The organism is Companilactobacillus nuruki (assembly GCF_002872255.1).
Taxonomy (GTDB): Bacteria; Bacillota; Bacilli; order Lactobacillales; family Lactobacillaceae; genus Companilactobacillus; species Companilactobacillus nuruki.
Window position 1 is genome coordinate 1 of record NZ_NIPR01000020.1, and the last position, 48,381, is coordinate 48,381.

General features: G+C 34.0%; 40 protein-coding genes, 6 tRNA genes, 2 rRNA genes, 1 pseudogene, 2 riboswitches and 1 other annotated feature. Of the genes and pseudogenes, 15 read left to right on the top strand and 34 right to left on the bottom strand.

Features of this window, described 5'->3' with window-relative positions; all coding sequences use genetic code 11:
- Positions 1-64: 64 nt before the first annotated feature.
- The 4 genes and pseudogenes from CBP76_RS06350 to CBP76_RS06365 all read right to left on the bottom strand — a co-directional run.
- Positions 65-646 (bottom strand): annotated as a pseudogene (locus CBP76_RS06350) (glycosyltransferase family 2 protein); the annotation flags it as partial.
- A gap of 11 nt (positions 647-657) precedes the next feature.
- Positions 658-2,214: a hypothetical protein gene (locus tag CBP76_RS06355; protein ID WP_102196103.1), complete on the bottom strand. Its 1,557-nt coding sequence runs from the start codon at positions 2,212-2,214 to the stop codon at positions 658-660.
- On the bottom strand, positions 2,201-3,694 hold the full coding sequence (gene wsfD / locus CBP76_RS06360; RefSeq protein WP_245865648.1) for a glycan biosynthesis hexose transferase WsfD: 1,494 nt from the start codon (positions 3,692-3,694) through the stop codon (positions 2,201-2,203). The genes CBP76_RS06355 and wsfD overlap by 14 nt, the downstream gene beginning before the upstream one ends.
- A gap of 11 nt (positions 3,695-3,705) precedes the next feature.
- On the bottom strand, positions 3,706-4,827 hold the full coding sequence (locus tag CBP76_RS06365) for a hypothetical protein (RefSeq protein ID WP_102196104.1): 1,122 nt from the start codon (positions 4,825-4,827) through the stop codon (positions 3,706-3,708).
- A gap of 185 nt (positions 4,828-5,012) precedes the next feature.
- Here CBP76_RS06365 and CBP76_RS06370 point away from each other — a divergent pair, with 185 nt between their 5' ends.
- Positions 5,013-5,294, top strand: a complete 282-nt coding sequence (locus CBP76_RS06370; protein ID WP_102196105.1) for a hypothetical protein — start codon at positions 5,013-5,015, stop codon at positions 5,292-5,294.
- Positions 5,295-5,423: 129 nt separating this feature from the next.
- On the opposite strand, the gene CBP76_RS06375 is transcribed toward CBP76_RS06370, so the two are convergent.
- Entirely contained in the window at positions 5,424-5,861 is a 438-nt protein-coding gene (locus CBP76_RS06375; protein WP_102196106.1) for a MerR family transcriptional regulator, read from the bottom strand.
- A 129-nt stretch (positions 5,862-5,990) separates the two neighbouring features.
- Complete coding sequence (gene glnA / locus CBP76_RS06380; RefSeq protein WP_102196107.1) at positions 5,991-7,319, bottom strand: type I glutamate--ammonia ligase; 1,329 nt, start codon at positions 7,317-7,319, stop codon at positions 5,991-5,993.
- 306 nt (positions 7,320-7,625) lie between these two features.
- Here glnA and CBP76_RS06385 point away from each other — a divergent pair, with 306 nt between their 5' ends.
- The gene (locus CBP76_RS06385; RefSeq protein ID WP_102196108.1) at positions 7,626-8,603 is read left to right on the top strand and encodes a GMP reductase; all 978 of its coding nucleotides are present in this window, start codon (positions 7,626-7,628) and stop codon (positions 8,601-8,603) included.
- 190 nt (positions 8,604-8,793) lie between these two features.
- Here the strand turns inward: CBP76_RS06385 and CBP76_RS06390 are convergent, their stop codons facing one another.
- Together CBP76_RS06390 and CBP76_RS06395 are read right to left on the bottom strand one after the other, a co-directional pair.
- Positions 8,794-9,762: a glycosyltransferase family 2 protein gene (locus CBP76_RS06390; protein WP_102196109.1), complete on the bottom strand. Its 969-nt coding sequence runs from the start codon at positions 9,760-9,762 to the stop codon at positions 8,794-8,796.
- A 20-nt stretch (positions 9,763-9,782) separates the two neighbouring features.
- On the bottom strand, positions 9,783-12,194 hold the full coding sequence (locus CBP76_RS06395) for an ArnT family glycosyltransferase (RefSeq protein ID WP_102196141.1): 2,412 nt from the start codon (positions 12,192-12,194) through the stop codon (positions 9,783-9,785).
- A gap of 221 nt (positions 12,195-12,415) precedes the next feature.
- Between CBP76_RS06395 and CBP76_RS06400 the strand changes: the two genes are divergently transcribed.
- The 3 genes from CBP76_RS06400 (at position 12,416) to CBP76_RS06410 (ending at position 14,922) form a co-directional block, all read left to right on the top strand.
- Entirely contained in the window at positions 12,416-13,108 is a 693-nt protein-coding gene (locus tag CBP76_RS06400; RefSeq protein ID WP_102196110.1) for a response regulator transcription factor, read from the top strand.
- Between the two features lie 604 nt (positions 13,109-13,712).
- A complete protein-coding gene (locus tag CBP76_RS13620) occupies positions 13,713-14,411 on the top strand; it encodes a sensor histidine kinase (protein ID WP_425430299.1) in 699 nt (232 codons plus the stop codon).
- 67 nt (positions 14,412-14,478) lie between these two features.
- Positions 14,479-14,922, top strand: coding sequence for an ASCH domain-containing protein (locus CBP76_RS06410; RefSeq protein WP_102196112.1), 444 nt, complete (start codon positions 14,479-14,481; stop codon positions 14,920-14,922).
- An 84-nt stretch (positions 14,923-15,006) separates the two neighbouring features.
- On the opposite strand, the gene mscL is transcribed toward CBP76_RS06410, so the two are convergent.
- Entirely contained in the window at positions 15,007-15,396 is a 390-nt protein-coding gene (mscL, locus tag CBP76_RS06415) for a large-conductance mechanosensitive channel protein MscL (protein WP_102196113.1), read from the bottom strand.
- A 150-nt stretch (positions 15,397-15,546) separates the two neighbouring features.
- On the opposite strand from mscL, the gene CBP76_RS06420 reads away from it, so the two are divergent.
- Entirely contained in the window at positions 15,547-15,939 is a 393-nt protein-coding gene (locus CBP76_RS06420) for a hypothetical protein (protein ID WP_102196114.1), read from the top strand.
- A gap of 88 nt (positions 15,940-16,027) precedes the next feature.
- Here the strand turns inward: CBP76_RS06420 and CBP76_RS06425 are convergent, their stop codons facing one another.
- Entirely contained in the window at positions 16,028-16,555 is a 528-nt protein-coding gene (locus CBP76_RS06425; protein ID WP_102196115.1) for a hypothetical protein, read from the bottom strand.
- 593 nt (positions 16,556-17,148) lie between these two features.
- Positions 17,149-17,232 (bottom strand) — tRNA-Leu (locus CBP76_RS06430).
- Between the two features lie 67 nt (positions 17,233-17,299).
- Here CBP76_RS06430 and CBP76_RS06435 point away from each other — a divergent pair.
- Positions 17,300-18,145, top strand: a complete 846-nt coding sequence (locus CBP76_RS06435; protein WP_102196116.1) for an NAD(P)H-hydrate dehydratase — start codon at positions 17,300-17,302, stop codon at positions 18,143-18,145.
- A gap of 2 nt (positions 18,146-18,147) precedes the next feature.
- The gene (locus CBP76_RS06440; protein WP_102196117.1) at positions 18,148-18,999 is read left to right on the top strand and encodes an alpha/beta hydrolase; all 852 of its coding nucleotides are present in this window, start codon (positions 18,148-18,150) and stop codon (positions 18,997-18,999) included.
- A 91-nt stretch (positions 19,000-19,090) separates the two neighbouring features.
- Here the strand turns inward: CBP76_RS06440 and CBP76_RS06445 are convergent, their stop codons facing one another.
- The 3 genes from CBP76_RS06445 to CBP76_RS06455 all read right to left on the bottom strand — a co-directional run bounded on the left by CBP76_RS06445 (position 19,091) and on the right by CBP76_RS06455 (position 25,000).
- Positions 19,091-20,728, bottom strand: coding sequence for a putative polysaccharide biosynthesis protein (locus CBP76_RS06445; RefSeq protein ID WP_425430300.1), 1,638 nt, complete (start codon positions 20,726-20,728; stop codon positions 19,091-19,093).
- A gap of 354 nt (positions 20,729-21,082) precedes the next feature.
- Complete coding sequence (gene leuS / locus CBP76_RS06450; protein WP_102196118.1) at positions 21,083-23,497, bottom strand: leucine--tRNA ligase; 2,415 nt, start codon at positions 23,495-23,497, stop codon at positions 21,083-21,085.
- Positions 23,498-23,540: 43 nt separating this feature from the next.
- Positions 23,541-23,748, bottom strand: a binding site (T-box leader).
- Entirely contained in the window at positions 23,747-25,000 is a 1,254-nt protein-coding gene (locus tag CBP76_RS06455; RefSeq protein WP_102196119.1) for a glucosaminidase domain-containing protein, read from the bottom strand. It overlaps the preceding feature by 2 nt.
- Positions 25,001-25,080: 80 nt before the next feature.
- Here CBP76_RS06455 and CBP76_RS06460 point away from each other — a divergent pair, with 80 nt between their 5' ends.
- Positions 25,081-25,731 carry a phosphatase PAP2 family protein gene (locus tag CBP76_RS06460; RefSeq protein ID WP_102196120.1) on the top strand — a complete coding sequence of 217 codons (651 nt, stop codon included), beginning with the start codon at positions 25,081-25,083 and terminating at the stop codon, positions 25,729-25,731.
- Here the strand turns inward: CBP76_RS06460 and CBP76_RS06465 are convergent.
- On the bottom strand, positions 25,678-27,153 hold the full coding sequence (locus CBP76_RS06465) for an MDR family MFS transporter (RefSeq protein WP_102196121.1): 1,476 nt from the start codon (positions 27,151-27,153) through the stop codon (positions 25,678-25,680). The genes CBP76_RS06460 and CBP76_RS06465 overlap by 54 nt on opposite strands.
- Before the next feature lie 73 nt (positions 27,154-27,226).
- Positions 27,227-28,420, bottom strand: a complete 1,194-nt coding sequence (metK, locus tag CBP76_RS06470) for a methionine adenosyltransferase (RefSeq protein WP_102196122.1) — start codon at positions 28,418-28,420, stop codon at positions 27,227-27,229.
- A riboswitch (SMK box riboswitch) is annotated at positions 28,418-28,495 on the bottom strand. Its footprint overlaps the gene before it by 3 nt.
- A 93-nt stretch (positions 28,496-28,588) precedes the next feature.
- Here metK and CBP76_RS06475 point away from each other — a divergent pair.
- The 3 genes from CBP76_RS06475 (at position 28,589) to CBP76_RS13630 (ending at position 29,986) form a co-directional block, all read left to right on the top strand.
- A complete protein-coding gene (locus CBP76_RS06475) occupies positions 28,589-29,263 on the top strand; it encodes a hypothetical protein (RefSeq protein ID WP_102196123.1) in 675 nt (224 codons plus the stop codon).
- A gap of 88 nt (positions 29,264-29,351) precedes the next feature.
- Positions 29,352-29,642, top strand: a complete 291-nt coding sequence (locus tag CBP76_RS13625; RefSeq protein WP_166667210.1) for a DUF1648 domain-containing protein — start codon at positions 29,352-29,354, stop codon at positions 29,640-29,642.
- Entirely contained in the window at positions 29,624-29,986 is a 363-nt protein-coding gene (locus CBP76_RS13630; RefSeq protein WP_102196125.1) for an SdpI family protein, read from the top strand. The genes CBP76_RS13625 and CBP76_RS13630 overlap by 19 nt, the downstream gene beginning before the upstream one ends.
- A 78-nt stretch (positions 29,987-30,064) precedes the next feature.
- On the opposite strand, the gene CBP76_RS06490 is transcribed toward CBP76_RS13630, so the two are convergent.
- Together CBP76_RS06490 and CBP76_RS06495 are read right to left on the bottom strand one after the other, a co-directional pair.
- Positions 30,065-30,137: transfer RNA gene (locus CBP76_RS06490), tRNA-Val, on the bottom strand.
- Positions 30,138-30,141: 4 nt separating this feature from the next.
- A tRNA-Glu gene (locus CBP76_RS06495) sits at positions 30,142-30,213 on the bottom strand.
- A gap of 129 nt (positions 30,214-30,342) precedes the next feature.
- Between CBP76_RS06495 and CBP76_RS06500 the strand changes: the two genes are divergently transcribed.
- Positions 30,343-30,960 (top strand): DNA-3-methyladenine glycosylase, encoded by a 618-nt coding sequence (locus CBP76_RS06500; RefSeq protein WP_245865651.1) that lies wholly within the window; start codon positions 30,343-30,345, stop codon positions 30,958-30,960.
- Here the strand turns inward: CBP76_RS06500 and CBP76_RS06505 are convergent.
- The 11 genes from CBP76_RS06505 to lysA all read right to left on the bottom strand — a co-directional run bounded on the left by CBP76_RS06505 (position 30,955) and on the right by lysA (position 44,624).
- A complete protein-coding gene (locus CBP76_RS06505) occupies positions 30,955-32,757 on the bottom strand; it encodes a heavy metal translocating P-type ATPase (protein ID WP_102196127.1) in 1,803 nt (600 codons plus the stop codon). The genes CBP76_RS06500 and CBP76_RS06505 overlap by 6 nt on opposite strands.
- Before the next feature lie 288 nt (positions 32,758-33,045).
- The gene (nrdG, locus tag CBP76_RS06510; RefSeq protein ID WP_102196128.1) at positions 33,046-33,627 is read right to left on the bottom strand and encodes an anaerobic ribonucleoside-triphosphate reductase activating protein; all 582 of its coding nucleotides are present in this window, start codon (positions 33,625-33,627) and stop codon (positions 33,046-33,048) included.
- On the bottom strand, positions 33,557-35,767 hold the full coding sequence (gene nrdD / locus CBP76_RS06515) for an anaerobic ribonucleoside-triphosphate reductase (protein WP_102196129.1): 2,211 nt from the start codon (positions 35,765-35,767) through the stop codon (positions 33,557-33,559). Before nrdD ends, nrdG begins: the two co-directional genes overlap by 71 nt.
- Positions 35,768-36,040: 273 nt before the next feature.
- Positions 36,041-37,351 carry a hypothetical protein gene (locus tag CBP76_RS06520; protein WP_102196130.1) on the bottom strand — a complete coding sequence of 437 codons (1,311 nt, stop codon included), beginning with the start codon at positions 37,349-37,351 and terminating at the stop codon, positions 36,041-36,043.
- A 95-nt stretch (positions 37,352-37,446) separates the two neighbouring features.
- A complete protein-coding gene (locus tag CBP76_RS06525; RefSeq protein WP_102196131.1) occupies positions 37,447-38,505 on the bottom strand; it encodes an aspartate-semialdehyde dehydrogenase in 1,059 nt (352 codons plus the stop codon).
- A gap of 26 nt (positions 38,506-38,531) precedes the next feature.
- Positions 38,532-39,716: an aminotransferase class I/II-fold pyridoxal phosphate-dependent enzyme gene (locus CBP76_RS06530; RefSeq protein ID WP_102196132.1), complete on the bottom strand. Its 1,185-nt coding sequence runs from the start codon at positions 39,714-39,716 to the stop codon at positions 38,532-38,534.
- A gap of 90 nt (positions 39,717-39,806) precedes the next feature.
- On the bottom strand, positions 39,807-40,580 hold the full coding sequence (gene dapB, locus CBP76_RS06535; protein ID WP_102196133.1) for a 4-hydroxy-tetrahydrodipicolinate reductase: 774 nt from the start codon (positions 40,578-40,580) through the stop codon (positions 39,807-39,809).
- Between the two features lie 11 nt (positions 40,581-40,591).
- Positions 40,592-41,461: a 4-hydroxy-tetrahydrodipicolinate synthase gene (dapA, locus tag CBP76_RS06540; RefSeq protein WP_102196134.1), complete on the bottom strand. Its 870-nt coding sequence runs from the start codon at positions 41,459-41,461 to the stop codon at positions 40,592-40,594.
- Positions 41,461-42,618 carry an N-acetyldiaminopimelate deacetylase gene (locus tag CBP76_RS06545; RefSeq protein WP_102196135.1) on the bottom strand — a complete coding sequence of 386 codons (1,158 nt, stop codon included), beginning with the start codon at positions 42,616-42,618 and terminating at the stop codon, positions 41,461-41,463. Before CBP76_RS06545 ends, dapA begins: the two co-directional genes overlap by 1 nt.
- A 2-nt stretch (positions 42,619-42,620) precedes the next feature.
- Positions 42,621-43,325 (bottom strand): 2,3,4,5-tetrahydropyridine-2,6-dicarboxylate N-acetyltransferase, encoded by a 705-nt coding sequence (gene dapD, locus CBP76_RS06550; RefSeq protein WP_102196136.1) that lies wholly within the window; start codon positions 43,323-43,325, stop codon positions 42,621-42,623.
- A 15-nt stretch (positions 43,326-43,340) separates the two neighbouring features.
- Positions 43,341-44,624 carry a diaminopimelate decarboxylase gene (gene lysA / locus CBP76_RS06555; protein WP_102196137.1) on the bottom strand — a complete coding sequence of 428 codons (1,284 nt, stop codon included), beginning with the start codon at positions 44,622-44,624 and terminating at the stop codon, positions 43,341-43,343.
- Positions 44,625-44,697: 73 nt separating this feature from the next.
- Positions 44,698-44,880: riboswitch (Lysine riboswitch) on the bottom strand.
- Between the two features lie 148 nt (positions 44,881-45,028).
- Between lysA and CBP76_RS06560 the strand changes: the two genes are divergently transcribed.
- A complete protein-coding gene (locus CBP76_RS06560; protein ID WP_102196138.1) occupies positions 45,029-46,387 on the top strand; it encodes an aspartate kinase in 1,359 nt (452 codons plus the stop codon).
- A 15-nt stretch (positions 46,388-46,402) separates the two neighbouring features.
- Positions 46,403-47,368 (top strand): diaminopimelate epimerase, encoded by a 966-nt coding sequence (gene dapF / locus CBP76_RS06565; protein WP_102196139.1) that lies wholly within the window; start codon positions 46,403-46,405, stop codon positions 47,366-47,368.
- 54 nt (positions 47,369-47,422) lie between these two features.
- On the opposite strand, the gene CBP76_RS06570 is transcribed toward dapF, so the two are convergent.
- The 5 genes from CBP76_RS06570 to CBP76_RS13310 all read right to left on the bottom strand — a co-directional run.
- A tRNA-Arg gene (locus CBP76_RS06570) sits at positions 47,423-47,496 on the bottom strand.
- Positions 47,497-47,748: 252 nt separating this feature from the next.
- A tRNA-Ser gene (locus tag CBP76_RS06575) sits at positions 47,749-47,839 on the bottom strand.
- Between the two features lie 14 nt (positions 47,840-47,853).
- Positions 47,854-47,926, bottom strand: a tRNA-Asn gene (locus CBP76_RS06580).
- 9 nt (positions 47,927-47,935) lie between these two features.
- A 5S ribosomal RNA gene (gene rrf, locus CBP76_RS06585) occupies positions 47,936-48,052 on the bottom strand.
- 80 nt (positions 48,053-48,132) lie between these two features.
- Positions 48,133-48,381, bottom strand: a 23S ribosomal RNA gene (locus CBP76_RS13310); the annotation flags it as partial.

Genomic DNA, 48,381 nt, shown 5'->3' on the forward strand with positions numbered 1-48,381 from the left:
TTGATGAGATAATCATAATTCGAATTCCGCCTAAATCATAGACGGTCGGTTATTAGGTGCTTACGGACAATGTCTCAATATTAATAAAACGTGTTAATAAAGACGCATTCTTATTTCTAGTTCTAAATTTGCCGATAACTGCTGCAAGTTTATTATCAGAGAGCAATTCGGACACTAAAATTCTCAAAGCAGGTGCTTCTGGAGTATTATCGGCATCGTAAATTGAAATTATACTACCCTTAGCTGATTTCAAACCGATGTTTAAAGCATTCGATTTTCCCTTACCACCATTGGTCTTATCAGTATTAATAACTTTCAAACGAGTACTAGTAAACTCATCTTGTAAATTTTTTAATAAATCCGCTGAATTGTCACTAGAATTATCATTAATGACGATCACTTCATATCTATCCTGTGGATAATCAAAACTTAATAGCGAAAGTACTGTCTTTACGATAACAATTCCTTCATTATGAGCTGGCACCAAAATTGAAACAAATGGAGGATCATCTGGCAATTCTGGTGTTGGCTTAGATGCTTGTTTTAAATACCAAGTATAACCAGCAATTGTCAAAATAAGGTTAATAACTAACGTTCCCCAAATTGAAATAATAGCAATCAATAGAAAAAAATCTAAAACTGAAATACTTACACCCCCTACCGTTTAAACATATTCTTATAGATTTGACGACCAAGCAAAGCAAAAATAATTAAGATAACTAAAACAATTGCAAAGAAAATCATTAAAATGCTACCTTGCAAGTGAAAGTAATTACTGAATAAAGCTTTTGGCTTTGTGGCATAAATAGGAATATTATTCGTATTCTTAGTCTCTTGAATATTTTCTTTTTTACCATTCATATAATACTCGCCATGTTTATAAGACATGATCGATGTTCCTGTAGTAACATTTGTACTTAAATTAATTGGATCAAACCAATTCAATTGTAAATTATTTATTTCTTGTTCTAAACTATGTAATTTTGTTACAGAGTCTGGTAGAGAAACTGTTAATGCCGTTGGAACCTCAAAACTCGTTCCATAAGTCAATTTAACTTTATTTAAGGAAGCGATCGGCATAGCATAAAAACTCTTTTTAAACGCTATGGAATCATTATCCTTTTTAACATAAATAACTCTTTTATTAGGTAACAGAATCAGATTATCAGCTTTTTTTAAAGCATTATTCCGCAAAACCTTATCTTGATTCCAGTAACCAGAAGAACTTATCCCAATAGGATAAACATTTTCTCTTGCCAAGCTAACCATATAACTTGTAATGATTTGATTCAATTCAGTCCCACTACCTACTGGAGGTGAAGGAAAACCAACTATAGGCATCCGTGAAAAAATTACTCCACCACGATTTTGAATACTATTCAATACCGTTGTATATTTTGTAAATGCCCTCATCTGTGTATTTTTGCTTACCGAACTAGCACTAACCGCAAATGGAATTTCTTTTCGATAACAATATAAACTCAAGGCATCTAAGACCTTTAAGTTACTATAAGGAGTTACATTGGTGATTGTTAACATCGGTTGATTTTTACTACTTCGATTAAACAATTGAGCTATCATCTGAATAGCAGCTAAAGAACTCAAACCATTTGAATTAAAATAAGGCAGGTACCCATTTTTCCCATTAATAACACCATATGGGTACGTTTTTTGATCTTTTTCTTGTGTTGACAATGTACCAACTGTTTGAACCTGATCGGACAAATTATCTAATACCATAACCGTCTCACTAAAGGGTAATATCTGCTCATCATGATTTATTTTTAAAATAAATTGTTCTTGATAGACCTTCTTAATATTTCCACCTAATTGGGTAGCCTCATTAGCTGTTAAATTGTTTCCGATGTGTAATCTTACACCATTAAATTCATCCCGATCATGAATAAAATTCTTATTAACCAATCCAACTTGGCGCCAATTTATCATTGTGATCACGCCAGTATAATGATTTAGCATTCCAGTTTTATATTTATCTTGTGAAATAGTCTTAACGGGTAAATTCATACTAGTCAAAGACCTTTGTAAGGCATCAATCTTTTTCTGACTTTTCTCAACATTATTCTCAGAATCATAAACCAATAGAATTTTATCCTTATCAACTGCAGCCTGAGTATTTATTGGATTTATTATAAAATTTAAACCCGCACTAAATAATAGAGACAATAAAATTATTAGAAATCTATTCTTCATCATTTTCACCATCCTCTACTACGGTATTCCATAAGCGATGATGTAAAATATCCGATATAAATAAAATAATGGTTAAATCTAAGGTAATTGGAACAATGAATTGATGTTTGGCTAAATCTGCCTCACCCGCTGCCAATACTGAAATAATAGGAATAAAAATAATAATTGTAACTAGTCCAAAGACCAACAAAAATCTAATTACACCCTGATAACGATGTTTACGAAAATCCAAATAACAACTGATTGCATAAACAATTGTATAACCAAAAGCATATAAACAAATAAATCCATATTTATTTGGAAAGAAAGTTCCTACATAAGTACTATATAATTCAAAGTATTTTACATGCTCTTTTGGCTTGTGACCAGTATTTCTAGTGTAATTTCCAACCGCTTTAACTTGGGTTACCATGATGTCTTGAGTTGACACATTTAATAAACTTATAAATTGTTTGGGATTTTGTATATAGTATTTAATCAGCCATCCCATACCTGTTTTATTAATAAGATGCTTCTCGACATACTTACTACTGGGTCGGACTGTGTCATAAGTTTTAGGATAGTATTCTTGCATTCTCATCAAGGAATACTGCGAATCAACACCAGCTTTAGATAACTTTTTACCCGGGTCATCTGTTTCCATTAAGACACCATGCGTAAAGGATTGATACTGATTAACATTATTAAATTCTTTATTTATTTTACTATATGTAAAAGCTCCAGCAAAAATTAACGCAACAATTCCTGCAAAGATTGCAAAACGTCGTGCCCTAAAATTAGGTAGAAACATCAGACCAACCGCAACTACTGAAAAAGTCAAAGCCAAAGGTGCATTCTGCTGTTTAATAGTTAATAAAAATAATGTACTGCCAAAAAACAATAAAATCATCGGCCATCTTTTTTTATAACAATCACGTGATATAGCCAAAATTGAGGAAAAAGAATATAGCATAACAATATACATTCCCGGTTCTGCAAAGAAAGAATTGAAATACAACGTAAAAGAAGAATCTGCAAAGATAAACACTATCAACAGAGCTACCACGTAACTCCGAATTCTTCGATAAGGAAATACCAAAGACTTAGTCAAAAGATAAATAGCCCCTAAAAAGAATACGTAGTAAATGATTGCTAGAAAACGAATATCAAAAATCGTTTTACTATAAAAAAGTTTATTTAAAAAAACCGCAAACTTAACAATAACTGCTTGTGACGTAAAAACGGGCACAGAGTTTTCATTATAATACTGATAGATTCCAAATTTAGGAATAACATAATTTAAAAATTGGCTATAATTAGTCGGTAGTCGATAAATTCCATTGCTGTTCATAGCCCGATAGAAATCCCCATTATCGGCTAAACCATGTATTGGTGGAATAAACAATAAGATTCCACTAATCATGGCCGCTAAAATCATTGCCATCATGGCTGGGGAAATATACTTTTGAAATTTATTGAACCATATATTAATGTATTTATTCAAAACTTATTTCCTTAATATTTTGATGAGACTAGACCAAGTAAATTGTTAAACGAATATGCTTGTTTTTGTCTCTTGATGCCCAAAGCACCATAAATTGGTGAGCTTTTATCTTCTACCTGTGATCTCCACATCACATTCATAGTGTAATGATACATTTTTTCATCTTTATTTTTTGCAAATATCATTGCTGCCAAGGCATAACTACCAGAAGATTGATTTTTATCTATTGCCGCCCCGTCAATTGAATAACTATTATATAATTTGTGTTCTTTAACTTGTCGTGCCAACCAATTTAAGGTAACTTTTTTACACTTACCCACCTCTGATAAATGCAAAATTGTTTCTAACGCTTCAGAAGTATTCAAATCTTTGTCGCTATATGCTCCACTTTGCCAAGAATAACTTGAAGCATAAAGTGGGAACGCATCTCCTAGATAGCCTCTTTGAACCATTTTAACTTGATTTTGATAGTATTTTTTATCTTGCTTAGAATCAGATTCAAAATACTTCAACGTTAGAAAATCATAATAGGCTAGAGAACTATCTGAACTAGCCCTTTTTGCCTTCACGTCATAAAAATCGGTCAATCTTCCTTTTTTTATAACATTACTTTTCAACATTGTGAATCGTTTTGCGGCTTCATAACGATACTTACTATTGCCAGTTGCTTCATAATACATCTGTAAAGAACGTATGATCCGCAAGTCATCAAGCGTTGCATTAACATTTGACTTTTTATTATTTTGAGGATTATACAAATAACTAAATTGACTCCCCTGATCAAAAGTCTTCTTTGTAACCTTATAGAATTCCCTAAATTCTTTATATTTATGCTCATAAACTAAATATTCCAGCCAAAATCCAGAGGACTCAGATAACATATCATGTCCAACGGCTGTGCCTTGATTTTTACTTGTTATATTCAAATAATTTGTATAGATTCCCTTGTTCGTAACCATTTTCTTCTCAAAGAATTGATAAAGTTTTTTCTCTTGAACATTATAGTTGCCGTAAGTATCCGACATAATAAAATTACTATCTTTATTTGCCGGTAACTCTACCTTATTTTCTTTATGGCAGCCTGAAACTATTAAAATAGGAAAAATCAATAACACCAAAAACAATTTCTTCATATTTCTTAAATCCCCTCAATATGATTGTTCAGCTATAAATTATATTATACTCTCTATTTTAATTCTTCATTTTATTAGAAATAATAAAAAATATTCTTTAAGTACCCATAAATTAATATTATTAGTTCAAATAATCTTTTTTGATTTATAATTTTGCTATACTTATAATTAAGGAGGCGGTATTCATGACACTAAATATCAATTTAGTAAATGGTCGTAGTATTCATATAACTGAAGAAACATATATCATTGCTTGGAAATATCAATCATCTGTTATGGCAAGTAATGATGATAATTATTACCTTGATTGTATTTTCAAAGGTGGCTTTGAAGATGGTAAAGTCACTGAAGATGATGAAGAAAACAAGCTTGAAGGATTAATCAGTGCTGCTGATTGGATTACGATCGGCAAAGATAACCACAATTCATTGAAAACATCCGCCATTTTAAGTATTACTAGAGACTAAAAAAGGGCCGCAACTAAGTTGCGACCCTTTTATGCTCTCTGGGGGGAAAGCAGTAATCTGAATTTTGATTACGCCAAATATTAACATTTAAGAACCGTAATTTCCAGAAAAAAGTTTGGATAAAAAAATTTAGTTATTCATGAACTGATTTGCTTTTGAAGCTGCTTCCAATGTATCGCAGAAATCTTCCAAACCGTCTTCTGTTCCAGCTTCACATGCTGCTTCAAAATACTTAACTTTATGATCCAATTTTTCTAAATATTGCTGAGATTGGGCTATTTGTCTAATAACCTCTGCTCGTTGACGCTTAAACATTGCTAAACGTTGCTCTAATGTACAATTTCCCTTCATGGACATATTAACAAATTCGCGAATCTCCCTTAAAGACATTCCAGTTTCCTTTAAACAAGAAATTAATTCAATAAAATCCATATCATTTTCTGTAAACTCACGACGTCCATTATTCCCACGATGAACAAAGGGCATTAAACTCTCTTTATCATAATAACGTAAAGTATAGCTAGAAAGTCCCGTTTTATCTGCTACTTCCCCAATTGAATATATCATAGCAGCATCCCCTTTTTGATAGATTATTATAAGTATACTCGCTGAATCCGCTATTTGTAAAAAAATCCCCAACAATTCAAATTTGAATTGTTGGGGATTAATACCTCAAAAATTTAAATATAATTAATTTTAATATTGAGACATGTATGTATCTCTTTCCCATTGTGAAACTGTTTGTTGATATCTTGCCCATTCGGCATTTTTAGCAGCAAAGAAACTATTCGTTAAGCCCTTACCTAAGGATTGTTGAACATACTCATCCTTACGCAATGCTTTCAATGAGTTATGAAGAGTTGAAGGAAGATCGACGATTCCAGCATCACGACGTTTATCCTCTGACATTTCATAAATATTATCTTTTACTTCTGGCATCAAATCATAATTACTTTCGATTCCATCAAGACCTGCATCCAAAATACATGCAATAGCCAAATATGGATTAGTTGTTGGATCAACAGATCTCATTTCAATTCGTTTTGATTTACCCTTTGCAGCAGGTACACGAACTAATGGTGAACGGTTTTTACTTGACCAAGCAATATATGTAGGAGCTTCATATCCTGGCACTAAACGCTTATATGAATTAACAGTTGGATTATTAACAGCAGTCAAAGCACGAGCATGCTTTAAAATACCACTTAAAAATTGTTTTGCTGTATCTGACAACATATCGTTTTCATCATCAAAGATGTTATCTTCACCCTTGAATAAGGACATATTAATGTGCATCCCCGAGCCATTAATACCTTGAACAGGTTTTGGCATAAAGGTAGCATATAATCCATGTTCCTTAGCAATTGTTTTAACAACTAACTTGAAAGTTTCTATACTATCAGCAGCTTCAAGTGCATCTTGATATTTAAAATCAATTTCCTGTTGTCCAGGAGCGACCTCATGGTGACTAGCTTCAACTTCAAAGCCCATCTTCTCAAGTCCTAGAACAATATCTTTACGAACATTAACACCTAAATCAACGGGTGAAAAATCAAAATAACTTCCGTCATCATTCAAATGTAAAGTTGGATTACCATGTTCATTTCTGTTGAACAAGAAGAATTCTGGTTCTGGTCCAATGTTGAAATGCGTATATCCCATGTCATGCATTTTCTTGATGATTCTCTTTAAGTTAACACGTGGATCACCTTCAAATGGTGTACCATCCGTCTTATAAATATCACAAATCAAACGAGCCACACGTCCATGTTCTTCACCCCATGGGAAAATTAACCATGTTGACAAATCGGGATGCAATAACATATCACTCTCTTCAATACGTGTAAAACCATCGATTGATGAACCATCAAAGGTAATCTTATTTGCCAAGACCTTATCTAATTGAGAAACAGGAACTTCCACATTCTTAATGATTCCGTTAATATCTGTAAACATTAAACAGATAAACTCAACGTTTTCATCCTTAACCATTTTTGTAATATCTTCTGCAGTATAATTGTGCACTTTTTACCACTCCTATTGGATATACCGATTTTTTTGAGGTCACTAATAAACGTTATTAATATGCCGTTCTATTAATAATATGATGATAATACCAATTACAAATGTTAGTGTCAAATCTTTTCATAACATTTTCAATAATTTCACCATTTAATACTGAAATTATTATATAAGAAAATTTTATCACAGTGAACAACAATAATAACAATTTAAATTTGACATTTTTACTATTACCATGTAAATTAAAGGTACGAACGAAAATGTGTATAAAAATAATAATTGTTCGTAATTAATGGAGTGGATAATAAAATGCAAGTTTTTGATTATGAAGATATTCAACTAATTCCGAATAAATGTATTGTTGATAGCCGATCAGAATGTGACACAAGTATTAAATTTGGACCAAAGACATTCAAAATTCCCGTTGTTCCAGCCAATATGCAAACTATCATTGACGAGACTTTAGCAGAAAAATTAGCTGCCAATGATTATTTTTACGTTATGCACCGTTTTGAGCCGGAAAAAAGAATCGATTTTATTAAAGATATGAATCGTAAAAAACTATTTACTTCTATTAGTGTTGGTATAAAAGAAGAAGAATTTAATTTCATCGATCAACTAGTGGCAGAAAATCTAAAGCCCGACTACATTACCATTGATGTTGCACATGGTCACAGTGATCGTGTAATTGAAATGATCAAATACATTAAAAATAATTTACCTAATTCATTTTTAATTGCTGGTAATGTTGGTACTCCTGAAGCTGTCCGTGAATTAGAAAACGCGGGCGCCGATGCAACAAAAGTTGGAATCGGACCAGGTAAGGTTTGTATTACCAAATTAAAAACGGGCTTTGGTACTGGAGGTTGGCAATTAGCCGCTATTAGATTATGTGCTAAGGCTGCTAGCAAACCTATTATCGCCGATGGCGGTGTTAGAAATGATGGCGATATTGCTAAATCAATTCGTTTTGGAGCAGATATGGTCATGATTGGTTCCTTACTTGCTGGGCACAATGAATCACCTGGTAAAGTAATAGAAAAAGATGGTCAAAAGTATAAAGCATATTTTGGTTCTGCCTCACAATATCAAAAAGGCGAATACAAAAATGTTGAGGGTAAAAGAATGCTGATTCCTTATAAGGGTGAAATCAAAGATACCTTAAATGAAATGCAACAAGACCTGCAATCATCTATTTCATATGCTGGTGGCAAAGATCTTAAATCCCTACGCAAAGTTGACTATGTTATCGTTAAAAATTCTATTTATAACGGAGATGTTTATTAAAATAAAAAAAAAGAAGCTGACGACTGGGTGTTCGTCAGCTTCTTTTTTATGAATGGGATAGTTCATGTTCAATTTGATAAGAATCAGTTGTCCATCAAACAACTTTTATAACTATCAAATTTACCATTACTGTAACACATTAACTGATAATTAAAAAGTATGAAAACTTTTCAGATAAAAAAGATTTTTTCTAATTATTTATTTGCCTTGCTGTAAAATGATGTATCCCTTTATTACGTTCTTCAAATCCTTCTGTTTTACTTACAATAAAGCGAGGACGATTATTAACTTGATCCAACACTCGGCCCAGATAACTTCCAAGAATACCAATGGATAACATCAATAATCCTAGGGTAAATAATAGAATTGTTACACCAACAGACGCAACATTGTAATTGCCGCTAGCAATTAAATATCCTAAAGTAAAAACTCCACTAACCAATGGAACAACTGAAAAAATATTAACAAATTGTAATGGCTTCATTGAAAAAGATGTAATTCCATCTAATGCTAATTTAACCATCTTTGAAAGTGGATATTTAGTTTCACCAGCAATTCTTTCTTGGCGATGATATTGAACACTTGTTTGTTTAAATCCAATCCAAGTAACTTGACCTCTAACGAAGGGATCTTGCTCGTGTAGTTTCAAAAGCTGGTGTACAGCTTTACGATCCATTAAACGAAAATCTCCTGTATCTAAAGGCATATCAATTGTAGCTAATTTTTTAAAGGTACGATAAAAAATTTTGGCAGTGAATTTTTTGAAGATAGTTTCACCATCTCTTTGCATTCTCTTACCATAAACTATCTCATAGCCTTCATTCCACTTTTCAATCATTTGGGGGATAACCTCCGGAGGGTCCTGCAGATCGGCATCCATCACAACTACTGCATCCCCTTTCGTATACTGGAGACCGGCAGTTATTGCCAATTGATGTCCAAAGTTTCTAGAAAATTCGACTAGTTTAATATTGTCATGTTGATCAATAGCTCGATTAATAATTGCAACGGACTTATCTGTTGACCCATCATCAACGAAAACCAATTCATAATTTTCTTCTTGTTGTTCAACATAATTAAGCAAAGTATCAATCGTGGCCTGAATACCAGCTTCTTCATTAAAGACTGGTAAAACAATTGAAATTAATTGATTTTTCATAATAACATTCCTTTCAGCAACTATTTATAAATACTTGACAGATCGTATAAGGTTCCTGATTGACCAGGGCCACCCATACCACCGCCCATTGATTGTGATCCAGACTTAGCTGACTTCTTCATCTTTTTAAGTTGAGCCTTAGTTAATTTCTTCTTTGTTCCACTTGGAGCTTTATTTGAGGCTGGAGCTCCTCCGGCATTATTTTGGGCCTTACTGCCGCTTGGTGCTTTTCCACCAGATGGAGCACTACTTGAACTACCACTTGGTTTTGCTGGTGGGGTTGAATTTGAAGAAGAACCAGGAGCTTGACTACTTGGAGCAGCCGTACTTGATTTCTGCTTAGAAGCTACTGTAACAGAACTTGAAGCGTTTGTTTGTGTATTGCTACTGTTACTTAATTTAACTTTCTTAGCGTGTTTTTTAATCCAACTGACAATCTCATTATTGGAACCGCCCGTCTTACCGCCTGAGTAGTAATACTTAACTTTTCCTTCTTTAACAAGTTTCTTAAATTGTTTAAGCGATATGGCTTTATCGGTTCCATTGAAACCACCCATAGCCATTACGGCCTTGCCGGTTTTAATAATATATGGAGCAGCTGTACTTGAATCATCTGTTGCAAACAAGTATTCAGCATTGCCTTGATGTTTTTTAAGATATTTAAGTAGCGTTGAATCAATCTGGAAATCACCCATGCCTCCTTCGCCACCACCTGCTGAAAGCAAACTTGGTCCAGCACTTGGAATCCCATCACTAGAACCGGCTAAAGTTGGTGTTAATGACCACCACGTTGGAGCCAGCATTACAATTATTAAAGCCACAATAGGCCAAACACGTTTATTTCTCAATTTAATAGCGATCCATGGTAATACAAACAATGGAATTGAAATTATTATTCCAGCGACTAATAAAATCCAAGCTAAGGTCTGGTAATAATCCATTAGATACCACGCTTGTAAAACACTTGTGGTTAAAATCGAAATTGGCAACAACATTGCCCACATTGATTTCTCACGCCATTGTTTAATCATAGTATAAATGCCAATACCAGCTAAGACAGCCATTGCTGGTGCCAACATGATCGTATAATATGGATGGAAGAAACTAGCGACTGAGAAGAATCCCGCTACTGGAACCAACCAGCCAACCCAAAGCCAAAGATCTTTTCTTTGCTCATTAAGGGCATACCATTTTTTCTTAGGGTCACGATAATATGCATAACTGGAAATTAATCCAAAGACAGCAATTAACATTACCCAACTAATTTGTGGTCCTAATTCTTTTTGAAACAATCTAAATGGTCCAGCAGTACCAATATTGAAAGCACCACCGCCTCCAGTGGCATTACCAGCACCGCCTTTAGTTCCACCAGGTTGACCTTTCATTGAAGGTGCACCATTTTTTGAACCAGTTGGTTTAGTTGGAGGGTTCCCTGAGGCAGACTTTTTAGTTCCATTGGGTGGAGTTGGGGCATTGCTTGATGATTTAGTTCCACTTGGTTTTTTAGAGCTACTACCTGATGGCGGTGTCATCGACTTACTACTCTTCTTTGAAGATCCCATTCCTGGGAAAGCCCCGCCTGTACCAGTAGTTTGTCCAAGTAAACGCTGAGTACCATTGTATCCAAAAGCAAGTTCTAGAGCTGAGTTAGTTTCTGAACCACCCTCATATGGCCGATTTGATGAATTTGTCATATCAATCGACAATGGCCAAATTAAAGTAAAAACTGCCAGAAATACTGTAGCAATGGATAAATGAAGCAATTTCTTATTCCATTTGAAGTTGGCAGCTATCCAATAATACAAATAAAGAGCTGGTAGAACCATAAATGCTTGTAGCATTTTAATATTGAATGAAAAACCAATTAAGGCAAATCCAATCCATAAATAACGTTGCTGTTTATTATCAACGGCTTTTTGAACGAACCAAAATGATAATAGCAGGAAAAATACTAAGGTTGCATCCATATTGTTAGTTCTGGAATCTGCAACGACAATTGGTGTTAAAGTCATTACTAAAGCAGCAATTCGAGCAGGTATTCTACCGAATTTTTTTGCTACCATATTATAGATTAGATAAACTGAACCAATCCCAAAGAGAATCGATGGTAAAACAACGCTCCATCCATATACTCCGAAGATTTTGGCACTAATTGTCATAAACCAGAGTGCAACTGGTGGTTTATCAACTGTAATAAATCCCGCTGGATCGAAACTGGCATACCAGAAGTTTTTAAAACTCTTAGTCATACTGACAATAGCAGCGGTATAAAAATTATTGGCCTCTCCTGCTTCCCAAATGTTCCAGGCATACAAGAAAGCTGCTAAAATTAAAATAGCAATTAACCAATAATCATATTTAATAGTTCTTAATTTATTAAAAAAATTACTTTTTTCGTTTTTCTGAACACGACTTGGTTCTTTTGATTCCATCATTTATCTTCTCCTATCCTTAAATAGCTATATTTACAAAGAAACAAATGATCGAATAAACTAAAATCGAAATTAAAATCGGTTTTAACTGTAAATTATTTTTCATCTGTTCAAATTCCTTTCTTAACGACAAGGACCAGATTAGCCAAACTAACTTAAATTAAGCTTAAATCAAAAAATATGTTTTATAATTATGATTAGAAATTAATAAGGAGAGTACAATGCCAAATAATATTAGAATCCTAGTAGTTGAAGATGATGAAAACTTAGCTAACAATATTGCTTCGTTCTTATCAGACTTTTCAGAAGTTGATATTGAAAATGACGGTCTAAGCGGTAAGTTTGCGGCAAGTGAAGACGTTTATGATTTAATTATTTTAGATATTATGCTTCCAGAAATGAACGGTTATGATGTTTTAAAAAATATTCGGGATGATAAAATCAATACTCCAGTTTTGATTTTGACGGCTAAAGCCGAAATAGATGATAAAATTCATGGCTTTAACTTAGGTGCTGACGACTATTTAACAAAACCCTTCCATCGTGAGGAATTACAAGTAAGAGTTAAAGCTCTCTTGAAAAGAAGCGGTGCCCTTGCAGATGATTCAGTTCTAAAAATTAGAAATCTTGAGGTTAATTTAAATAGCCATGATATTATTGCTAACAGCGAACAAGTTGCACTGAATGGCAAAGAATACGACTTATTAGTATATTTATTACAAAATAAAAATACTATCTTAACCAAGGATCAAATCTTTGAAAGAATTTGGGGATTTGATTCCGATACATCTATCACTGTCGTTGAAGTATACATGAGTAATCTACGAAAAAAATTGCGTCCTTCTGAAAATGACAGTCTAATTAAAACTATTAGAAATGTTGGGTATATTTTTCAAGATGACACAGAAAACTAGACAAAGTAAAATTACCCGTCGCCAGCAATTTAAACTGTTTCTTTCTATCATGGTATCTTTCGCTGTTCTCTTTTTAACCTTGGGAATAATTATCTTTAACCTCTTTCAATCATCGACTTATCGTAGTATCGATAAGGACATCCGTAATCAAGTCGTTTCAATTAAGAAACAACCTAATATGGCAAAAAAGGAAATTGATCCTGATCCTCATGATCCCGATGGTCAAAATAAAAAACCAGACCCCAAAGCTCCTTTTCAAGCTTCTATTCTGGTTTTTGATGATCAAGGTAAATTACTTAATAAATCCAGTTTAGGTAATCGCTATTCAGTTTTGAAAAATATAAAGTTAAACAAAAGAAATATCAATGTTAAACAAACTTTAGTTGTTAAAAATATGAACTTTCGTTCCATGCTAATAAAAGTATCTAAAAAAAATAATAACCCTATGTATGCTGGTCATTACGTTTTGATTATGCAAAACATTGATACACAAATCCAGGCCATCGAAAATTTTGAAAAAATATTAATAATTACCTTCTTTATCTTCTGGGTCATTGCCTTGGTAGTTTCCTATTTCCTATCTAGGATCAATATGTTGCCTATTATGAAGTCTTGGAAGCAGCAGACTGAATTCGTTAATGATGCTGCACATGAACTAAGAACACCATTAACAATTATTCAAGGTAAATTAGAATATATGTTAACCAAGCCCAATAAAACTATTATTGATGAAGCCGAGGCAATTTCCGTTTCACTTGATGAAGTTAATCGTCTAAATTCATTAACAAATAATCTGTTGGTTTTAGCTCGTTCCGATTCCGCCACGACTCAATCAAACTTTGAATTAACCACCCCTGATTTCTTTTTAAAAGATCCAATTGAGCCATTCAAAGATATCATCAATTCACAGTCAAAAGTTTTTCAGATTAATCTTTTACATAAACCAGTGCTTAACTTAGATCGCGATAAGATCAAACAATTATTGATTATTCTATTAGATAATGCCACTAAATATACACCCCAAAATGGCACTATTAAAATCTACGATCAAATCGAAGGTTCCAAATATCAATTCATTATTTCTGACACTGGAGTGGGCGTTGCTGATAATGACAAAAAGAAAATTTTTGGTCGCTTTTATCGTGTTGACAAATCCAGAAACACTAATAGTGGTGGACATGGATTAGGCTTGGCAATTGCTAAACAAATCGTTGAGCTCCATCATGGAAATATTTTTGTACGTGATAACTTGCCACATGGTAGCGAATTCGTAGTCGAGTTACCTATTAAGCGAAACCATTAATTAATTCAGACTTTTTTCTTAAACTAATTTATAATATAAACATAAATTAGTTGATGGAGAGGTTCTTATGGACAAAGAAAAGATTCAAGATTATTGGTTTAATTTTTTAAGAGATAAAAATTCACTTTATTATCCATTAGGAGACATTACCAGCTTCGGTGGTGATCCACAATTGTTAGCTAAACTAGTTTACGATGGTACTAAAACCGCTACCTCCTCATCATATGATCTTTATAAACCAAATGAATATATGCCTCAAGTTGGTGATTACAATATCATTCTAGATGGTAACGAAGATCCAATCTGTATTACTAAAACACTGGTTACCGAGGTAATTCCCTTTGATCAAGTCAGTGCTGAACATGCCTATCACGAGGGAGAAGGAGATCGTACCTTAGAATATTGGCGTCAAATACACGAAGATTTCTTTAAAAAAGAATATCAAGAAGCTGGCAAAGAATTTAATAATCAAATTCCTTGTCTATGTGAAGTTTTTGAACGAATATATTAAATACGAAAATAAGGCCTAGTGATTATTTTTAACCACTAGGCCCTATTTTTTCTACTCATGAGTTGAATACATTATTAATAATTTTTAGTTCTCTTTATTCTTTTCATCCAAAGAATCTGAAATCTTCTTCAAATACATAACCATTTCATCTTCCTTAGTATCTTCTGGTTCTGGTTCCTCTTCACGACTTTTAATAACCTTGTTCATAACCTTTACCAATAAGAACACTACAAAAGCAATGATCAAGAAATTGATGATTGATTCTATAAAAGTACCATACTTAAACGTTGCATCACCAACTTTAAAAACCAAATTAGTCAAGTCTATTTTTCCCAAAAACAAACCAATTAATGGATTAATAAGATTTGATACCAATGATTGAACAATTGCTGTAAAAGCAGCCCCCATGATAACACCAACTGCTAAGTCCATTACATTACCACGGCTTATAAAATCTTTAAATTCTTTTATCATATTCCCAATCTCCTAAATTCTTTCTATCTTTAATTATGAACGTTTTCAGGTATCTTATGCAAATTTTTTGTAATTAAAAAATAGACATATAGTACTAACCTTTCTTTTAGATTATTTTAATTTATAATTTAGGAGAAAGGCCGTGAAAAAATGAATAATTTTGATATGTATAAAATGATCCTTGAAATTCTTGCTGAAAAAAATCCTCAAGATTTTCAAGAATTATTAGACGACTCTCAACGTTATCAAACCGTTAAAGACTATATAGCCAGTGATAACATTAATCAGTTTTTAATTCAAGACATGCAAAAAATGACAATTCAAATGATTAATGATGGTCTGATTTCTGGAATAATTAGTCCTTTAAAATACGTTACTTTGATTAAATTAAATGGTTTGACTATACTTGGTTTTCAATATTTAAAAAAACTTCGCCAAAGGAATATTAAAAGTAAGCTAGAAGACATCTTAAAGGAGAAAAGCACTCCTATAACTGCTGAGTCATTGACTAAAGTACTTTCTGAGTTAGTTTTTCAAGAATAATTTTTTGACATAAAAAAAACCTCCGTTAGATTTCTCCAACATGAGAGGTTCATTACGACAACATAATTTAATCTTTAATTAATAGTTATTATGCACCTACTACGGGAATCCATTCATTAGTTGCAATCTGTGTATATGATACTCCATCGGGCATATCGATTATTTTACCTGATTTCCAAAGACCTATTGGCAAAATCTTTCCAGTGTCATTCATAGAATATGTTTTATAATCTAAGCTATAAACTTTAGTAGGTTCTTTTGTTCCCTGTGTGTCACCATTTTCAGTATTATAAACAGTAGCAACATTTTGTTTAGAAACCCACTCATTAGTAGCTACTCTTAACATAGTCTTATTTCCACTTACATTACTATTGTTGAAGGCAGTTTGATCAAATTTCCAATCCGTATTCGCACCAAGAGCTCGATTTGTGACTAACGAAAAATTGAATAAATCAGTTCCATTCATATCTTGATTACCCTTTGCCAAAACTCGTTCAACCTTATATGTATGAACATAGTCAGGAACTGCACTAGCTTGAACATTAGTAGCACTAAATTCAATAAATGAAGTCAATGCCAAAGCTGAAATTAGTCCTACTTTTATAATTTTTTTCATAATATATAATCCCCCAGACTTATTTATAGTTAATTATACTTCTTTCCACCTGAAAGTACACATCCGTAAAGAGGCCAGTCATAATTGACTAACTGCTACAATGATTCCGTATAAATGCTCTACTGTGTCTATTTAAAGTCTATACTGTCACGTTTGATAAGGTTTTACTAAAGAACAGATACTTCATATAGAGCTGTAAAAATCTTCGATGAATAAATTAAAGGACAATCTGAATATTTTTATAAAAAACTATGCCGTCCCTTTGAATCTTGTATTTAGAAATTGGTATTGTGCTCTTACCTTTTTACTCACTGGCTTAGCCTATTATATATATCGCCGAATTGGATATGTAAACCCTGAAATGACGTTGAAAATATATTCTCATTCGATGGAAAAAAGTATTAACGATGAAAATTCAAAAATAAATAGTTTATTCAGTTAGAGTATTCACGATTTGTGAACACTTTTTTATTGTGCAAAATGCTGTGCAAAACGTTTTGCATTTATATAAAATTAAAGAAAAATAAAAAGAGACTAAAACCAATATTATCAATGGTTTTAGTCTCTTTTGAAATTATATGAAACTATCTGAATACCGCTGGTGGGATTCGAACCCATACCTAGAAAACTAGACAGCGACCTGAACACTGCGCGTCTGCCAATTCCGCCACAGCGGCATATCAATACAAATAATCCCTAAATTAGATTACAATTAAAATGATACTACAAATGGAGGCCATTGTAATGAAAAATATTAGTAAAAATGTTCTAACTCAGGTTATCAAACCAAGAAATCCTGAATCTTACAAAGGCAATTATGGAAAAGTTTTAATAATAGCTGGTTCTACTCTCTTCGGTGGGGCAGCCATTCTTTGCAGCAGTGCTGCCATCGCCTCAGGTGCCGGTCTGGTTACTGTTGCGACCACTCCAGAAAAATTCACCGCTTTAAATGTCAAAATTCCTGAAGCAATGACACTTGATTATCATCATAAAAAAGAATTATTAAATGCTATCCATAATAATTCCGTCATAGCAATTGGACCTGGTCTTGGTACCTCAAGCATAGCCAAGGGATTAGTCAAGACAGTTCTTGAAAACACTACCGCCAAACAAACAGTCATCTTCGATGCTTCCGCCCTTACCGTTATTGCTGAGGAAAAATTTATATTGGACACCCCATCTAATATAATCATGACTCCTCATCAAGGAGAATGGCAACGGTTATCAAACTTAGATATTCCTAACCAAACCGTTGCCAATAATCTTCAAAAACTTCAAGAATTAAATTCTAAGTCAGTCCTAGTACTAAAAAAACATTTCTCTGAAATCTACTATCAGGACCAAATTTTAAAAATAGCAGCTGGAAACCCTGGAATGGCAACTGGTGGTATGGGCGATACATTGACTGGTATTATTGCAGGCTTTGTAGGTCAATTTGGATATTCGGTCCAAACAATTTCGGCGGCTTTACTAATTCACAGCACAATTGCTGATAAAATAAATCAAAAAGAATATGTTGTTTTGCCAACTAAAGTAATCGATAAACTGCCCAAGTATATGTCTAAATACAGTTCAAGGAGTAGTAAATAACTTTGAAAAAAATTATCGACGTGAATCTGGATCAAGATAGACTACTGATCGACAGCAATATTACTTACGCTCAGGTACCCGGTTGGCTCCACCAAACTACTAGAGATCTCCATCTTTCGATAATCCGACATGATAAAAGGTTTGATGAAAAAAAATTTCCAGTTATCTTTTGGTTCTCTGGTGGTGCCTGGATGGATATTGATTACAATATCCACCTAGCCAATTTAATTGACTATGCGAGAAAAGGGTTTGTAATCGTTGATGTTGAATATCGAGATAGTAATAAAGTTCGTTTTCCCGGTCAATTACAAGATGTTAAAGCAGCAATTCGTTACATCAAAAGTCAATCAGAAAAATATCAAATTGACACTAAAAAAATAATCGCTATGGGTGAATCAGCCGGAGGATACTTAGCAACGATGTTAGGAGTAACCAATGGCATTGAAAAATTTGATGTTGGTCAAAATTTAAACTATTCGAGCAATATCAATCTTGTTGTTACTTGGTCTGGCGTAGTCGACCCCTTGACTACTATGCAGAGCACCCTAAATGATACTCATGATCTTATTTATCAAAATTTCTTAGGTAAAAAGCCAGACCAAGCTCCTACATTAAATAAGCGTGCTAATCCATTGGAATACATTAATTCACAGACCGTTCCTTTCTTTATCCTTCATGGGACTGAAGATTCAATTGTTCCCCTAATCAATGCTGACAGGCTTAACAATAAATTATCTGATAATAATATTCCGACAGAATTTATCGTCGTACGCGATGCCAAACATATGGACCCCAGATTTTGGCAACCACGAATAACTAATTTAGTAACTGAGTTCATTTCTCAATACATCTAGAAAAATAATTTGTTTTATTCAAAAAAGAAGCTAGCAATCAAAATTGATTACTAGCTCATTTTTAACTTTCGTGTTAATATTTTTTGTATTTTTATCTAATATTAAAAATTCTTCTAATTCTTTCGACACGTACTCCCAAAATTTTATCAGCCAATGATGTCTTCAAAACCAAGTAACCATAAACTACACCACCGAGACCTGCTTCTAATATCAAAACTACCACACTGATAATTCGATCTGAGTTACCCACAAAATGGAAAACAATGAAATTAACAATCATGACTGAAATAAACATAATCAATGAGAATAAAATAATTCCACTGATACGACGCGAAATTCTTCCGGTATCAAACGGATAAACGGAATGTAATTCACGTAACATTAACCAGCAAACAACCGCCATACCAATACTTGTTGCCACCAAAGGACCAAACTCATGGAATAACCAAATCATTGGTAGTTGTGCTACCACCTTAACAATGAATCCATAAACAAAATATTTAATTGCCAATCTATTACGATATAACGCCTGTAAAACAGCCGACAAAACTGTGAATAATCCCAGTAGAATTGAAATAACTGACGAAAATTGTAACATCAAAACTCCCAAGGAATCATAACGATAAAATGTTGTCCACAATGGTTGTGCAACTGCATACATTCCTAATGAAGCGGGAATCATAATGAAGAAAAACAATTCCAAAGTATTAGAAATCTGATCTTCGATATCTTCTTTATTTCCTTTAGAATATAATCCGGAAAGAATTGGAACTGCTGTCACAGCCATTGCTGTTGAAAGAGAAACAATGATCATGATTAACTTATTAGCTTGAAAACCAAATAATGAATAGTAATTATCCAATTGTGCGCCAGTTGCATTCACAAATAATCTCATGAATTGATTAAATGTCGATTGATCATATAAATTGAAGAAAGTAATCCCTGCATCTAAAATAATAAATGGAACAGCTTGTTCAAAAATTTCTTTAGTAAAATTATTCTCATTTACATCAGCAACTGGTTGACCGTTACGTGATAATCGCCTCAGTTTCGGCAATCGACGCAATAAAGCCAATATTAGAATCCCAATTGCAACTGCAGCACCTATAAAAGCGGCAAATGTTGATTGAACAACAGCATTAATATAGCTACCTTTATTGACAACCATGATAATATACGTTGCTATCAACATATAAATAACACGAGCAATTTGCTCAATAAATTGAGAAATAGCTGAAGGCGCCATGTCAGAATATCCTTGAAGATACCCTCTCAGGATACTAAGAATTGGAATTATCAAAACTGCAACCGCCAATGACTTAATAACAGGAATACTTCTAGGATCTCCATCTGTAAATAAAGTTGCTAATACTGGAGCACCAAAATACATCACTGCACCAAATATAACTCCCATAAAGGTCATTATCTTAAGGCCATGTTTAAATAACTTATTACCAGTTGAATATTGATCCAAAGCATTGTAATGTGAGATTTGTTTCGAAATTGCACCTGGAATACCTGCAGTCGAAATAATCAAAAATAAACTATAAATATTGTAGCCTTTAGCAAATAACGCATTAGCAGCTGGATAATAAGAACCCATCCAAGCCATCCATGGGATAATATATATTGCTCCCAAAATACGTGAAAAGATACTACCAGCCGTCATCCAAGCTGATCCTCGTAGCATAGTATCTTGCGAGGAATCCTCAGGGTCCATTACTGGCATAACCTCTTCCTCAGCACGGTTATTATTTCCGCTCAAAACATGCACCACCTTAAAAACTGTCCATTTAATTATAGCAAAGTTCTCTTCCTAAAAATTTTAAATTACACTTAAATTCGCTAAAAAGCAAATTTATTTCTAAAAAATAGATTTACTTTGCAAAATAAAGGATTTGTAAAATACTCTTCCAAATAAGAAATTCTTGTTAAGAGTACTTAAAAATAAAAACTCACTCAAAACACTCCGTTTTACGTAATTATTCGTTAATTTTCTTCATATAATATATTATTTTAGACGTAATTATCTAAATATCTTTAATATCAAAAAGAGCTTCGGAATAATTCCGAAGCTCTTTTATTATTTAACAACAATATTAACAATTTTATTAGGAATTACAATAACCTTAACAATCTTCTTATCACCAATAAATTTTTGAACCTTTTCATCATCTGTAGCAAGTTTTTCTAAATCTTCTTTTGACGTTCCATTAGCAACTTCAACTTTATCCCTTAACTTACCATTTACTTGAATAATAATTTCAACTGTATCTGAAACTAATTTACTTTCATCATATGTTGGCCATTTTGCATATGAAATAGATTCAGTATGTCCGAATTTACTCCAAAGTTCTTCCATCATGTGCGGCGCAATTGGAGCCAACAATTGAACTATTCCATCAGCATAGGTCTTAGGCATATGATCAACCTTGTGAGCTTCATTAACAAAGACCATCATTTGTGAGATAGCAGTATTAAAATGCAAAGCATCAAAATCTTCAGTTACCTTTTTGACGGTTTCGTTATAAACTTTATCAAGTTTACCATCATTGGTATCAGTCAAATAGTCTTCTTTAATAGTACTATAATCATCATCATTGACAAACAAATTCCATACACGATCTAAGAACTTAGAAGAACCTGAAAGTCCATTTTCAGACCAGGCAATTGAAGCATCTAATGGTCCCATAAACATTTCATAAGTTCTCAACGTATCTGCACCATATGAATCAACAACATCATCAGGATTAACAACATTACCCTTTGATTTAGACATTTTTTCATGACCTTTTCCAAGGATCATACCTTGATTAAAGAGTTTTTGGAATGGTTCCTTAGTTGGAACAACGCCTAAATCGTACAGTACTTTATGCCAGAATCTTGCATACAACAAGTGCAACACAGCATGTTCTGCTCCACCAATATAAAGATCAACTGGCAACCATTGTTTCAATAGGTCATAATCAGCCAATTCTTTGTCATTATGTGGGTCGATATATCTCAAGTAGTACCATGATGAACCAGCCCATTGTGGCATAGTATTAGTTTCACGACGACCTTTACGTCCATTCTTATCAACCACATTTACCCAATCTGTCAAGTTTGCTAATGGGCTTTCGCCGGTACCCGATGGTTTAATATCTGAATCTTCAGGCAACTTCAATGGTAATTCATCCTCTGGTACTAATGAAGTTGTGCCATCTTCCCAATGAATAACAGGAATTGGTTCACCCCAATATCTTTGACGAGAGAAGACCCAATCACGAAGACGATAATTAACTTTCTTTTCACCGATACCCTTATCCTCTAGGTATTCAACTGCGTGATTTATAGCATCTTCTTTATTCAATCCGTCTAAGAAATCTGAATTAATATGTTTTCCATCACCTGTAATAGCACCAGATTCAAGATCACCTTCAATAACTTGTGTCATTGGTAGATGGAATTTTATAGCAAAAGCAAAATCACGATCATCATGAGCAGGTACTGCCATAACAGCACCCGTTCCGTATGTAACCAGAACATAGTCAGAAATCCAAATTGGAATTCTCTTGCCATTTACCGGGTTAATTGCATAAGCACCCGTGAAAACACCAGTTTTTTCATCATTCAAATCCGTTCTATCAAGATCTGATTTATGAGAAACTTCTTCTTTATAAGCAGCAACGGCTTCTTTTTGTTCTGAAGTCGTAATCTTATCAACTAGCTTATGTTCTGGAGCAAGTGTCATGTATTCAACACCAAAAATAGTATCAGGTCTTGTAGTAAAGACATTGATTTTATCATCAGAATCAGCAACTGGGAAAGTAATCTGAGCACCAACTGAGCGTCCAATCCAGTTTCTTTGCATTTCTTTAATACTTTCTGGCCAGTCAATATCGTCTAGGTCATCTAAAAGTCTGTCCGCATAGGCAGTTATCTTTAACATCCATTGACGCATTGGTTTTCTAACAACGGGAAAACCACCACGTTCAGTCTTGCCATCAATGATCTCTTCGTTTGCAACAACGGTACCCAGATCAGGTGACCAATTAACTAATGTTTCGGACTCATAAGCCAAGCCCTTTTTATACATTTGTTCAAAGATCCATTGAGTCCATTTATAAAACTTAGGATCAGTAGTTTGAACTTCACGATCCCAATCATATGAAAAACCAAGAGAGTTAATTTGACGTTTAAAGTTTTGAATATTTTTTTCTGTGAAATCTGCTGGTGTATGACCAGTATTTAATGCATATTGTTCAGCTGGTAATCCAAAAGCATCAAATCCCATTGGATGTAATACATTATACCCTTGAGCACGTTTCATTCTGGCAATAATATCAGTTGCTGTATATCCTTCAGGATGTCCAACGTGAAGACCTTGACCTGATGGATATGGGAACATATCCAAAGCATAAAAGTTCTTTTTACTTGGATCATTTGTTGTTTTAAAAGTATCGTTTTCTTTCCAATACTTTTGCCATTTCTTTTCTACAGTATTGTGATTGTACATATTTTTCCTCCTATACAAAAAAAGTCCTATGATTATATATTAATCATAGGACGAGTTATCGCGTTACCACCTAAGTTCCGTACTAAAGTACGACTCTTGAAATCCTTAACGAGGATAAAACGTAGTCACTTACTCAAGTTCGGCAACTATTATCAGTGGACGAGTTCGAAAATAAAAACCTACGCATTCACATCCCCATGCGCTTTCTGAAAAGTATTTTATTATCTACTACTTCCGTTGTTATATATCTTATACCATTAATGTTTGTCCGACAACCAATAAATCCGAATTTAGTCCATTTAATTGGCGGATATTATCAACTGTTGTACCAGCTTGTGAAGCAATAGAATCAATTGTATCACCACTTTGGACTGTAACTGAACTATTCTTACTATTACCTGAATTAGAATCATCATTACTGTAATCATTTTGAACACTAATTGTTGAAGAATCACTTTGATCATCTGATGCTACATATTTTTTGACACCATTACGTTCATCTTGAACAATAACTGGAGCTTGTTGAGTACCATAAGCATCGCCAACATTCCCAGTATCATTTGTACTCGTTGATGTATTCGACAAATTTGTCATTGATAATGGTTGACCATTTGAACCAATAACTTGAGTAACAATTAAAGTCTTACCAGGATAAATATAATTATCAGTTTTAAGATTATTCAAACTGGTCAAAGTATCTGTTGTAACATTAAACTTATCTGCAATTGATTGTAGAGTATCACCTTGTGCAACTGTATATGTTTGATCTTTATCAGTTGATGCAGTATCAAACTTAGTCAAGTCATACTTTTCAATAACACTATTCAATTTATCAGCATATGTGGTATCGGTAGCATAACGACCAGTTAAATACTTAGTAGCATCTTTGTAGGAACTGGTATTACTCTTCCAAGCACCCGCGTACATCTGCGAGTTGCCTGAAGTTCCGCCACGAAGTAAAGAAACATAATCTTCAAGAGATTCCTTGTAGGAAGGATACTTTCTAAAATCGGAACTTATCGAATAAAGACTACCTGTTCCGTCGTCTTCCTGTGTACCCATGTTAACTGATTCACCCTTATAATCACCTTTAATACCAAAAAGATTATAATTAGGTGAACTAGCAAGTCCACTTGTACCCCATCCACTTTCAACCATTGCTTGTGCAATCATTACTGAAGCGTACAAATCATTATTTGACGCTAACTTACGAGCTGAATTACCAATATAATCAATAAACTGCTCATCGCCAACCCCTGTTGAGCTAATGGGTGTAGTTGTAACTGCTGAATTTTGATTTAACAAATTGCTAACTGACAATGCATCAGCCTTAACGGGTGCTGGAGCAGAGATACTAGTAACTTCAGCTACAGCAGTGCCGACAAACATACTTGATCCTAGAATCGACATATTCTTACGTAAATTTGCGTTCTTACTTTTTTTATTATTTAATCTAGTCAATCGACTATCTTCGATTTTGCGTTCACGACGTGTCATAACCATAAATATCTGCTCTCCCTCAAAACCTTTATACTTTATTATATTTCTTAACAAAAACTTAAACAATAGAGAGATCAAAAAATATGAAAATATCTGAAAAAAAAATCATCTTTAATGTACTTTTATTGATAATATTCATCAGCTGGGGCATCAGTGTAGCCTCACATGCACCTTTTATTGGAACATTTGATTCAGCATTAATTGATCAAATTTATCATCACAACAACTCAAGCATCGACTTTTTCCGGATCATCACCGATATGGGCGATACTTTTCAAACTATTGTTGTAACCGCATTTATCTTTTTACTCTTAATTATTAAAAAATATTATTATGCTGGAATTTTCTTAGTCCTCAACAAAGTAGTAATTGCTGGTTTAAACAGTTTGATCAAAAATATTATCAAACGTCCACGTCCTAGCCATTTACATTATGTCTACGCTGGGGGATATAGCTTTCCCAGTGGACACTCTGCTAGTTCATTTGCCTTATATATTTCAATCTTAGTTATTAGTTTGTTTATTTTTAAGAAATTAAGTCTCAAAATAATCATCAGTACATTGTGTATTTCCATAGTTCTTTTAATTGGATATAGCCGTATTTTCTTAGGCGTTCACTATCCAAGTGATGTTCTTGGTGGCTATCTTTTAGCAGCCACCGTTTTAACTTTTAATACTCTATTATTCCGAGCCCAAAATCTTACGATTTTTCAACTCCAAGGCATTAAGAAGTAAGCCCAAAAATAATAATACAAGAGTTGCTACATAGATGTTGTGCAATCCTGAAAAAAGAATTTGTCTCATTTTGGGTAAAAGCTGATGTGGCAAGGAATTTGCTGTTTGCGGATCAATTAATTTGTTCATCATGTCAACGGTAATGTGCTTATTCTCAGCCGCACCTTTTGCTAAAGCCGTATTTAAAACAATTCCATAAACAGAGACCATCATTGATTGACCAATAGTTCTCAACAATGTATTAAAACTTGTAGCAACTCCAACATTTTCCGGCTCAACAACTGTCTGAGCAGTTACCGTCGTCGTTGTAATAGTTAGACCAAATCCTAATCCCGCAACTGCCGCCAACATACAGAAGTACCAGAATGGAGTTGTTGGATTAGCCAATAATAACAACACGTTTGCAATTGCTAAAAAGAAAAGACTGATGTAGATAACCCGGTTGGGTGCCATTTTTTTTATCAATGTTCCGGCCCAAAATGATCCAAAGATCCACACAATTGAACTTGGTGTGACTGCAAACCCTCCCATTGAAGGACTCAATCCCAAAATACCTTGCATCCAAGTTGGAATATATGCTTCAAAACCGATCAAAAATCCACTAACTAACAATGCCAAAACATTCTGAATTACAAAAGTTCTGTTTTTAAAAAGATCTAATGGCAATATTGGATCTTTTACACGTTTCTCAACTTTAATAAAAATAAATACCGAAATAATAGATACCAATACTAAACCAATTGGTAAAATAACCGCTGTACTACCTATATTTTGCAGAGCTAACATCAATGGCAACAACACTAAAACCAATAATACTGTTCCACCATAATCAATTTGTAATTTATCATGTTCTCTTTTTTCTTCTTTAAAGAAGATCCAAATCAAAGCGATTGTAATTAATCCTACAGGTAAGTTAATTAAGAATACCCAATGCCAGCTTAATTTTTCAACAATAAATCCACCCAGTAGTGGTGCAATGACCGCTGCTATCCCCCAAGCAGAACCATTAAAGCCTAATATTCTGGCTCGTTTTTCTAGCGGATAAATATCAGCAATAATTGTAAAAGTTAGGGGTTGAATGGCTCCTGAACCTATCCCCTGTACCACACGAGCCAAAATTAATGTCAACATCGAGTTTGACATCGCACAAAGCGTCGACCCGATGACAAAGATCACTAGTCCAATCATCAAAACTGGTTTTCTTCCTATAATATCAGACAATTTTCCATAAATTGGGGTTGCTACAGCCGTCATTAATAAATAGATCGAGAAAACCCAATTCATTAGGCTCACTCCATGTAAACTGCCAATAATCGTTGGCATCGCTGTTGATACGATAGTTCCCTCAATAGCAGTCATAAACGTTGCAATAAATACCGCAACTGTAACAATTGCCACATTTGATTGATTCTTTTGTGCCATTAATTAATTCCTCCCATAAAAAAAGAGACTTTCTCTAAAGATAAACTTTAAAGAACGCCTCTGTAATCACCGATTAAATTTTCAAGAAACTCTTAATATCATTAATTTTATCAAGTTGTTCCCATGGTAAATCGATATCTGTACGCCCGAAGTGACCATATGCGGCCGTCTTCTTATAAATTGGTCTTTGTAGATCAAGCATCTTAATGATACCTAGTGGTCGTAAATCAAAGAACTTATTAATAACTTGTTCAATTTGTTCTTCAGAAAAATCACTCGTACCAAAAGTATCAACGTGAACTGATACTGGTTTTGCTACACCAATGGCGTAAGCAATTTGAATTTCAACCTTTTCAGCAACACCTGCAGCTACTAAATTTTTAGCTATGTATCTAGCTGCATAACTTGCTGATCGGTCAACCTTAGTAGCATCCTTACCAGAGAAGGCACCACCACCGTGACGTGCAAAGCCACCATATGTATCTACAATAACTTTTCGTCCGGTAAGTCCAGAATCTCCTTCTGGACCTCCAATAACAAAACGACCAGTAGGATTAATTAAAATCTTTGTCTTGTCGTCCATCATATTTGCTGGAACTACTTCATCAATGACATATTTTTTAATGTCTTTTTGAACTTGTTCCAAACTAGCCTCAGCCTTATGTTGAGTACTTAAAACAATTGTATCTACACGAACTGGATGATCGTTTTCATCATATTCGATAGTTACTTGTGATTTAGCATCAGGCATTAAGTAATCAATTGTGCCATTTTTTCTGACTTCAGCCGTTTTTCTCATTAACTTATGAGCCAAAGAAATTGGCAATGGCATAAATTCCTTAGTTTCATTAGTGGCAAAGCCAAAAACAAAACCTTGATCACCAGCACCGATTTGATCCAATGGATCTTTATCATTGTTACCCCGTTCTTCAAGTGCATCATCAACACCCGCAGCGATATCAGGAGATTGTTCATCTAGTGCAACTAGTACGGCACAACTATTACCATTAAAGCCAGGATTTGATCCATCATAGCCAATATCAGTAATTGTTTTACGTACGACACTTTGAATATCAACATATGCAGATGTAGAAATTTCACCTACAACTAGAACTAAACCAGTTGTAACAGTTGTTTCGCAGGCAACACGCGCATCTTTATCCTTTGCTAAAATAGCATCGAGAATTGCATCACTTATTTGATCAGCAACTTTATCTGGATGTCCTTCTGAAACTGATTCAGAAGTAAATAAATAATTTTTTGACATATCTTTTCCACCTTTTCGGTTACAGGGCCTCTCCTTAAACAAAAAAAGGATCCCATCAGGAACCTCTTAATAGACTAACACAAAGTAAATTTATTTTCATGAAAAAACTTGGTTTGACGTTAATCTTTTTCTACATTAATATGTTTTTATACTCTATAAGGAGTCAATATGGATAAGTTAAAATCTAAAAAAATCGTATTAAGCATCATCGAATTTATCAGTTATCATATTTTTCCATTCATCTTTATTTTTATTCACGATCTAAATAACTATTCTTTACATGGTTTTTTGATCATCATGGTGGCCATGGTGGCTTTATATAAGGAATATATTTTAACCCTGAATCCTAATAAATACTTTCACATCTTATACAGTGGAATATATTTATTGTTGGCGGTTCTTTCATGGCGTTCCCTTAATTTGTTTGTAGTACTATTGATTTTCGTGCAGTTAGTCCTCTTATACACAGTCCGCTACCTACCCGATAATTACCAAAATCTGGTATCTCTAATTAAAGATTTTGTAGTTCCAAGTTTTATGTCAATTGCATTAGCTTTTACCTACATGCACTTCATTTCAGTAAATTTTGTCGTGCCATTGCTTCTAGTTAACCTGGCAACCGTATTGATAAACTATTTTGAAGGTAACAAATTCGACTATATTCAACTAGGTGCAATTTCGGCCCTGAGTATTATTTTATTCTTACTCAACTACATTAGTTTATGGACAACTCTAATCATTATTATCTTTGTCGTATCTATGTCACTATTAAAGAAATATCGTAATTTCTCACTACCCAATCTCTTTTATCGAGTGATTGGAAATTTGATTTTAATTATTTGATTAGACGTTCAGTATAATACTCATTAATCTTTAGTTGTTACGAAATAATCGAACTATAATGGCAACAAAAAGAATTGAAGTGATAATCATGAAAAATATTAATCGCTTTAAAATAGAAACCACTTTAACTATCTGGCTTCCGTTACTAGTCTCTTTGTTGTTCTGGAACAAAATTCCCAATCGCCTACCAACACATTTTAATGCTCAGTTTGTAGCTGACAGTTGGAGTTCCAAATTAGTGGCTATTACTACACTACCAATTATCTTAACAATAGCCCAATTGTTCTTAATTTTAGTTATTTCTAAGGACCCAAAGGAAGGAAATATTCATCCAAGGGTTCAAAAAATAGTTTTTCAATCATGCCTATTTTGTCAATAATAATTCTTCCAGTTATTATTCTCAAGGCATTAAATTTTTTCCCCACCTTGCTAGAAAATAGCTACTTTGATCTACTCTTCGGATTTCTTTTCATCATCCTTGGCCTAGTTTTAGGAAAAGTTCGTCCAAATTACACTGTTGGCATAAGACTTCCTTGGACTTTACATAGTGAACAAAATTGGAAAATGACTCATAAATTTGGTGAAAAGATATATATTGTTGGCGGGATAATTATGATTGTTAGTTCATTTGTACCGATGATATCTTTATTCACGCCTATTCTAATAATTGTTGCTTTAATACCATGTATTTATTCTTACTTGCTTTATAAAAAAGGTATTTGAAATCATCTCATATTTATGGGATGATTTTTTTGTACAAAAAAACACCTAATCGAAATTAGGTGTTTAACGTTTTTGGAATGGAGGATACAGGGATCGAACCTGTGACCTCCTGCTTGTAAGGCAGATGCTCTCCCAGCTGAGCTAATCCTCCAAAATGACCCGTACGAGATTTGAACTCATGTTACCGCCGTGAAAGGGCGGTGTCTTAACCACTTGACCAACGGGTCATAAATATTTATTATGTATTGCTCTCTTAAGCACAAGAAATATAATACAATATAAATAAAGATGGAGCAAGTCTTTTTTTTATTTTTTTGAACTTTTTTTCAAATTTAGGAGGATAATGAACTTTGAATGTGCAAAATTACTTTGAAAACGCAGAAACTATGGATTTGGCTAAAGATATGCTAGGACATACTTTTACATATAATTCGAATCAAGGAGAATTTTCAGGAATAATTGTGGAAACTGAAGCTTACCTTGGCCCAATTGATATGGCATCCCATAGTTATAATGGTCGTCACACCAAAGCTAATGATCCTTTATATCAGGCTGGTGGAACTATCTATATTTACTCAATTCACAGTTGGTTAGATATGGATATTAGTATTCAAAAAGCTGGCACTCCTAACGGGATTTTAATTAGAGCCTTACAACCACTTAAGGGTATAGAAAAAATGGAAATCAATCGTAACAAAACTGGCTTTGACGTTACTAATGGTCCTGCCAAATGGATGGCAGCTTTTGGTATCAAAAATAAAGATCTATCTGGAACAATGCTAAATAAAAATAATTTTTCGTTTTCAACAAAAAAAGTCCAAGCTCCCAAAAGTATTTTAGCGACACCTAGAATCGGTGTGAAAAATAAAGAGCCCTGGACTTCAAAAAATATGCGTTTTATCGTTGAAGGTAATCCCTACGTATCTAAGCTAGCCAAACGAGATATGAATCTAGAAACTTATGGCTGGTTATAATCGGTCGCTCCGAGCACGCAAAGCATACAAAATGGCGACTGTATCAACGACCTCTTGGAACAATGCCCCGATGATGGTTGGAATCAAACCAAAAGCAGCAATTATCATTAAAACTATACAAATAAAAATTCCTAACAACACCGCTTCACGGGCAATTTTCATCGTATCATGGGAAATTTTTACAACTGTGCTTACCTTGCTTAAATCATCTTGTAAAATAACTGCATCAGCTGATTCACTAGCTGCATTGGCACCTTTATATCCCATTGCAATACCTACATCGGCTAAAGCAAGAGCCGGAGCATCATTAACACCATCACCTACCATAATAGTTGGATGGTATTCTTTGTCCAAACCATTAATAATTTTAACCTTATCTGCTGGCAAACTTAGTGGGTAAGACTTAGTTATCCCTACTTCAGAGGCAACCATTTCGGTTGCTTCTTTTTTATCTCCAGAAATCATTAAAACATTCTTAATACCAAAGTCCTTCAATTTTTGAATCGTTGATTTAGCTTCAGGGCGAATCTGATCAAGTAAGCTATAAAAGCCAGCGTACTTATCATCAATTGAGATATAAACGCCCGATCCTTTTACATCATCTACTTTTTCATCAGTAACGAATTCACCCTGACCTACCTTGACTATATGTCCTTCAATCATCCCAATAATGCCTTGAGCCGTATACTCTTTTAAATCATCAGCTGAATATAATTGTAATCCAGCCTCTTTAGCATAATTAACAATTGCCTCCGCCATAACATGACTTGAATTTTGCTCAATTGAAGCTGCATAGGACATCACTGTTTCCTTATCAAAATCATTTCTCGTCTCAAATTGATCAACAACCAATTTTCCTTTGGTAATCGTTCCTGTTTTATCAAATGCTATTGTATTTGCAGAATTCAATTTTTCTAGAGCCGTTCCTGATTTGATAATAATCCCGTTTCTACTAGTTCGACTCATTCCTGATACAAATGCTATTGGAGCTGCCAAAATCAATGGACATGGTGATGCTACTACCAAAACCTGAGCGATTCTGACAGGATCTTTAGAAATATACCAGGCTATCCCAGCAATTATATAAGCAATTAAAGTAAACGGTACAGCGTATCGATCCGCCAAACGAACAAAATGCGCTGGATGCGTCTCTGATTCTTTAACTAATTTAACAATTGCTTGATATTCAGAATCAGCCGCAATCTTTTCAGCTCTGATTTTAAAAGGATTCTCTCCATTAATTGAACCAGACATAACGTGACTATCTTTTTGTATATTAACTGGAACTGATTCACCGGTTAGTGAAGATTCATCAAGCTCCGATTGTCCTTCAAAAACAATTCCATCAACTGGAACCTGTTCTTTAGGACGAATTAATAATTCATCACCCACCTTAACATCGTCAATATCAATATCTCTAATATGGCCATTGTCTTCAACTAAGTGCGCTTGTGATGGTGTATTATCCAATAACGACTTCAGTTCGCTTTTAGCCTTATTTGCAGCGTACTCTTCCAAAGTATCACCACCAGTTAACATCAAAAGTACGATCCAACCAGCCCAATACTGCCCCAAAACAATCGTTGCTACAATTGCGGTAATTGCTAACAAATCAATTCCAAAACTGCCTGACTTTAAAACTTTAATCATGTCAATAAACATAATTAATGCTAAAAGCAAACCGAGAATACTAATAATCAATTGGGCATAACCGGCCTGATGAAAACCAAATTGTAAAATTGTAGCTAATGCTCCAATTGTCAAAGTACTATATAGTTTAATCTTGTCTGAGTTCATAAAATCACAACCTTTGCGATATAATTTTACTTTTGAATCAAGTATACATTGTTATAAACAAAAATTGAAGGCTTAAATGGAATGATTCTTATTTAATTATCATTTTTAAAAGTTTTACAAAGTAACTATAAAAGTATACTTACTTGTTATTCAAATGAACTGATTTCTTTAGATATAAACCTATATAGATTTAATTATTACAAAATTAGATTTATTTGCGCAAATAAAAAACAACCATATCTTTATTGATATGGTTGTCACAAGCGTTTCATTTATCACTTGATAATACTATTTAACCAATTTATCCCAGATCACAACGCTATCACTAGCCAAAGACTTTGGTACATCAATGATTCTTTGATTAGAAGACCCCCTAAATTGTAACGTTAAGTCCTTTTTTCTAAGCAAAAATCTACCGTCAACTAATATATCAAGCATAGATAACATTTCTAACTTGTCATCTGATTCTTGCATTAGTTCATCCCACGAATAGCCTGTCCAAGACCAAATATCCTTAGTATGTCCAAATTCTTTTCTAATACGTTTACACAATGATAAACATACCTCAGTATTCAAAAAAGGTTCTCCACCCAAAAGGGTTAATCCTTGAACGTAGTCTTCGCTAAGATCCTTAATAATTTGATTTTCTAATTCTTTAGTATACGGCTTACCATACCTGAAATCTTGAGCTGCAACGTTATAACAACCTGGACATCTAAATAAACATCCAGAAACATATAGACTGCATCTAACACCTTCACCATCAACAAAATTAAATGGTTTATAATCAGCTATTCTTTTAAGACTGTGGTCCTTGCTTAGCCATTCTTTGGGAGTCGGATTGTTTGGCTCTCTCATATTTTGCCGCATTCTGAATCATCTCCGAATTCATATTCTTTTTACGTGATGCAATTTCAACGTGACGCCCATGGATCATAGGTCGTTGTTGTGGATTGCCTAAATAACCACAAGTTCTTTTAACAACGTCGCAAGTTTGTGGATTATGATTTCCACATTGTGGGCAAACGAATCCACGTGCGGTCGCATTAAATTCACCTTTGAAACCACACTCAAAACATTGATCAATTGACGTGTTTGTACCTAAATAACCGACATGATCATAGGCCCAATCCCACACTGCTTCCAGCGCCTTAGGATTTTGACGCAGATTTGGATATTCACAATAATGAATAAATCCACCTGAAGCATATCTAGGAAATACCTCTTCAAAACTCAATTTATTAAATGGTGTCGGATGTTTTCTAACATCATAATGAAAACTATTTGTATAATATTCTTTTTTGGTAATATCAGGTATTGACCCAAATTTCTTCAAATCGTCACGGCAAAATGTATCTGTTAAAGACTCAGCCGGTGTTGAATATAAACTATAGTGGTAGCCACTTTCCTTTGCCCACTGTTTGCATTTCTCATATAATGCTTTGGTAATAGTTTCAGCAAAGTCATGTGCCTCTTGACTATCTTCCCAATTATTACCAAAAAACTCTGTACATACCTCATATAAACCAATATATCCTAAAGAAACAGTTGCCCGTTCATTTTTAAATAATTCATCAACACTATCGGTCTTTTTGAGACGTTTCCCAAATGCACCATACATATAAAGCAATGGTGCATTTTCTGGTTTGGCCTGTTTAGTTCTTTCAATACGATATTCTAAAGCCATATGACAAATCTTCATTTTTTCTTCAAAGATTTGCCAGAAAAGATCCTTATCACCTTTCGATTCTAAAGCGATTCTCGGTAAGTTTACCGTTACAACGCCTAAATTCATTCGACCAGAATTAACTTCTTTGCCATTCTCATCCTTCCATCCTTGTAAAAATGAACGACATCCCATAGGAGTTTTAAAACTACCAGTTATTTCTTTGATTTTGTCATACATTAACAAATCCGGGTACATTCTCTTAGTAGAACATTCTAAAGCTAATTCTTTAATATCATAATTGGGGTCCTCTGGATTTAAATTAAGACCACGTTTTACTGTAAAAGTTAATTTGGGAAAAATAGCCGTACGGTGTTCCTTGCCTAAGCCTTTAATTCTAATTTTTAAAATTGATTTTTGTATTTCTTTTTCAATCCAACTAGTTCCTAGTCCAAAATTGATAGTCGTAAAGGGCGTTTGACCTTGAGATGAATAAAGAGTATTAATTTCATATTCTAGTGCTTGCATGGCATCATAAATATCTTTTTTCGTCTTTTCGCGGGCAAATGAATCTTGCTTATCTTCGTTAATCCATTTTTTGGCATCAGCTAGATGTTTTTTATAATTTATTTCTGCATAAGGTGCTAATAATTGATCAATTCTATTAGCTGAACAACCACCGTATTGTAATGAAGCTACATTAGCTATAATCTGTGACATTTGAGCAGTTGCAGTTTGAATTGATTTAGGTGATGATACCCACGCATTACCAATTTTAAAACCATTGCTCAACATTTCGTCAAAATCAATTAAACAACAATTTGTTTCAGGAGTTACTGGAGAGTAATCCAGATCATGCCAATGAATATCTCCTCTTAAATGCGCTTTAGCAACGATTTCTGGCAACATTTTAAGTCCCATAGCTCTACTGGCAACTCCCGCCTCTAAATCACGCTGTGTATTAAAAATATTACTATCTTTATTAGCATTCTCATGCACAACATCTTCATTACGATCAAAGAGTCGTTCAATATTTAATTGAACGTTAGTTGCCTTATCAAATCTTTCTCGATCTTTCTGATAATAATCTTCATAAACACTTGCTTGTTGTTCCATACCGTTTTCATTCAAGACACGATAAATAAGACTATGAATTTGCGCAGCTGGAATGATATCTAAATAGTTAAAATGTTGTACTAACTGATCAATCACTATCTTCTTCTGATCAGTATTCAAGTTTAACTTATCCAAAATAAATTCAATTTTATAAGGATAAAAACTTGTCTTAACTCCACTTCTCTTCTCCACCGGAATAGTAATTAATGTTTCCAATTTTGCAGTCATTAATAATCCTCCAAACTAAAATTCAAATAATCTCAATACTGATATTATTCTACAAAAAAATAACAAAAAAAATAAGGCTACCAAATACTACATGATGTGTTATATAACATATCAATACAATATATAGTAGTCTTATTTTAATTTTTTTAAAAACATCATTCCATCATATTCACAAATCGTCGTTATACTTACATCAAATCCTATTAGTTAAAACATATGTTCTTGTTCAAAATTTATATTCTAATTTAGATTTATAGCGTTGTAATGGCATAATTATTCTTCTTGTCGAGCAAAATAAAAAGTTATTACCGCATACAAAAAAACAATTGTGGTGATAAAAATATGAACTCCATAAAGTACCCCATTAGTTGGGCCATCAGTTATTTGATTATTAAAGAATCCTAAAGCATTTATCTTCATAAAATAACTAATAAAGTAAATTGTCGTCATATAAACTAGCTGTTGTGAAACATTTCCTACACTGGATAATTGATATTTAATTAAAAAAGCTCTTTCTGAATCAATATTACTGCTATTGTACAGATTATCGTTCAAAATACGATTATCAGCTCCAACAAATAATGAACATAAGAACAAACCAATAAAATAGGTATAGTTGAACAATGCCAAAACTAAGCCTAACAACAATAAAGGATAACGCAAAGATTTATATTTCTTATTGATTAATGGTCCTAATTGAAAACCAACCAGATAGATGGTATAAATCAACATCAAACTATTAAAGCCAAAACGAATTGTACTATCAAAAATGGCATAAAGCATAACATAATTCATTATCACACCACGATTAACAGCAACTAAACTAAGTGGAAATATTTTTTTATGAATATCTATTTGATAATAGGCTAAGAAAATGAAGAGAATAATTGAAACCAAACTAATAATCAGATCAAAAGAGTTAGAAACTGCTTTAAGTCTTGTATAGCGAATGATAAAAATCAGCATTACTAAACTGGCTAAGACTATTAAACTAAAAAATGAATTAATTTTGAATCTTGGTTTTTTCTCCATTCCCTGATAAAAGGTCAGTCGATGAGTAACCTGTAGGCCACCAACCATAGCTGCAAAAAAGAGTACTGCTAATAAAACAAATGATAGATTTAAAAATTTAGTTTTAGTAGCTATTAATTGAACTATCACTAAAATAATTAAAGTTAAAACTACTGATAATAAGTGCATCTTATTAAATTTGAACTCTTTATCTAGTTTTCCTCTAGATCGAACTGTTAAATAATAAGGCCAAATCCAACTTGAAGCCAGTCCTAAAAGAATACCACCGATCACTCCCATTGCTGGATTAGCAGCACCTAGAATACATAAAGAACCAATCACACCAAAAAGACTAGACATCGAAAGCATAGTTGATGCTGGCAATGTAATAAACGTCGTTAAAAGCATTCCTAAAGCCCTGAACGTATAAAGCATTAGAAAAGGCAATGCATATGTAAAAACATTTTTATTTTGGTTATACAATGTCAAACAGAAAAAATATGGTATTGCGACTCCAGCATTGGCCAAGAGATCTAAAACACCCTCGTTAAATATACTAATTATTCGCTTCATTTTTTTCCTCACCTAAAATTAACTATCTTTGAATATTCTAACAAAATTAAACAAAAAAATATGGAACACAGACCATTTTCTGCATTCCATATCAATTAATTTATATGTACTAAATTATCAGCTACCAATCTTTCAGCAATTTGAACCGTATTCCATGCAGCTCCTTTAAGTAAATTATCAGATACAACCCACATATTAAAAGCACCTGCATTTTCCAAATCCGGACGAATCCGACCTACAAATGTATCTCGACTACCAACAGCATTAATTGGTTGTGGATAAACTTGATGACTTGGATCATCTTGCAAAACAGCACCCGGTGCATCTTTTATTAACTGTTGAATCTGTTCTGTTGTGGCGGATTTATCATTTAATTCAATATAAATTGATTCTCCATGGCTAATCGGCACTGGTACTCTAACGCAAGTAGCAGTCACTTTAATTTCTGGGGAATTCATATCTCCCAGCATAATCTTCTTTGTTTCATGAATCATTTTCCATTCTTCATGAGAATAAAGATCATCTTCGAGAACATCGATCTGTGGTAACAAATTAAAAGCTAAAGGATAATGCTCTTTGTCACCTTTTGTTGGAAAAATATCAGCCTTCATTTCCTGTCCGTTTAAATAATCTTGAGCCTGTGAATATAATTCATTCAAAGCACTTTGTCCTGCTCCACTGGCAGCCTGATATGTAGAAACGATAATTTGTTTCAATCCAAATGCCTTTCGAATTGGTTCTAATGCTACCATCATTTGAATAGTTGAACAGTTGGGATTGGCAATAATTCCATGATGTTTATACAAAGCAGCCTCGTTAACTTCAGGTACAACTAGTGGAACATCCTCTTCCATTCGAAAAGCGCTGGTATTATCTACACAAACTGCACCACGTTTGACAGCTTCAGGCAAAAGTTTTTTCGATACTGCTCCACCAGCCGAAGCTAAAACTAAATCCACATTTTCAAATGATTCTGGCTTAGCCTCTTCGACAACAATATCTTGCCCCTTAAACTTTAATATCTTACCAGCTGAACGTACTGAAGCTAATAATTTAATTTTTTTAACAGGAATAGTTGATTGTTCTAATTGTTGAATTAATCGTGTTCCCACGGCACCTGTGGAACCTAAAATCGCTACTGTATACTCATTCATAAAATCCTCATCCCTTAATTAAAAATTTACAAATTCTCTGTAAAATCTCTTAAACGTTTCATTGCTGTTTTAATATCTTCCAATGAAGCTGCGTAAGAAATTCTAAAATATCCTTCGCCACCTTTACCAAAGGCTACGCCCGGAGTAACTCCAACAAGTCCCTCTTCAGCCAATTTATTAGCAAATTCAATAGAACTTAAACCAAGATTTTCAGGAATTTTGGAAAATGTATAAAATGCACCCTCTGGTAATTCTGTTTCATAACCCAAATCATTCAATTGTTCTACCAAATAATCACGGCGTTCTTGGTAAACTTTTCTCATTGCAATCGGATCATCAATTCCATTTTTCAAAGCCTCTTCGGCTGCAAATTGAGCCGGATTAGAAGGAGCTGTGACAGTAAAGGCGTGCATCTTATTAGCTTGTTCAACAAAATCCTTTGGGCCGGCAATGTAACCAATACGATAACCTGTCATAGCATGTGATTTTGATAAACCATTAATCAGGATAGTCTTACCAGGCATCAATTTAGCTAATGAATAATGTTTATGATCATATGTCAATTCAGCATATATCTCATCAGAAATAACAAACATATTTTTATCTTTCACTACATCAACAATTTCTTGGAGCTGATCTTTCGAATATACAAATCCAGTTGGATTACCAGGAAAATTCAACATCATTGCCTTTACCTTATCTGGACCTTCTTTTTGAATAACCTCCTCCAAGTGCTTACCCGTCATTTGAAAACCATCGGCTGTCGTATCAACTTGAATTGGAACTCCTCCCAGGATTTTTACAATAGGAATATATAACGCAAAGGTTGGTGTTGGAATAATAACTTTATCACCGGGATTAATAATTGCGGCTAAAGAATCAAAAATGGCTTCAGTAGCACCAATCGTTACAACAATTTCTGTTTCAGGATTATATTGAAGATCAAATTGTTTATCTAAATAACCAGAGATAGCTTCTCTTAAGCTTAAAAATCCCTTTTGGTCTGAATAATGTGATTCATTTTCTTTAATACTTTCTATTGCTGCATTTTTTACATGTTCGGGAACATCAAAGTTTGGTTCACCAAGTGTCAATTTAACTAGACCTGGAATCTTAGCAAACTTTTCAGCAAACTCTCTAATCATTGATCTACCCATAGGGGCTATTGTTTCATTTACTACATCTTTTACTGATGAATCTAATTCTGGCATTGTCTAACACTCCTTAAAATTAATAGTAGTTTAATTCTATAACAAATTTGCTCAAATTATTAGAGTTTTTGTAATTTTTTTAAATTATTTCTAAATTAATTTTTCCAAACCTACTATCAATTGATTCTTCCCCATCACTTCATGAACTGCTAATTTAACACCAGTCATAAAAGATTGACGATCAGTTGTACTTTGAGAAATAGTCAGTGTTTCACCAATACCACCAAAAATCACTTCTTCATCTGCAACAAATCCTGGCAATCTTAGTGCGTGGATCTTGGTTCCATGATAATCACCCCCACGCGTATTCATTGGATCATCACTACTATGTTGGATTTGGTCATTTCCTCTAGCTTCGTAAATCAGACGAGCGGTATTTAGAGCGGTTCCTGAAGGAGCATCTATTTTATCTTCATGATGCTTCTCAATAATTTCAGATTCTTTGAAATATTTGGCTGCTGTTTGGGCGAACTTCATCATTAAAACAGCTGATAAGCCAAAATTTGAAGCAATGATTCCACCTAAGTTTTTATCATCGGCCATTTTCTTTAAAATTGTTGTTTGTTCTTCACTCATACCACTAGTTCCAATCACAGGTCGAATTCCCTTTTCAATTGCAAATTTGGTATTATCAAAGACTGCACTAGGAATAGAAAAGTCTATCCAAATATCTGCCTTAAGATTAATATCTTCTAGTTTACTGAATATCTTCACATCATCAGGCAAACCATATGATTTAGGATCGAGATCATTAATAACTGGATTAAATCCCCCTACTAGTTGCATATCGGCAGAATCATTGATCATTTTGACCACTTTTTGTCCCATCGATCCATTAAAACCTGAAACTATTATTTTTATCATCCAAAGACTCCCTAAAGATCCAATATTTTAAATAAATTGTCCTGTTCATCATCATTTAAGGCCAATATAGGCAAACGACAACCACCAACGTTATATCCTAATCGATTTAAAGCTGCTTTAACTGGGGATGGCGATGGATACATAAACAAGGCGGCCATTTTTGGGGTTAATTTTCGCTGAATTTTTCCAGCAATTTGATAATTACCATCATCCAATGAACGATACATTTCACTCATTTCATTACCATAAATATGGGAAGCTACTGAAATTACACCATTTGCACCAATTACTTTGGCAAATAAGGCTTGTGCATCTTCACCACTGTAAACATCAAAATCATCAGCGGAATTCTCTACAATGTATTCAAGATCATCCATCGTATTACATTGTTTTACACCACAAATATTAGAATTCTTTGAAAGCTTGACGACTGTCTCCTTATCCATTAAAACGCCAGTACGGCCTGGAATATTATAAATCATCACTGGTAGCGGTGATTCTTGAGCAATTTTTTCGAAATGGGCAATCATTCCACGTTGGTTAGGCTTGTTGTAATAAGGTACTACTACTAAAGCCATGTCAATACCCTTTATCTGACTAACCTTATCAATAAAAGCAATTGTATTCGCTGTACTATTACTACCGACACCAGCAATAATTGGTACCCTGCTATCAACAATTTCAACAAACCTTCGATAAAGTTGTAATTTCTCGTCTTCTGTCAAAGTAGGAGTTTCACCAGTGGTTCCACCGATTACAAATCCCTTACTGCCAGTCGATAGCAAATGTTCGGTTAGCTTCTTTAGAGCCTCAAAATCAATTAATCCCTGCTTATCAAACGGTGTAATTATCGCCGTCATTAAATCAACGTTTTCAAACATTATGCTTCCTCCAAATTCATTCGATAATTCAAAAAACTAGTTACCGCATTAATTCCTTTTTCCATGGCCGCTTCATTTGGTAAAAAATCAGCAGAATGCAGAGCACCTTTACTTTCTACACCAAGCCAAAACATCGTTCCGGGGATCTTATTAATTAAGTATCCAAAATCCTCCCCTGTCATCTTAGGCTCAGTTTCTTCAAAAATAACATCTGGATCATTCTTCATATAATCAATAAATCTTTTTGTTAAGACAGGATCATTTTCTACTGGATAATACCCACCTTGGTCATATTCAACCTTAATTTGGCAATTGAAGGATTTCTCTAAACCACTAGCAATCTCTTTAATTCTTTCTCGAATAAACTCAATCATTTCTTGAGTCAATCCTCGAATGGTTCCTTCAATTCTAGCTTGACCAGCAATAACATTTCTAATTACGCCAGCTTCTAATTTTCCAAACGTAATTACTCCACACTTGATTGGGTCAATATTTCTTGAAATTATTATTTGAACCTGATTAATAAAGCTGGCCGCAATAACCACTGCATCATTTGCTAAATGAGGATAGGCCGCGTGACCACTTTTTCCAATAATTGTAATATTAACCTCAGTCGTTCCTGCAAATAAAGTACCGTTACGACATCCTATAACGCCGGTTTTCAAAAGTGGATTATCATGCAATCCATAAAACTCATCGATCTTGAACCTTCCATTAAAAGCTCCCCAGTCATAGGCCACCTTGCCACCACTCATAGTTTCTTCGGATGGCTGAAAAAAGAAAATCAAATTATCTTTGGGTTGGTTATTACTATAGTAATTGAGAATTCCTAACCCGACTGTTACATGAATATCATGCCCACAAGCATGCATTACGCCGGGATTAGTAGACATATAATCAGAATTATTTACTTCAGTCACAGGTAAAGCATCCATATCACAACGATAACCAATATTTCTAAGTGGGTCATATCCCTTAACTAACACCAACAGAGCAGTTGGTAATTCTGGTAGCTCTTTAATTTCCAAATTAGTTTGTGGAAATGAGGCAATTATTTTTTTGATATAATCATGAGTTTTAAACTCCTTCATGGACAACTCTGGGATTGAATGCAAGTGACGTCTAATCTTAATCAATTCATCATTAGATAAAATCATACTCACAACTTCCTTAAAGTACTTTCAATTCTTGTTTTATCAGTCGTCTTCTGATCCTTTACCTTCAATATTTTGGCAGGAATGCCCGCTACCACTGTTCCGGCAGCAACATCCTTGGTTACAACTGCTCCAGCTCCAATAACAGCATCATTACCAACTTGAACGCCTTCCAAAACTACTGCATTAGCACCAACCACAACATTATTGCCTATTCTTACAGGCTGGGCCGAAGCTGGTTCAACTACACCCGCCAAAACAGCATTGGCACCAATATGTGAATTTTCACCGACAATTGCACGACCACCTAAAACTGCCCCCATATCAATCATCGTCTTGGCACCAATTTCAGCACCAATATTGATCACGGCTCCCATCATAATAACAGCATTATCGCCAATCTCCACTTTGTCACGGATAATAGCTCCCGGTTCAATTCGAGCATTAATATTTTTAATATCAAGCATTGGTACACCTGTATTTTGACCAATTGTTTCTACATAATAATCAGTTAAATTATTTTGTTTCAATATCGGGTCGATAATCTTATAATCGCCAATAATAATTGCTAAATCATTACTTTTAAAAATCTTTATTTCTGAAGGAAAACTAATTTTAGAAGTATCCCCTTGTAAATAAACTTTTACAGGAGTTTCTTTCTGGGAGTTTCCTATATAATTAATAATTTCTTGTGCATCCATCTTTGTCATAAAATTTTCCTCCGATTAATAATCCAAATCTAAACTCGTTAAATCTTGATAGGTTTCACGTTTTACTACTAATTTATCTTGCCCATTTTCAACAAAAACAACTGCTGCTCTAGGATTTCGATTATAATTCATTGCCATTGAATACCCATATGCTCCAGTATCAAGCACCGCTAAAATATCACCTGGATTAGTATCAGGTACTCTTTGTTGATCGATTAAGATATCACCTGATTCACAATACTTACCAGCGATATGGACTGTTTGTGTTAACGGTTGATCCATCTTATTAGCAACTACTGCCTCGTATTTAGCTTGATATAAAGCTGGTCTGATATTATCACCCATGCCACCATCAACAGATAAATATGAGATTTTTTCTGGAATATCTTTTCTAGAACCAATAGTATAAAGAGTATACCCTGCTGGAGCTACAATTGATCGACCTGGTTCAATCCAAACCTCTGGAACATTATCACAAGCTTTCTTCAATTCATTCGCAATCTTTCCAATGAATTCATCAGCACTTATTGGATCATCATCTTTGGTATAACTGATTCCAAATCCACCACCAAGATTAATAACTTCAGGCCAATAGTTAAATTCCCTTTGAAAATGTTTTGCTAATTCGACCATTTTGTCTGCTAACATAGTAAAACCTTGTGTGCCAAAAATTTGTGAACCAATATGAGCATGTATTCCCTTTAAATGCATATTTGGATCATCAAGTACCTGTTTCATAGCTTTATCAGCTTGACCAGAACCAACATCAAAGCCGAACTTACTATCAGTCTGACCAGTTTGATCATATTTATGCGTATGAGCTGAAATTCCAGGCGTCAATCTCAACATAACATTTATTTTTTCATGATCGGTCTTTAAAATACGTGATAATAATTCAATTTCATAAAAATTATCTATAATAATAACTCCAACATGATTTTTAACCGCCATGACTAATTCCTCAAAGGTCTTGTTATTACCGTGGAAACTAATTTTGCTACTAGGAAAACCAGCCTGCAAAGCGGTATACAATTCTCCTCCAGAGACAACATCAATATGTACTGACTCTTGTTTCATAACTTGATAAATGGCTTTTATAGCGAAGGCTTTACTAGCATAACTAATTTGATATTTTAAATCATTATTTTCAAATGCAGATTTAAATTTTCTTATTTGACTACGGATTTCAGAGACGTCAAAAACATATAAAGGTGTTCCGTATTTTTTTGTCAATTCAATCGAATCAACTCCTCCAATAACTAAATGACCGTTGTTACTTACCAATTCATTTGCAATCATATTCTCTTCTCCTCCAAATAAAAAGACCTCTTTGCTTAAATAACAAAGAGATCCACGATTAATCTGCATCAATTTTGTCATAAGCTCAACGTGGCTGACAATTTAGCCACGACAGTCCGTATCCTCTTAGTAATACGTCCCAGCTTGCTGAATCCTGTAAAATTCAGTGCTTCGGCAATTTCCCCTTTTAATGAGTTCTAAGTTCTTACAGAAACTCCCTCATTTACTAATGTCAATTGCGACCTCTTTTGTTGGTACTAAGATTATAACAACACTCATTATTCGTCAAGTAATATTAATAATATTCTCATTTTCCCAATCAATTAAAATGTTTTTCTTGTCATAACAACAAAAAATGATACACTCATCATTAAAAACTATTTAATTTTAGAGGTGTAGTTGTTATGAAGGTCATCAAGTTTGGGGGAAGTTCCCTTGCCACAGGAGAACAATTTGAAAAGGTTATTAAGATTATAAAAGACGATTTTGAAAGAAAAGTCGTCGTTACCTCAGCCCCTGGTAAACGTTTTTCAGGTGATATAAAAGTTACTGATTTATTGATTGAATATGCTAACGCTGTTATTGAAAATGAAGACTACACGAATATAGTTAAAAAAATTATTAGTAGATACAAAGAAATAATTGACTATTTTAAATTAGATGATTCCGTTATTAACGTTTTAAAAGATAAAATAATAAAATTATCTCAAGATGATTTCACTGACGATGAACATCTTTTGGCTACTTTCAAAGCCCATGGTGAGTTATTGAATGCTATTGTTCTGAATGAAGTTCTTAATTCAAAGGGAATAAAATCAATCTTTATTGATCCAAAGGACGCTGGAATTATCGTCCATGGTAAACCCAATGATGCTGATATTTCCCCAGAAACTTATCTTAATCTTGAAAGCTTAAATATTCCAGATGACACTAAAGCCATTTTTCCAGGTTTCTTTGGATACAGTAAAGATGGATCAATTTTTACTTTCTCTCGTGGAGGATCCGATATCACTGGTGCTTTACTAAGCCAAGGACTACATGCCGACCTATATGAAAATTTTACAGATGTTGATGCAATTTATGTAGCCAATAATCATATTGTTAAACATCCTCAGGCAATTAAAAAAATGTCTTACCGTGAAATGAGAGAATTATCATATGCTGGATTTTCGGTATTTCAAGATGAGGCTATTATTCCAGCAGTCAAAGGACAAGTTCCCGTCAATGTTAAGAACACTAATAATCCTGAAGCCGAAGGCACTTTGATTGTTCCTGAACAATTTCTTTTCAACCCGGCTAATCAAATTACCGGTATTGCATGTTCCAAGCGATTCTCAGCGCTGTATATACATCGCTATCTCTTGAATAAAGAAGTCGGCTTCACTTTGAAACTGCTACAAATTTTTTATAAATATAATATCTCTTATGAACATATGCCTTCTGGTATTGACGATCTGACTGTAATCTTCGATCGTACCAAATTAGATAAAACAACTATCAAACATCTTTGCCATGACGTTAAAGAAGTGCTTCAGCCAGATTATTTGGAATGGATTGATGATTATGCCATTATTATGGTTGTCGGCGAAGGAATTGCTCATAACGTCAATACACTGGGGCAAATCATCGATTCCTTAACCGAGAATAATATCGCAATTCATATGATTAACCAAGGTGCCTCTCGCATTTCAATTATGATTGGAATTCAAGAAGCAGATGCAGATGATGCTGTTAGACAAATTTACAAAACATTTTTTAATTAAATTGAGGTGGACATATTGGCAAAATTTCTCAAAGTTCATGGTTCAGAAAACAAATTTTTTATTTTAGATCAAACATTACTAAAAAAAACATTAACCGATGATGAATTAAAAAGATTAGCAATTAATCTCTGCGAAAATACTCTTAATGGTGCTGACGGACTATTGGTAATTGACGTTAGCGAGAACTGCCTAGGAAAAATGCGTGTTATTAATGCTGATGGTAGCGAAGCAAAAATGTGTGGTAATGGCTTGCGGACAGTTAGTCGTTATTTATCCGAAAAGTATCAGCTTAATGAATTCAAAGTTGAGACAATGGAATCAGACCTTGCAGTTTCCAAGGCCCCCGACTTCTATGAAGGTGTTCCTGCTTTTAGTGTCGAAATATCCCCTATTTCTTTTAAAAAAGATGATCTTCCCTTTTCATACAAAAATATGAAGGAAATGATAAATCAGCTGGTACCAGAGTTTTTACCTGATCAAAGTTTTTCTGCTGTGGCAGTCCCTAATCCACATTTAATTAGTTTCGTACCAGAGGTTAGCAAATTAGAGTTAGGTGATCTTGGTCAAAAACTGAATGGGAAAAATGAATACTTTCCCGAAGGAGTTAACGTTAGTTTTAGTCAGATATTAGATACCAATAAAATTTTTGTTCAAACCTATGAACGTGGCGTTGGCTTCACCAATGCCTGTGGAACAGGTATGTCAGCAACTAGTTTAATCTTTGCACTCTTGCATCCCGATAAATTTGATCCTACTAAAGAAATAACTGTTTATAACCCTGGCGGCATGGTTAAAACGAAAGTGACTTTAAACTCCGATAAAGAATTGAGTAAATTGAGACTTATCGGAAATGCTACTTTCACCCATGAAATAGATATTGAAGAAACGGATCTTCACAATAATAACCTAAGAAATATCAATGTAGTAGAAACAAATGAAGAGAATGATTACAAAGCATTTGTAACATATATTTCAAAATAATTTTATACAAAAAAAAGACTTATGAGATGAACTCATAAGTCTTTTATATTAAAATGCGCCTAGTAGGAGTCGAACCTACAACCTTCTGATTCGTAGTCAGACACTCTATCCAATTGCGCTATAGGCGCATATCAATAACTCAACAAAAAATATTATATCATACATATTGTTTATCTGTATATATTTTTATTAATTAAAAGAAGAATAATTACACTAAAAAAGTCAAAAACATCAATCAACTTAAATAAAAAAGCAACAACATTGAGTTTATGCAGTGACCTTTTGATACAACACTAAAAACTTAAAATCAGAAAAGACCTCTACATCATTGATATAGAGGTCTTTTTACACTTTCGTACACTTGAGTACATTAATCCAAACGGAGAGTAGGGGGTTCGAACCCCTGATACAGGTCAATACCCGTATACATGATTTCCAATCATGCTCCTTCAACCACTCGGACAACTCTCCAAGATAAAAAAAAACTCCGGTTGTCAGACTCGAACTGACGACAACCTGATTAACAGTCAGGTGCTCTACCAACTGAGCTAAACCGGAATAATAACAGCGTGGCAGCTCCCTATCCTCGCGGGTAGTTTCCCACCAACTACTTTCGGCGCGGAGAAGCTTAACTTCTGTGTTCGGCATGGGAACAGGTGTATCCTTCTCACTATCGCCACCACACTATTTTCGCTCGTACCTTCAAAACTAGATATTAAGACAATGAATTAATTGTACTACTAAAAACTGCTGTAAACTCTTACTCGATTAAGTCCTCGATCTATTAGTACTGCTCAGCTCCATGTATCGCTACACTTCCACCCGCAGCCTATCTACGTCATAATCTCTAACGGATCTTACTTCCATAAAGGAATGGGAAATCTCATCTCGAGGAGTACTTCACACTTAACTTCCTTCAGCGTTTATCCCATCAATACTTCGATACCGAGCGATGAGCCTGCAGCCACAACTGACACCCACGCTGTCGCTCGATGACTCTTATAACCATCGCA

What these genes read in the sequence shown, in the direction of transcription:
- CBP76_RS06355 (WP_102196103.1), bottom strand. Translation starts at nt 2,214, where the DNA reads ATGATGAAGAATAGATTTCTAATAATTTTATTGTCTCTATTATTTAGT.
- CBP76_RS06365 (WP_102196104.1), bottom strand. Translation starts at nt 4,827, where the DNA reads ATGAAGAAATTGTTTTTGGTGTTATTGATTTTTCCTATTTTAATAGTT.
- CBP76_RS06370 (WP_102196105.1), top strand. Translation starts at nt 5,013, where the DNA reads ATGACACTAAATATCAATTTAGTAAATGGTCGTAGTATTCATATAACT.
- CBP76_RS06375 (WP_102196106.1), bottom strand. Translation starts at nt 5,861, where the DNA reads ATGATATATTCAATTGGGGAAGTAGCAGATAAAACGGGACTTTCTAGC.
- CBP76_RS06385 (WP_102196108.1), top strand. Translation starts at nt 7,626, where the DNA reads ATGCAAGTTTTTGATTATGAAGATATTCAACTAATTCCGAATAAATGT.
- CBP76_RS06390 (WP_102196109.1), bottom strand. Translation starts at nt 9,762, where the DNA reads ATGAAAAATCAATTAATTTCAATTGTTTTACCAGTCTTTAATGAAGAA.
- CBP76_RS06395 (WP_102196141.1), bottom strand. Translation starts at nt 12,194, where the DNA reads ATGGAATCAAAAGAACCAAGTCGTGTTCAGAAAAACGAAAAAAGTAAT.
- CBP76_RS06400 (WP_102196110.1), top strand. Translation starts at nt 12,416, where the DNA reads ATGCCAAATAATATTAGAATCCTAGTAGTTGAAGATGATGAAAACTTA.
- CBP76_RS13620 (WP_425430299.1), top strand. Translation starts at nt 13,713, where the DNA reads ATGAAGTCTTGGAAGCAGCAGACTGAATTCGTTAATGATGCTGCACAT.
- CBP76_RS06410 (WP_102196112.1), top strand. Translation starts at nt 14,479, where the DNA reads ATGGACAAAGAAAAGATTCAAGATTATTGGTTTAATTTTTTAAGAGAT.
- mscL (WP_102196113.1), bottom strand. Translation starts at nt 15,396, where the DNA reads ATGATAAAAGAATTTAAAGATTTTATAAGCCGTGGTAATGTAATGGAC.
- CBP76_RS06420 (WP_102196114.1), top strand. Translation starts at nt 15,547, where the DNA reads ATGAATAATTTTGATATGTATAAAATGATCCTTGAAATTCTTGCTGAA.
- CBP76_RS06425 (WP_102196115.1), bottom strand. Translation starts at nt 16,555, where the DNA reads ATGAAAAAAATTATAAAAGTAGGACTAATTTCAGCTTTGGCATTGACT.
- CBP76_RS06435 (WP_102196116.1), top strand. Translation starts at nt 17,300, where the DNA reads ATGAAAAATATTAGTAAAAATGTTCTAACTCAGGTTATCAAACCAAGA.
- CBP76_RS06445 (WP_425430300.1), bottom strand. Translation starts at nt 20,728, where the DNA reads ATGCCAGTAATGGACCCTGAGGATTCCTCGCAAGATACTATGCTACGA.
- leuS (WP_102196118.1), bottom strand. Translation starts at nt 23,497, where the DNA reads ATGTACAATCACAATACTGTAGAAAAGAAATGGCAAAAGTATTGGAAA.
- CBP76_RS06455 (WP_102196119.1), bottom strand. Translation starts at nt 25,000, where the DNA reads ATGGTTATGACACGTCGTGAACGCAAAATCGAAGATAGTCGATTGACT.
- CBP76_RS06460 (WP_102196120.1), top strand. Translation starts at nt 25,081, where the DNA reads ATGAAAATATCTGAAAAAAAAATCATCTTTAATGTACTTTTATTGATA.
- CBP76_RS06465 (WP_102196121.1), bottom strand. Translation starts at nt 27,153, where the DNA reads ATGGCACAAAAGAATCAATCAAATGTGGCAATTGTTACAGTTGCGGTA.
- metK (WP_102196122.1), bottom strand. Translation starts at nt 28,420, where the DNA reads ATGTCAAAAAATTATTTATTTACTTCTGAATCAGTTTCAGAAGGACAT.
- CBP76_RS06475 (WP_102196123.1), top strand. Translation starts at nt 28,589, where the DNA reads ATGGATAAGTTAAAATCTAAAAAAATCGTATTAAGCATCATCGAATTT.
- CBP76_RS13625 (WP_166667210.1), top strand. Translation starts at nt 29,352, where the DNA reads ATGAAAAATATTAATCGCTTTAAAATAGAAACCACTTTAACTATCTGG.
- CBP76_RS13630 (WP_102196125.1), top strand. Translation starts at nt 29,624, where the DNA reads ATGCCTATTTTGTCAATAATAATTCTTCCAGTTATTATTCTCAAGGCA.
- CBP76_RS06505 (WP_102196127.1), bottom strand. Translation starts at nt 32,757, where the DNA reads ATGAACTCAGACAAGATTAAACTATATAGTACTTTGACAATTGGAGCA.
- nrdG (WP_102196128.1), bottom strand. Translation starts at nt 33,627, where the DNA reads ATGCGGCAAAATATGAGAGAGCCAAACAATCCGACTCCCAAAGAATGG.
- nrdD (WP_102196129.1), bottom strand. Translation starts at nt 35,767, where the DNA reads ATGACTGCAAAATTGGAAACATTAATTACTATTCCGGTGGAGAAGAGA.
- CBP76_RS06520 (WP_102196130.1), bottom strand. Translation starts at nt 37,351, where the DNA reads ATGAAGCGAATAATTAGTATATTTAACGAGGGTGTTTTAGATCTCTTG.
- CBP76_RS06525 (WP_102196131.1), bottom strand. Translation starts at nt 38,505, where the DNA reads ATGAATGAGTATACAGTAGCGATTTTAGGTTCCACAGGTGCCGTGGGA.
- CBP76_RS06530 (WP_102196132.1), bottom strand. Translation starts at nt 39,716, where the DNA reads ATGCCAGAATTAGATTCATCAGTAAAAGATGTAGTAAATGAAACAATA.
- dapB (WP_102196133.1), bottom strand. Translation starts at nt 40,580, where the DNA reads ATGATAAAAATAATAGTTTCAGGTTTTAATGGATCGATGGGACAAAAA.
- dapA (WP_102196134.1), bottom strand. Translation starts at nt 41,461, where the DNA reads ATGTTTGAAAACGTTGATTTAATGACGGCGATAATTACACCGTTTGAT.
- CBP76_RS06545 (WP_102196135.1), bottom strand. Translation starts at nt 42,618, where the DNA reads ATGATTTTATCTAATGATGAATTGATTAAGATTAGACGTCACTTGCAT.
- dapD (WP_102196136.1), bottom strand. Translation starts at nt 43,325, where the DNA reads ATGACAAAGATGGATGCACAAGAAATTATTAATTATATAGGAAACTCC.
- lysA (WP_102196137.1), bottom strand. Translation starts at nt 44,624, where the DNA reads ATGATTGCAAATGAATTGGTAAGTAACAACGGTCATTTAGTTATTGGA.
- CBP76_RS06560 (WP_102196138.1), top strand. Translation starts at nt 45,029, where the DNA reads ATGAAGGTCATCAAGTTTGGGGGAAGTTCCCTTGCCACAGGAGAACAA.